This is a genomic window from Stenotrophomonas sp. GL_101 (assembly GCF_057835675.1).
In genome coordinates, this window is the sequence record NZ_CM174432.1 from 2610758 (window position 1) to 2666440 (window position 55683).

The window sequence follows — 55683 nt, forward strand, 5'->3', positions numbered from 1 at the left end:
CTACCGCCTCACCCTGGAGCCGTGGACGGCGCTGCTGGCACTGCGCCGTAACGCGGTGATCTTCCAGGACCTGGACACCGGCGCCATCTGCGAGCAGATCTTCGGCGACTACCCGCAGGCGGTGTTCCGCTTCGACGTGCAGGCCACCCTGCCCGCCCGCGCGATCACCACCCAGTACCGCGAGAGCGACTGGGGCTTTGTGACCCGCCTGCTGGCCGAGGCCGGCCTGGCCTGGCGCATCGAGCAGACGCAGGGCGATGAGGCCGCCCACACCCTGGTGGTGTTCGACCCGGCTGCCGAGCGCCCCGCGCTGGGCGCGCAGCGCTTCCACCGCGCCGACATGGCCGAGGCCAGCGATGGCATCACCGCCTTTGCCGAGCAGCGCCAGCTGGTGCCCAATGCCAGCAGCGTGGCCAGCTGGCACAGCGAGCAGTTGCAGGCAGTCAGCGGCCAGAGCCAGGCCGAGGCCGGTGAGCTGCCGGCGCTGGAAGTGTATGTGCAGCCGCGCGCCGGTCGCTTCGGCAAGGGCGCCTCGGCCGCCGATGAGGCGCATGCCCGGCTGGATGCCCTGCGCGTGCCGATGACCCTGTTCCAGGGCAGCGGCAGCGTGCGCACGCTCGCCGCCGGCAGCCGCTTCACCCTCAGCCAGCATCCGCAGCATGAAGGCCAGGCCTTCCAGCTGCTGGCGGTGGCGCATGTGGCGGTCAACAACCTGGGCCATGGGATTGTCGAGCTGCTCGGCGAGTCCGCCCTTGAGCAGGGCAGCTACCGCAACCGCTTCCTGGCCGCCCCGCAGGACACCCCGATCCGCGCCTTGCCGCAGGACCGCCCGACCCTGCATGGCCCGCAGACCGCGCGCGTGGTCGGCGTGGCCGATGGTGTGGTCACCCCCAACCGCGAGCACCAGGTGCGCATCCAGTTTGGCTGGCAGCGCGGCACCGCGCCCAACCCGGGCGGGCTGACCGACACCGGCAGCCCCCTCACCGGCCATGCTCCGGGCGACCAGACCAGCGGCAGCTGGGTACCGGTGGCCGAGTGGGTGGCCGGCCCCAACTGGGGCACCCACTTCCTGCCGCGCATCCACAGCGAGGTATTGGTGGAGTTCCTGCACGGGGACATCGACCAGCCGCGCATCACCGGCCAGCTCTACAACGGCGAGGTCGCCCCGCCCTTTGGCGGCGGCATCGACGAGAAGGCCCAGCATCCGGGCGTGCTCAGCGGCCTGCATACCCAGTCCCACGATGGCGCCGGCACCCAGCAATGGGTGATCGATGACACCACCGGCCAGCTGCGCACGCGCCTGCACACCTCGCTGGCCGACAGCCGGCTGGAGCTGGGCTACCTGATCGAGCACGGCGACACCCGTCGCGGCGCGCTGCGCGGCCAGGGCTTCGAGCTGGCCACCCAGGGCTGGGGCAACGTGCACGCGGCCAAGGGCCTGCTGCTGTCCACCACCGCGCGCAGCAACGGCGCCTCCACCGTGCTGGACAGCAACGAGGCCGTGGCCCAGCTCAAGGGCGCCGAGCGCAGCCTGGAAGGCATGCACGAGACCCTGCAGCAGCAGAACGTGCCGGCGCTGAAGGCGCTCAAGAGCACCGCGCAGCTGCGCGAGAAGATCGACCCGCAGGTCGAGGGCAAGTACAGCGGCCAGGTCAATGGCCAGTCGGCGATGAAGCCCGACGATGGCCGCAGCCCCGGCAGCAATCCGGTGGAGCGCTTTGCCGCGGCGCTGCTGCTGGCCGAGTCGCCCGAGCAGATCGTGTGGACCACCCCGGCCAGCGCAGTGGCCTATGCCGGGCAGAACCTGCAGATGACCGTGCAGCAGGACCTGCACATCAGCGCCGGGGAGACCGTCTCGACGGTGTCCGGCGAGCACACCGCGTTGTTTGCGCAGAGCGGGCCGATCAAGGTGATCGCCGCCAACGGCCCGGTGAGCCTGCAGGCCAATACCGGTGAGCTGGAACTGCTGGCCGACCAGGCCATCACCATCACCGCCACCGATGATCGCATCGACGTGCTGGCCCAGCAGAAGATCGTGCTGCAGGCCGGCAACAGCGCGATCACACTGGAGGGCGGGGACATCACCTTCAGTTGCCCGGGGACCTTTACGGTGAAGGCCGGGCAGCATCCGTTCCTGGGGCCCGACACCAACCCTGCCATTCCCGAGCATCTCCCCAAAGGGACGGTACTGCCGCCCAAGCAGTTTGGCATCCGCATCGGGCAGCAGTTCGAACGTGCCGCGCTTGCCGGCAAGCCGTACCGGCTTGAACTGGGTGGGCAGGTGTACGAGGGTGAACTCAGCAGCGATGGCACGATCAACCAGCCGCTCCCCGACGGCGTGAGCAAAGGCCGGCTGAAGGTATTTCCGTTCGGTCCGGACAACCATCCGTGGGAATGGGATCTGGACCTGGCCGCGCAGAAGAAAACCACCGAGCACGCCGGGCTGCAATCCAAGCTCAAGAACCTGGGGTTCTACGAAGGTGCAGTGGATGGCGACTTCGGCCCGGTGAGTCGCATGGCGCTGCAGCGGTTCCATCGCGCGATGGACATCGCAGGGGTGAACACACCCAGCCTTGAAGGTGTGAACGCACTGGGCAACGAACACGATATCTAGCCAACACGACATCTAGGACGGATGCAGCATGGTCTACGGCAACTACGATCTTCGACGGGGCGACCACGACGGCACCCCTGCCAACAATCAGGCCCCGCGCTGGGGTGGGACCAACAACCCACCTCCGGCTGCCGCAGCCAATGCACAGACGCCGCAGAACCAGGGCGGCGCGACCGTGGCGGTTCCGCAGCATGTGCGGCAGTTGCAGAATGACCTGCGCACGTTGGGATTTCTGTTCATCCGCACGCCGGACGGCGATTTTGGCCGCGGCACGGAATGGGCGGTGCGGGAATTCCAGATCTACGCGGCCATGGCCAACGTGGCCCAGGCCAATGTGGCCCGCTTGCATGGCTGGCTGCCGCAGGCCGGCACCACCGCCCCTGAAGTGGGCGCACTGGGACTGCGGCCGAACTCCACCCCGCCGGAGAGCTACTACGTTGGCTCGCTGGACCGGGTCGCCAACGCATCCCGCTACACCGGCCCGATCAGCGGCGTGGTCAACGCACGCACCCGCACGGCGATCGAATACTGGCTGCAGCACAACTACCGCTGCCCGGTGGTGATCGAAGCCTGGCAGGTCGCCCGTGCCACCGGGCAGCGAACCGCGCCCGTCGCCAACGGTGTCAACATCTGGAACTACAACGAGATCACCCAGGGCCAGATCCGCAATGCGGCCAACCAGGTAACCCACTACGTACGGATGTTCTCGCGCGACTACAGCCGCTACTACACCTATCCTGCAACGCGCAGCCAGGACCAGTACCACGTGCTGGGTGGATACGCCCGCTACACCGGCTACGGCGGCGCGCAAAGCGTGGCGCCTTCGCACACCTGGGCAGAGGCGGAAATGACCCCGGAACGGCTGATCGGACCTGCCACCACGTTGGCGACCCTTGTTGCCGCCCCCAACGGCGCCACTGCATCGACCTACCGCGTTGTGCGGGCCACGGCCGAACAGGAATGCATGGGGATGTTCGACAGCGTCAATGGTTACGATGACGCACTGGTTTCCCTGGGACCCTGCCACTGGACCATGGGCTTGCGCCCGGCCAACGGCTATGACAACGGCGAGCTGGCCGGCTTCCTCGCCTACCTGCTGCACCGGAATGCGGCCCACTACCAGTCCGCGTTCGGCAACTTCGGCCTGTTCCCCTCCAGCCAGTGGACTGCTCCCAATGCGGGCACGCTGTGGAACGGCACCGCACGCAAGTACGAAGGCTGGGTCCGCCAGCACAACGAGCAGACCCAACCCAACCAGGCCGCCGCGGCGCTTGCCCAGACGGCGACGGCCAATCAGCAGTTGCCCATGGTTGATCGTACGGCTGCCGAAGCGGATTACTTCAAGACCTGGCACTGGTTCCATCGCTGGGCGATGGCGGGCAGGAACATCACCGGTGTACAGCAGGCAATGTGGGACATGGTGCGGCTACGATTGCGCGATCTGCGCGCGATCAACATCAACATCACCGCCGGCGCCGTGCATGTCACCGGCACCCTGGGCACGATCTGCACCTCCGAAAAGGCAATGGCCATCCTGCTGCGCTGGCATATCTTCCGGCCCGCGCATGTCACCGGCACGAGTGTGCCCAATTCGATCCGCGCCGCGATTGTCGCCAATCCGCAGCTCACCTGGACCGGCGGGCCGGCGCAATGGGCCGACGCCCACGAGCGTGCCCTCACCGCACGGCTGCTGACCGATGCGGCCGCCATCAACGCCACCCAGAACCAGTTGGTGGCATGGCCGACGTATGCCGGTCGCGCGGGCCGGAACTACACCGTCAACAACGAACTGGGCGTGCTCCGCGATGGCCGCAACAGCTTCCATATCGATACCACGGGAATCTGATCCATGACACCTTCCAACGCCTGGCTGGCACTCGCACTGGTGTGTGGCGTCGCCAGCAGCTGCTCTGCCGCATCCCCCGCGCAGACCCTGCAGCAACGTTGCGCCGCCACGCCGATCGACGACCGGGTGGAGATCAAGGTCTTTGAGCAGGGGCAGATAAGTGCATGCCCACCGGATGCCGATGAGGACTGCATCTACAGCCTGACCGTCGGCCAGACCTACAGTGCCGGTACACCGGACTTCAACGCCGATGGCCATCCGGACCAGTTGGTCAAGCACCTCGGCTCGAACTACGGCGACGTTGATGTGGTGCACTACCTGGGCTTCGTGCAGTGCGGCGATGGCACGGCCATCAAGGTGCTGGACGGACAGTTCAAGGAGGTCATCGTGCCCGCCAGCAGCGCCACCGCATGGCCCGAACTGGCCGCTACGCGCGGGTGTGCGGCACCGGGGCACGAGAACGACCCACTGCAGCGCATCACGCTCCTCTTCGATCCAGGCACCTACACCTACGTCGAGACGCCGAAGCTGGATCCGGAGTCGGTGTGCTCCGGTACCCGGTGAGCACGGCGACTGTCCCTCCACACGCACCGCCCCTTGGATGACGCGCGTGCTGCGGTACGTGCTGCTGGGCGCCGTTTCCGCGCTGACAGCAGCGTGTTCCAGCGCTGACGGCTGGAAGCAGCCTCCCGTCAACCCGGCTGGGGAACCGACCGCGATTACCCGCACTACCGCGTTCGCAGGCCGTGGGGAGGACTTCCTCTTCCAGCGCGATGGACGCACCGTCCGCATTGCGCTCGGATCGGCCGTGGATGCCTGGCAGGTCAGCTGCGATCGCACTCGGGCGCTGGCCTGGGGACGGCCCTGGGCGCAGATAACGCCGGGCGTTACGCCCTACACCATCCTCTTCCTGCTGGATCTGGAGCGAGACCGCGTTCTGGTCACCTTCTCCCTTGTGCATGGCCCCTACGAGGTGAACTTCAGCCAGGACCGGCAATGGGTCAGGATCGATGATGTCGTGCGTCGGCAGCGCGATGGCCGTCTGGTCGAAACGGCGCCTGCTGCGGCGGGCATCGAAGAATCCTGCCCGTCGTTTGCCGGAAAGCAATCGGAAACAGCCTCCTGACCCAGGGCGGCGCCGATACGTGCACACGCCTGCGACCCGACGCTGCCACCCCGACCGGGTTCATTTGCGACGTGTTCACTCGCCGCCCGCAGCGGAGATCGGCGATGATCGTGGCGCCACGCAATGGATTGCCCTCATGCCCGACCGTTCCGCACCGATGACTCCCGCCTCCCTGATTTCGCGCGGGTGGGTTTGGCTGCCCAGTGTGGTACTGCTCGCGGCCTGCAATGGCCCGGTACCGACACCGGCGAACACTCTAGCGGCCCCGCCCGCCGCCAGCGCGCCGGGCTTTTCGCTGCTGCCCGATTTGTCGGCGGAGGCGGCGCAGGCAGTGGGCGTTGAAGGCGGCCAGGTGACCGTACACTTCCAGGATCGGCAAGGCGAATCGCTGCTGGTCCTGGACCGCCGCGATCGCACCGAAGACGATCCGGACTTCGGTGAACCGGTCGCCGTGGCCGTGCTCAGTGCGACCCTGCACCAGCGTGCGCAGCCCCGGCAACCGTTCGTGCAGCGTTGGCAGCGCGAGATCCGCATGCCCTGCCCGGGGGTCGATCTGGAGGCCGGCTGGTTCACCGGGCAGGTCGGTGCCACCGACCTGGACAACGACGGCGACGCCGAGATCACCCTCGCCAGCCACACGTTCTGCGGCGGCGGCATCGATTCCCACGAAATCCATATCACCCTGATTACCGCCGATGCCACCTACACCATCGAGGGCACCTCGCTGGTGACCTTGGAGGGAGAGCCACCGTTCGGAGGCGAACGCAAGGACGGTGAGGAGATCGCCACTGCGCCTGCCGCATACCGGCAGCACCTGGATGCCATCTGGGAGGCGGTCCGTGCCATGCCCGACGTGGAGGGTGATGGCGCGCCCTGATCGGCGCGCGTTGCCTCAGCCGATCACGATGTAATCGCTGACCAGCGTGATGCCGGCATGGGGTCCGTGCTGCAGCTGCACGTAGCGTCCGCCGACCTGGTCGATGGCGATGCAGTCATCCACGTCCAGCACCGTGTCGGTGTGCGGCTTGATCCAGCTCGCATCGCAGCGCGTTTTTGCCTTCGCCCTGGCCTCGGCCATGTCCGAGGCCACCAGCAGCAGGTAGTCGTGCGCTTCGCCGAGTGAGCCCGGCACGTAACCACCGAGGTTGACGAAGAACAGGCGCGGTGCGCCATCGGCGGCGGCGGCGGCGGCGTCATGGAAGCGGACCTTGTAGTCCTCCACCCCGTCCACCGCCAGCCAGCCATCCACATGCAGGCCCTTGGCCTGGCCGAACCAGTCCTGGCGCAGCTGCGGGTAGGCGTCCTCCACATGCGCGACGTTGGCGAAGGCCACGTCATGGACTTCGATGCGCGCGCGCGGATGGCGCCCGCCCAGCATGAACACGTGCAGCATCATTGACTCCTGGAACCACCGGAACGGCGCGTAGTGTAGCCCTGCCGGCACGCGGTGCCGCGTCCGGCAGTGGTATCGTCAGCACCTGACATTGCAGGAGCACCATCGCATGACTTTCCTCTCTCGCACCTTCCGCTCCAGTGCCGTCCCGGCATCGCTGGCCATCGCCGCCAGCCTGGCGCTCGCGGCCTGTGTCAGCACCCCCGGGCCGGTGGTCAAGGGCCCGGGCCTGTGCAAGGCCGATGGCCTGGACTGGGCCATCGGCCAGCTGGCCGACGAGGCCAACATGCGCAAGCTGGCCGCGCAGAGCGGCGCCGGTCTGGTCAACCCGATCGGGCCGGAAACCATCACCACCCGCGACCTGCGCCAGGACCGGCTGCGCGTGTTCATCGACAAGCGCAACGTGATCACGGCCATCCGCTGCGAATGATCACAGCGAAGGAGCCACCGATGCGGTGGCTCCTTCGGCATCACTGCCCGGCGCAGTCGCCCTCCTGCCGGCCGCGTGTCTTCGGGGTCTGGCCGATGCCCGGGTTGAACACATTGCCCGGGTCCAGCTGCCGGTAGAACGCCGCCAGCGCCGGCTTGGCCGGATACAGGTGGCCAACGTTGTGCTCGGCCGGATATTCGGCGCCGCGCGCATCCAGCAAGGCCCACATTGCATGCTCGATCGCCAGCGGGTCTTCGCCCTTGCGCACGATGTAATCCTGATGGAACACGTGGCAGAAGAAATGGCCGTAGTACAGCTTGCCGGCCAGCTTGGCATCGATGGCCGCTGGCAGCTGTTCCACCCACTGGCGATCATCGCGGCGCAGGGCCACGTCCAATGCGACGATGTCCTGCACCGTATCGCGGTGCACGTCGCGGTAGCGCACGGCGGCACCGGCCACGGCGAAGCGATGCAGGAAGGCCTTGCGGCCTTCATCGGCATTGCAATGGAAAAAATCGCCCTCGCCATCGGCGAAGTGCGCACGCAGAAACGCCTCGGTCGCCGCGGCATCCACCGCCGACACCTTGAGCAGCAGGTGGTGCGCGTAACGATCACGGAACTGTTTCATGCGCGCGGGCAGATGCCCCGGCAACACCCGCATCAGCGCCTGGATCGCCCGGTCGGTCACCCCGCGCAGGCCCACCGACTCGAACCAACCATCGATGCGGCTTTTCAGTGCGAACGCGGCTGGCACGCGCGCCGTACCGAAACGGTCGATCAGCAGGAAGGTGTCCTTGCCATAACGCTCGCCAATGTCGAATGCTTCGCGGTGCAGGTACTCGCCGGAAATCGGCAGGCGCCTGGACGCGGTAAGCAGGTGACGACGGATGGCGGTGAGGTCGTCCATCGCGTTGCTGCCGATGTAGAACACCTCGGCGTGTTCGCGTTCGAAGGTGTCCAGGCGCACCGCGAACACCGCCAGCTTGCCGGCTGATCCGGACGCTTCGTAGTGGCGCGAGGGATCGGCGTTGAAGCGCGCCGGGGTGCACGCATCCACCTGTCGCACCTGTTCGGCGTAACGCGGATCGGTCGCCGCGCGTCCGCTATCGTTGTCGACCTCGGCCGGCGTGTAATCGCCCCGTTGCAGGCGGTCGAGAATCTGTTCCGGCGCCTCGCCCAGTGCGATACCCAGGTGATTGACCAGCTGCAGTTGCCCGGCTGCATCCACCTGGGCAAACAGCGCCAGTTCCGTGTACGCCGGGCCGCGCCGGACCAGCGCGCCGCCGGAGTTGTTGCAGATGCCGCCCAGCACCGACGCGCCGATGCAGGAGGAGCCGATCACCGAATGCGGCTCACGGTCCAGGGGGGCCAGCAGCTGCTCCAGCCGGTCCAGCGTGGCCCCCGGCAGGCACACTACCTGGCGGCCCTCGTTCAACAGCTGGATGCCGGTCAACCGCAGCGTGTTGACGATGACCACCGGGCGGTCGTAGTCCTTGCCGTCGGGGGTCGATCCACCGGTCAGACCGGTGTTGGCCGCCTGCATGATGACGATGGCATCGGCCGCGACCACCGCCTGCAGCACGCGCCATTGCTCCACCAGACTGCCGGGACGGGCCACGGCCAGTACCGCGCCGTCGCCGAAGCGGTAGCCCTTGCGGAAGCGTCGGGTCGGTTTATCCCCGCTGAGCACATGGCGCGCACCGACGATGTCCCGCAGTTGCGCCAGCAGCGCGGGATCTGCCGGCACTGCGCTCACGAAAGGTTCCGGGCGGCGGCCACCAGCAGGTCGCGGTTGATGTCGGCGATGCGCTTCGCGCCGGTCAGGGTCATCGCCACGCGCATTTCCCTGGCGATCAGGTCCAGCAGGTTGGCCACGCCCTCCCCGCCCTGCACCGCCAGCGCGTATACGAAGGCACGCCCGAGCAGCACGGTGTCGGCGCCGAGCGCCAGCATGCGTACCACGTCCAGCCCATTGCGGATGCCCGAATCGGCCAGGATTTTCAGCTCGCCCTTGACCGCATCGGCAATCGCCGGCAGTGCGCGGGCGGTGGAGAGCACGCCGTCGAGTTGGCGGCCCCCATGGTTGGAGACCACGATGCCATCGGCACCAAAGCGCACCGCATCGCGCGCATCGTCCGGGTCGAGGATGCCCTTGATCACCATCGGGCCGGTCCAGAACTCGCGGATCCACTCCAGGTCCTTCCACGAAATCGACGGGTCGAAGTTGTTGCCCAGCCAGCCGATGTAGTCGGCCAGTCCGGTCGGGCTGCCGCGGTAGGTGGAGATGTTGCCCAGGTCGTGGGGACGCCCGCGCAGGCCCACGTCCCACGCCCAGCGCGGATGGGTGGCAGCCTGCAGCATGCGTCGCAGTGGCGCGTTCGGGCCGCTCATGCCCGAATGTGCGTCGCGGTAGCGCGCGCCGGGGGTAGGCATGTCCACGGTGAATACCAGCGTGCTCACGCCGGCCGCCTTGGCCCGTTCCAGCGCATTGCGCATGAAGCCGCGGTCGCGCAGGACATACAACTGGAACCACATCGGCCGGTCGATCGCCGGTGCCACTTCCTCGATCGGGCATACCGACACCGTGGACAGGGTGAAGGGTATGCCGCGACTCGCCGCCGCCCTCGCCGCCTGTACTTCACCGCGCCGCGCGCACATGCCGGTCAGCCCGACCGGCCCCAGCGCCACCGGCATCGCCAGCCGTTCGCCGAACAGTTCGGTGTCCAGGCTCAGGTCGGCCATGTCGCGCAGCACGCGCTGGCGCAACGCGATGTCGGCCAGGTCGGCGACATTGCGCTTGAGCGTGTGCTCGGCGTATGCGCCGCCATCGATGTAGTGGAACAGAAACGGCGGCAGGCGGCGCTGCGCGACGGCACGATAATCGGTGGAGGCGGAAATGATCATGGGTCAACCGTGGGCAGGAGGAAGCCGCGAGGCACGGGCGCGCCGGGCTTCGTTGTCATCAAGCGTGCGCAGGGAGGTGTGCACGAATTCCAGGTGCGCGTGCGCGGCCGCGCGTGCGCGTTCGGGATCGCCGGACAACACCCCGTCCATCATCTCGCGGTGCTGCACCGAGAGCGGCTCGAACGTACGCGCTGAGGTATAGAGCTTCTCGCGGCTCTGCGAGATGTTGGTCTGCAACAGCTCGAACAGGCCGCGCATCACCTGCAGCAGCACCAGGTTGTGCGAGGCCTCGGCGATGGCCAGGTGGAAGGCGGCATCGGCGCGCGCTTCGCCGGCCGGATCGTGCTTGCCATGCGCCTCCATCATGGTGTTGAAAGCCTGGCGGATCTTCGCGCGGTCGGCATCGGTCGCCCGCAGCGCGGCGTGCCAGGCGGTGGCGCCTTCGAGCGCGTGGCGAATCTCGAGTACGTCGAAACGGTATTCCGGGTCGCCCTGGAACAGCGGCAGATATGGCATCAACGGCTCGTCGATGGCCTGACGTGCGCGTGCCGCCGGTTCGCTGACGTAGGTGCCGCCCCCCACCCGTGCGGTCAGCAGGCCCTGGCTGGACAGCTGTGCGATGGCCTCGCGCAAGGCGGTGCGCGATACCCCCAGCTGCACCGCCAACGGCCGCTCGGCCGGCAACCGGTCGCCCGGCTGCAGGTGGTTGGCGGTGATCAGGTTGCGCAGCTGCGCGGCCACTTTGTCGGACAGGCGTTCGCTCTTCATGCCGTCATTGTCGCTGCGGAGGCGGGGGATGGGGTTGATGTTACCGGCCGATGCACGCGCATGCTCAGGGAATCATCCAGGTCAGCCAGTAGGCCTGCAGCGTGGTGATGATGCCCACCATCACGGTGAAGATCAGGCTGTGCTTGACCGTGAACCGGAACAGGTCCGACTCCTTGCCGGCCAGGCCCACCGCGGCGCAGGCAATGGCGATGGACTGCGGCGAAATCATCTTGCCGGTCACCCCGCCGGTGGTGTTGGCGGCCACCAGCAATACGTCGGACACCCCGATCTGCTGCGCGGTGGTGGCCTGCAGCGCCGAGAACAAGGCATTGGAGGAGGTATCCGACCCGGTCAGGAACACCCCCAGCCAGCCCAGGAACGGTGAGAAGAAGGTGAATGCCTTGCCGGTGTGGGCCAACGCCAGCGCCAAGGTGGCCGACAGGCCCGAGTAATTGGCGATGAAAGCGAACGCCAGCACCATGCCGATCGAATAGATCGGCACCTTCAGCTCATTGGCGGTCTCGGCGAAGGTGCGCAGCGCCGCGGCCGGGCGCATCTTCAACAGCACGATGGCCAGCACCGCGCCCAGCATGATCGCGGTGCCGATGGCCGATACCGCATCGAATCTGTAGACCGCTTCATAGGCGGTCGGTGACGGCACGATCGGCGGCATCTTCTGCACCAGCTGGTCCAGCGACGGCACCGGCAGCTTCAGCACCCAGTGCTGCAGCGCGCCCCCGGCGGCAAACAGGGCCTTGAATGGCGGGATGCTCCACACCGTGACCATCGCAGTGAGGATCAGGAACGGCGACCAGGCCTTGATGATCTGGCCGGCACGGTAGCGCGGTGCGTCCAGCGCCTGCGCCGCCGCCTCGGCGCTGGTTGGGGTGTCGAAGCGGAAGATCCGCACCGGCTTCCACCTGCGCAGGAACAGCGTCAGGCATACCAACGACGCCAATGAGGCGGTGATGTCGGGCAGCTCCGGGCCGATGAAGTTGGAGGTCAGGTACTGGGCGATGGCGAATGAGCCACCGGCCACCAGCACCGCCGGCCAGGTTTCCTTGACCCCGCGCCAGCCATCCATGATCGCCATGATCCAGAACAGTACGATGAGGGTCAGGAACGGCAGCTGGCGCCCGGCCATCTGCCCGATCTCGAACGGGTCCAGGCCGGTCACCTGCCCGGCCACGATGATCGGGATGCCCATCGCGCCGAAAGCCACCGGGGCGGTGTTGACGATCAGGCACAACCCGGCCGCATACAGCGGCTTGAAGCCCAGCCCGACCAGCAGTGCGGCGGTGATCGCCACCGGCGCACCAAAGCCGGCCGCCCCTTCCAGGAACGCACCAAAGGCAAAGCCGACCATCAACATCTGCAGGCGCTGGTCTTCGGTCACCGACAGGATCGAGGCGCGGATGATGTCGAACTGACCGGTCTTGACCGAGACCTTGTACAGGAACACCGCGCCCAGGATGATCCAGGCGATCGGCCACAGCCCGTAGATGAAACCGTAAGCGCCGGCGGCGACCGCCTGCTGCACCGGCATGCGGTAGAACAGCAGCGCCACCGCCAGCGCGATGATCACGGTCAGGGTGCCGGCCAGCCATCCCTTCATGCGCAGCACGGCCAGGGCGACGAAGAAGAAGGCGATCGGCAACAGCGCGATCAGACTGGACAGCCAGAGGTTGCCAGCGGGGTCATACAGTTGTTGCCAGGGCTGCATCGACGGATCTCTTCAGGAGCGGACGGGGGCCACGCGGCAGAGCACCGCGTGAGCCCTGGAAACTCCGCCGCCCTGATTATTGGCATTACCAATATCAAAATATGCGTCGGAGCTGCCCGCATTGAAGCGTCAATTGCGGTACAGGCCTATTAGACCATAGGTTTATGCCGGAGTTATTGGTACTACCACTTATGTCGCACAGCAGTTCCCGGGAGCGCCTTTCAACTCGATTCCGTTGCCGTCCGGATCTCTGACGTAGAGCGACAGGCCGTCCCCTTCCGCGCCGAAGTTGCTTTCGGCAGGCCCCGCAACCGCGATTCCATTGGCCTCCAGATGCGCGCGCACCTCTGCTTCGTTGAACGGCTCCACGCGCAGGCACAGGTGGTCGACGTTTCGGGCGTACTCGCCGGCGGCCGGGCCGCCGCGCGCGCCCAGCACGCCGTCGATGGCGACCAGGTCGATCATCGAGCTGCCCGTCTGCAGGTGGATCATGCCCAATGACGGCCGCTCCCGCGCCACGGCGCAACCCAGCACGTCACGATAGAAATGCAGTGCGCGCGATAGATCCATCACACGCAACACCACATGGTCGATATGTCGAATCTCGAAAGGTCGCATGCCGTCTCTCCTGGGTCGGATCGGCCAACGCTGCGGGCCGATGTCTGGCCCAAGCATGCCGCGCGGACCGTGATGGCGTCCTAGACGCAGTGTTGGAGAGGCGTGCAGGTCCGGGCAGTTGCCCGGTCGGCCTCAACGGCCCAGGTGCGCCATTGATTGACGTCATTGTCCTTCGTACACGGAACGTTGACGCAGTTCTTTGAACCACCGGCACGCGCTGCGCATTGTGCGTCCGCTGGTACTGGACCTGAGCGATATGCAATCAATGAACTGGGTGGATCGTGGCCAGAGCCTGACTATCGATGCGCAGGAGCGGCATGCAGGCATCTGCATTGGCGTATCCCGAATGTCGTCGGTACAGCTCGTCGGCGGTGCCTTGACGCTGTGGATGCAGTTGCGCGGCAGCAGCTGGCTGGCATCGCGCGAAGGCCGGTTCCGCCTGCGTCGCGGGGATTGGATCGTCCTGGACCGCGAGTCGCGGCCTCATCTGCAGGCCGACCGGCAGGGCGTCTGTATTGGCGTGGCCCTTTGCGGAAGAGTACTGGAACTACTCGATGACAATGCCTGTCGTCTGTATCCGGGTCGCGGCCACATGCCCCGTTACGACCTGCAGTTGGGGCTGCGCCTGTGGCGGCAACTGGCGCAACGGGCGCCCTGCGACGCGGGCACGTCGGGCACTGCGCTGCAACCATTGATGTACCACCTCGCGCACCTGCAACAGGCGCTTCTGATACAGGAAGATCGCTGCCCCGGACGCTCGCGCTGTCGCAAGCGCCATGTCCTGGCGCGACTGTGCCGCGCCCATCTGATGCTGGAGGGCAACGTCGATCGGGTGGTCAGCGTTGGCGAGCTGGCGCGCCTGTCCAGCATGTCCTACTGGTACTTCTCCAAAGCCTTCCAGGGCGTGTATGGCGTCAGCCCGCAAGCCGCCGGGGTGCGGCTTCGCATGGCGCATGCCGCCGGACTGCTGCTGTCCAGTGACCTGATCATCGGAGAAGTTGGCGCCGCCTGCGGCTTCGAAAGCAGCTGCAGTTTCGCGCGCGCTTTCCGCGCGCACTTCGGCACCAGCGCCTCGGCATACCGCACGCGTGCACGTGCACTTGCAACTAACGCTAATTCGGCACATGTCCGCCACGAATCGTGCCAAGGCCCAACGAAAACGAAACAGTAACGTTTGTCGGCGTACTTCGCACAACACTTCAATTGGAGAGAGGGATGCTTACTTTGACGTTGCCGGGCAAGTTGCCGGTGAGCTTGCTGTCCATGGCCATCGGGCTGGCGCTGGCACCGGTCACCGCGTTCGCGGACGCGCCCACCACCCTGGACAGGATCGAGGTGACCGGCTCGCGCATCCGCGCCGTCGAGGCCGAAACGCGCCAACCGGTTCTGGTGGTGAGCCGCGCGGATATTTCCCGCCAGGGATTTACCAGCATCGCCGATGTGCTGCAGAACCTCAGTTCGGCAGGCTCCGCGCCCATCTCGCGCGCGGACGCACTGGCATCGGGTGAGAATGTCGGTGGGTACTACATCGATATCCGCAACCTGGGGGCCGCACGGACGCTGGTGCTGCTCAACGGTCGCCGCCTGGGCGCCACCACCAGTGGCCTGCAGGACCTGGGCCAGGTCCCGCTGAGCGCGGTCCAGCGCATCGAAGTACTGAAGGATGGCGCGTCGGCCATCTACGGCTCCGACGCCATTTCAGCCGTGGTCAACATCATCACCGACAACACCTTTGACGGCGCTGAGCTGAATGTGTCCATGGGGCAATTCAGCCAAGGCGATGGCCGCAACCAGCAGTTGGCCTTGCGGGTTGGTGCTCAAGGCGACCGCAGCGGTGTCACCGCCGCGCTGGAGTACAGCAAGGACGATCCGGTCTGGGCCAAGGACCGTTGGTTCAGCCGCGATGGCAATGCCGGGCCGGACTATCCCGGTTCGGGCTGGAGCGGGATCGGTCGCAACGGTTCGCATTGCAATCCGTGCGCTGGCGACGGTGTCGCCGCCGGTGATGTGCGTTGGTGGACCCTGAAGGACGGGGGAAATTCGAACAACCCCGCCGACTACCGCCCCACCGACGCCCGCGACCGGGTCAATGCCAACGAGCAGATGATGCTGCAGACCGGCATCGAGCGCCGCTCACTGTTCACCAGTGGCTGGTACGACCTGAGCGACACACTGCGGCTGGAAGGCGAGGCGCTGTACAACCAACGCATCACCGACCAGCAGGTCGCCGGCTATCCCCTGTCCTACGACGTCCCGGCTGACAACCCCTTCAATCCGCATGGCGTGGACACCCGGATCAACCGCCGGCTCTGGGAAGCGCCGCGTACCACCCGCAGCGACCTGCAGACCTTCCGTGTCAGCGGTGCACTGAAGGGTCGCCTGCAACTGGGCGGTCGTGATGTCGACTGGGACGTGGGCGGCCTGTACAACCGCAACAACCTGACCAAGACCGGCCACGGCGATGCCAGCAAGCTGGCGCTCAACCGCGCGCTGAGCCCGGACTGCGGCACCTCCAGCGATCCCAACTGCACGCCTTGGAATCCCTTCCTGCCGCATGGCGTGGACGGCGCCGGTGCGTTGTCCGACCCGGACCTGCAGAAGTTCCTGTTCCCCTACTTCACCGATACCGGCACGACCACCACCACGGTCTACAGCGCCAACCTGGCCAGCTCGCTGTTTGACCTGCCCGCCGGCGAAGTGGGCGTCGCGGTGGGCTATGAGCATCGCCGCGAGCAGGGCCGGTTCGTGCCCGACGCCTTCAAACAGTCCGACGAAAGTACCGGTCTGGCGGCGACCACGACCGAAGGCGGCTACACGCTGGATGAGGTGTACGCCGAACTGAGCGTGCCGATCCTCAAGGACCTGCCGTTTGCACGCGAGCTCACCCTGAACATGGCCGGCCGCTATTCCAACTACAGCAATTTCGGCAATACGCTCAACAGCAAGTTCGGCCTGACCTGGCGTCCATCGGAGCAGTTGCTGGTACGAGGCACGGTCGCCACCGGATTCCGCGCACCGACCATCTCCAATCTTTACGGCGGCGCCGGTGCCAGCTTCGAGTCGTATGTGGATCCGTGCGGTACCGGCGCCACCAACAGCGTCAACGGCAATGCAGCATGCAATGCAGCGGGGGTTCCGCTGGGCTACGTCCAGCTGGGGCAGAACGGTGTGCCCTGCACCGGCTATCCGTGCCAGACCCCGGATGAGTTCATCAACCAGTCCAACCTCAACCTCAAGCCGGAAACCTCCACCAGCCGGACCGCCGGCCTGGTCTGGAGCCCGCAAGGGGTGGACGGTCTGGATATCTCGCTGGACTGGTACCAATACTCGGTCAAGGACATGATCATCCCTGACAGCGTGGACCGCATCCTGCGCGACTGCTACGTGCTCGGTGACGCCCAGCGCTGCGAAGGCATCGTGCGGGCGGCCGATGGTCACATCAGCGGGCTGCGCTACGGCGTGGCCAACCTGGGCAGGATGGAAACCCAGGGCTACGACCTGGGCATCCGCTACCGCTTGCCGCAGTTGGCCATCGGCCAGTTCAAGCTCGACTGGCAGACCAGCTACGTCAGCCAGTACGACGAGGAAGGCAGCAATGCCGAGGGCGGCAAGATCATGATCGGTCGGGCCGGCTACGTCGGCGACACCAGTGTGTTCCGGGTACGTTCCACAGTGGGCCTGGATTGGGAAAAGGGCGACTGGGGAATGCGTTATGGGATGCGGTATTACTCGGCAATGAAAGAGTCCTGCATACCCGACCGCCCCTGCACCCACCCGGACCGCTATGCGAACGGCGAGGCTGACGCCGTCCGTCGGGTGGGCAGCAACACATTCCATGATGTGCAGGTGCGCTGGCAGGCACCGTGGGACGCCACGGTATCGGTAGGCTCCAACAATGTGTTCAACCACCAGGGGCCGATCATGTTCACCTCCCCAGGCGGCGCGTTCCCCTACTACGCCGGCTTCGATATTGGCCGTACGGTCTATATGAAGTACCAACAGCGGTTCTGATCCACGCCAACTGACCCCACCAGTGGAGCCGGCACGCGCCGGCTCCACTGGTTGGAGGCATCCCGTTATTGCCGGAGGCGTCGGTTCATTTGCCGGCCTCCAGTTTCTTGGCGATGCGGCTGAACACGGCCAGCACGATGAGACACAGGACGCTGACGCCGATGGCGATGACGTACTCGCCGATGCCCACTGCAATACCGATGGCGGCGGCCATGATCAACGAGCTGGCCGTGGTCAGCCCGCTCACCTGGTCTTCGCGGCTGCCCCGCAGGATGGTGCCGGCTGCGACGAAGCCGACGCAGGCCACCACCGCCTCGATCAGGCGCACCGGGTCGACCTGCAACAGGTCGCGGTAACGCTCCTGCTGGAAGTGTTCAGCGATGCTGTCGCCCAGCCCCACAATCAACGCGGCCGCGCCGGCGATGAGCATATGCGTCCGCAGGCCTGCGGCGTGTTTGCCCATTTCGCGCTCGATCCCCAGCAAGCCGCCGAACACCATCGCCACGGCGATCCGCAGCAGGATCGATAGATCTTGTTCCAGTCCCATCCGCCTCTCCTCGCCTGTGCCACCTAGCCTTGCGTGGTCGCTGTGGCTGGGCCGTGAAGGGGCGCGTGAGGCGGATGTGCACGATCCTGGTGCGCACCGGTTACTGCGCCAGGTAGCCGCCGTCGATGGCGTAGTAGGTCCCGGTTGCGAAGGACGCATCGGCACTGGCAAGCCATGCCACCAGTGCGGCCACTTCCTCAGCCCTGCCCAGCCGGCCCAGCGCATGTTTGCCTTCCAGCGCCTGGCGGACGGCCGGGTCCATCTTGTCCAGCAACGGCGTGGCGATGAACCCCGGGCCGACGGCGTTGATCCGGATGCGGTCGCCGGCATGTTCCCAGGCAGCGGTCTGGGTCAGCCCGACCACGCCGTGCTTGGCCGCTACATAGGCGGCGGAATTGTTGAAACCCACCTGGCCCAGGATCGAGGCCATGTTGATGATGCTGCCGCCGTTGCCGGATGCGCGCATTGCCTGGATCTGCGCTCGTTGGCACAGGAACACGCTGTTGAGGTTGACGTCGATGACCCGCTTCCAGCCATCCACCGGGTAGTCGCCACTGCTGGCCGACGGCCCGCCGATGCCGGCGTTGTTGACCGCGATATCGAGCCCGCCCAGTTCCTGCACGGTGCGGGCCACGGCGGCCGCCACCGCCTTTTCATCGGTGACATCCAGGGCGATGCCGATCGCCTTGACGCCCTTGCCGCGCAGTGCCTCGGCCGTCTTCTGCACCGCTTCGTCCTTGAGGTCCCACACCGCCACCGCCGCGCCGGAGGCGGCCAGCAGTTCGGCGGTTGCCAGGCCGATGCCGGACACGCCACCGGTCACGATCGCCACCTTGCCCTTGAGCTGATAATCAATCATCGCGTTTGTTCCTCTGGTTGGAATAAGGCGGCAGGCCATGCCTGCCTCTGTCTTCACCTTACGCCCGCAAAACGTTATGCAACGTGCACGCAGGCGTGCCGCAACAATGCTTCCCATCGCTGCAACGCACCGGCGCCTATGCTGGTGGTCATACGTCCACATCTGCTCAGTCCGCGCTGCGTTGCACAGCCCCCTCCCCAAAGGCATGCCCATGACTGTTTCCAATGACGGCCCGTTGTTCACCCCCACCCGCCTCGGTGCCATTGCGGTCGCCAACCGCATCGCGATGGCACCGCTTACCCGCAATCGCGCCATCGAGGGCCGCGTGCCCAATCCCCTGGCTGTCGAGTACTACCGGCAGCGCGCCAGTGCCGGTCTGATCATCGCCGAAGCGACCCAGATCAGCCCGCTTGGCCAAGGCTATCTGGACACTCCTGGGATCTACAGCCAGGCCCAGATCGACGCGTGGAAAAAAGTAACCGACGCCGTGCACGCCCGCGGTGGAAAGATCGTGCTGCAGCTGTGGCACGTCGGTCGCATCTCGCACACCAGCCTGCTGCCCGAGGGTGAAGTTCCGGTCGCGCCGAGCGCGCTCAAGGCCCAGGCCAAGACATTCACGCGCAAGGGCTTTGAAGAGGTTTCCGCGCCGCGCGCACTGGACCTGGAAGAGATCCCCGGCGTGATCCAGGACTTCCGGCAGGCCGCGCGCAACGCCATCACCGCCGGTTTCGACGGCGTGGAAGTACATGCCGCCAACGGGTATCTGATCGACCAGTTCCTGCGCGATGGCAGCAACGTGCGCACCGACGGCTACGGCGGCAGCATTGAGAACCGCACCCGCCTGCTGGAGGAAGTGGTGCGCGCGGTTGCTGCGGAAATCGGCCCGGAGCGCACCGGTGTGCGTCTGTCACCGGTGACCCCGGCCAACGACGCCACCGATTCGCAGCCACAGCGGCTGTTCGAGCGTGCTGTCGAACGTCTGGACGCCATTGGGCCACTGGCCTTCATCCACGTCATCGAAGGCGCCACCGGTGGGCCGCGCGACAATATCGCCTTCGACTACGCCGCGCTGCGCGCGAAGTTCCGCGGCCCGTGGATCGCCAACAATGGTTACGACAAGGACACCGCCGCTGCGGCCGTGGCCGCAGGCTACGCCGACATGATCGCTTTTGGCCGCGCCTTCATTGCCAACCCCGACCTGGTGGAACGCCTGCAGCACGACGTTGCCCTGTCCAGCCTTGACCCGGACACGCTTTACGGTGGCGGCTCGAAGGGCTACACCGATTACCCCAGCGTTTCAGGCTGAGACGTGCGGCCGGGCAACGCCCGGCCGCTGTAAGACTGACCGCGTTGCCGGCAATCAGTACACCGGCAGCGAAATGAAACTGGCCTGCTGCGGCGCATGCCACACCTGCTGCGTCGCCTTCTGGTAATCGCCCGGCTTGGCCAGGTAGATGTTCGGCACGAAGGTCTGCGGGTTGCGGTCGTACAGCGGGAACAGACTGGACTGCACCTGCACCATCACCCGGTGCCCGGGCTGGAACACGTGGTTGGCGGTGGGCAGGCCGAACCGGTAGTCCAACACCTGGTTGGCAGCGATTGCCTTGGGTGCGCTGAAACTCTCACGGTAGCGCCCGCGGAAGATCGCCATCGATACCGCCAGCTCATACCCGCCCATTTCCGGCGACGACGGCGTCTGGTCCGGATACACATCGATCAGCTTCACCACCCAGTCTGCATCGCTCCCCGTGGTGGCCGCGGCCAGATTCACCTGCGGGGCCCCGCCGATGCGCAGCGGCTCGGTCAGCGGTTCGCTGACGAAGGTCAGCACGTCGGTGCGTCCATCGACAAAGCGCTGGTCCTTCACCAGCCAACTGGTCCACATGTCGCGGTCGGCAAAACGCACCGGGCGCGGCACGAAGGGCACCGGCTTGGCCGGATCGGCCACGTAGGCCTCATACGTCGCTTCGCCCGGCTGCGGCGCCTGGAAGGACAGCTTGCCACCGGCGCGCAGGTACAGCGGCTTGGTCTGTGCAGCCGTGCGCGGCCACTGCTGCAGGCGGTCCCAGTGGTTTTCGCCGGTGTTGTAGATCAGCACCGGCGGCGTCTCGGCCTTGCCCGCGCCATCGACCAGGTACTGGTCGAAGAACGGTTTGAGCACATCGCGGCGGAACTGCAGGGCGGTATCGCCCTCGAACTTCAATGCGCCCAGGCTGCTGCCGTCGTAGTTCACCTGGCTGTGCCGCCACGGGCCCATCACCAGGTAGTTGAGGGTGTTGCTGCTGTCGCGTGGCTCCATCGCCGCGTAGCTGTGCACCGCGCCCCACATGTCTTCCTGGTCCCACAGGCCCTGCAGCCACATGGTCGGCACCTTGAGCGGTGTTTTGGCCATCTGCGCATCCAGCGCCTGTTCCTGCCAGAACGCATCGTAGGCCGGGTGCTCGATCAGCTTGTGCCACCACGGCAGCTGGTCCAGGCCGTTGGCACGGGCGTAATCGCCGGCCGAACCGGCGCGCAGGAAGGTGGTGTAATCGTCGTAGCCCACGCTGGGAATCGACGGGCCTTTGCCACGCTTGGCCAGCTGGCCGGTGAAATAGCCGAAGTTGACCTGGCGGAACGCGCCGTAGTTGAGCCAGTCATCGCCCATCCAGCCGTCGATCATCGGGCTCTGCGGTGCGGCGACCTTCAACGCGGGGTGCGGGTTGGTCAGCGCCATCACCACGGTGAAGCCTTCATAGGACGATCCGAGCATGCCGACCTTGCCGTTGCTTTCCGGCACGTGCTTGACCAGCCAGTCGATGGTGTCCCACGCGTCGGTGGCGTGGTCGACCTTGGTGTCGTTGAGCGGGCCGCGCAACGGCCGGGTCATCACGTAATCGCCTTCCGAACCGTACTTGCCACGGATGTCCTGGAATACCCGGATGTAGCCGCCATCGACGAACACTTCATCGCCCTGCGGCAGGATGTCGCGCATGTGCGGCGAGTCGATCCGCTTGGCCCGGTTGGCGGCATCGTAGGGCGTGCGGGTCAGCAGGATCGGGGCGTGTCTGGCGCCTTTGGGCACCACGATCACGGTATACAGCCGGGTGCCATCGCGCATCGGCAGCATGACCACGCGCTTGTCGTAGTCGAAATCGGCGGTGGGCGTAACGAATCCCTTGGCGGGGATGTCCGGCGTCATCGGCGAGGTCTGCGCCGCCAGCACGGGCATCGATACTGACAGGGCTACGGCAAACGCTACGGCACGCACGTGCATGGATGTCTCTCCCGCCAGGAAAGGACCCAGCCTACTCCCCACCCACACCGAATGGCATATGACCAATGGCCCTGCCACGCGGCGGCCACGGCGTGCCGGCGCCCACCCCGCGCCAGCCTGCGCGGTTGGGCGGCACCGCCACTTCGTGCAGGGCCAACCAGCGCAGTCCCCCGGCGTCCTGCCGCAGCACGGCCAGCGATTCCCGCCACTGCAGCGGGCCCACGCCGCGCTGGTGGCCTTCGCGATAGCGCACCATGGCCAGCGGTGCCGGCGCGGAAACCAGCTCAACCGCCTCCAGCGTGATGACCAGGCCAGCCTGCGCGCCATGGCCCCCGGCGAACATGCCCTGCAGCGCATTTCGATCCAGACGCTGGCCGGCGATGCCGACCATGCTGAAGTCCTCGCTGAAACGGGCCAGCAGCGTGTCCAGCGCCGTGGCCGGCAGGCGCGCGTTGAACCAGTCTTCGATCATCACGTGCAGGACGCGCACTTCTTCGATGGCCGCCAGGGAAAGATCGTTCGATACAGGGGTCATGGGGCGTTTACTCGCAGACAAAGGGAGGCGGCCGGCGTCCGCCACAGCAGCGGCAACGGCAGCAGGGTCATGCCGCTGGCCAGCAGCAGCGTGATCGTAAAGGCGCGGCCGGGCAGCGCGGTGCTCAACGCACCCAGCACACAGGCCAGCAGCGCAGCGGCCAGGCAGAAACTGAGCTGGCGGTTGAGGTTCCACAGCGCACTGCCGGGCATCAGTTCGTCGTGGTCGAGGCCCTGGAAGGCCAGCGTCTGCGCGGTACTGCTGCACAGGCTGCCGCCCAGCCCCATCAACGCGAACGCCAGCACCGGCAGCAGTGGCTGTACCGGTTGCACGCCCAGCAGCAACGCGATGCCGAGCGCCTGGCACGCCATCCCGGCGCAAAGCAGCGGGCGCGGCCCTCGCCGTGGCAACCACGCGCGGGTGGTGGCGATCGCGATGGCCGAGGCGATCGCCCAAGGCAGCATGAAGCCGCCGATGGCCGTCGCGCTGTAGCCAAGCCGGCTGAGCAGCAGCGTGGCCACCAACTGGGTACCCATGAACGTGCCGGGCACCAGCAGGTAGACCAGCATGGCCAGCCGCAATGCGGGGTACCGCAACAGCGACAACTGCAGCACCGGCTGCGCGGTACGCCTGGCGCTGCGTGCATACACCACCAGCAGCAGCGCGGCGGCAACGAACATCCATGCCCCCAGCGCGCGTTGCTGGGCCTCGGCAAGCAGGCTCAGCGCGACCAGCAACAGGCTCAGGCCCAGCGTGCCCAGCAGCAGCCCGCGACGGTCCAGGGACGGCAGCGGGCCCGGTGCCTCCGTGCGGATCCACACCGCGGCCAGCAGCAGCGTCATCCCGGCCAGCGGCGTACTGGCCAACAGCACCCAACGCCACGACCCCAGGCCCACCAGCCAGCCGCCCAGCAGCGGCGACATTGCCGGGACCAGCAGTGCCACCGCCATGATCCGCGCGGTGAGCCGGCCACGTTCGGCCGGCGGGCAATACCGGTACGCCATCGCCTGCCCGACCGGAATCAGCAGGCCGCCGCCCAGTCCCTGCAGCAGCCGCCAGCCGATCAGCGCCTCGATGGTCGGCGCGGTGCCGGCCAGGATCGCGCCCAGCAGGAACACGCCCAGCGACAGGCACAGCAGCCGGCGTTCGCCCCAGCGCGCCGCCAGCCATCCGCCCAGCGGAATGACCAGCGCCAGGCCCAGCATGTAGGCATTGCCGATCCACGCCAGCTGCGGCACCGAGGCCTGCAGATCGGCGGCCAGCGCCGGATAGGCCACGTTGCCGATGAACATGTTGACCAGGTCCAGCGAGAACCCGAGCAGGTACAGCAGTTCCACCTTGGACCGATAGGTCATCACGCGCTCCCGGAAACGAGGCGGCAGCATGCGCGTCCGCGTCGGCTGGATAAACCGAACATCCAGTGCAAGACTGTCAAATCATTTTTGACGAAAGGAGCGGTGCCATGGTCAGCCTGGACCGTTTCGACACCTTCAAGGCCGTGGTCGATGCCGGCAGCCTGACGGCGGCGGCCGAGCGCCTGGGCCAGAGCAAGGCCGTGGTGAGCTTCAACCTGAAACGGCTGGAGCAGGAGCTGGGCGTGACCCTGCTGGTGCGCAACACGCGCAGCCTGGCATTGACCGAAGCCGGCGAGCGCTTCCACCAGCACTGCGTGGCCATGCTGGAAACCGCCGAGCGGGCCATCGAGGAAGCCCGCAGCGAACAGCAGCAACTGCGCGGCACGCTGCGCCTGACCACCACCCCGGAGTATGCGATCGCCAAGGTCGTCCCGTTGCTGGAGCGTTTCCGCGCGATGCATCCGCAGTTGCGCCTGCACCTGTCGACGTCAGCGGCCCACGCGGACCTGATTCCCGAGCGTTTCGACCTGGCGATCAGGCTCGGCCGCATGGCCGATTCGCGGCTGCGCGCCACGTTGCTTGACGAACATGCGTTGTGCGCGGTGGCCGCGCCCGCGGTACTGGCATCGTTGCCCGATGAGGCAGCGCGCGATGATCCGGACTGGGTGCGGACGCTGCCACGGGTGGGCTATCCGCGCCTGGCCGACCTGCCGTTGGTGGCGCCCGATGGCAGCGACCAGGTGTTTGCCAGCAATCCGGCCGACGCGGTGGTGACCGTCGACAATGCATCGACGTTGCGCGCCTTCGCACTGGCCGGGGCCGGGGCGACGGTGCTGCCGCAGTGGCTGATCGCCGAGGATCTTGCCCAGGGCCGGTTGCTGCCGATCCTGCGGCGGCATCGTTTCCCGCGCCAGGGGGTGTATGCGGTGTTTCCCAACACGGCCCATCCCTCGCGCCGGGTACAGCTGCTGCTGGCGCACCTGCGCCAGCATCTGCCCGGTTGAAAGGGCACGACCGGCGGTCGTGCCCTCCCGGTAGGTACCGACCGTTGGTCGGTACTGCTTTTTCAGCGCACCACGCCTTCGCTGAGCACGATCGGGGTGGTCTGCAGCGGCTCGCCCGCCGAGCGTGACAGCTGCAGTTCGTAGCGGCCTTCGGCGATCTTCCACTGCTTGTCGGCGGTATCGAAGCTGGCCAGCGTCTTCGGCTCGGCCTCGATGCGGATCCGGCGCGATTCACCCGGCTGCAGCGTCACCTTCTGGAAGCCGATCAGACGGATCGGCGTGGCGCTGCCTTCGGGCATCTTCAGGTACAACTGGGCCACGTCCGCACCGGCCACCTTGCCGGTATTGCGGATGTCCAGCGTGGCCACCAGGCGTTGCCCCTGCGAGACCGCACTGAGGTTGTCGTAGCGGAACTGCGTGTAGGACAGGCCGTGGCCGAACGCGAACTGCGGCACCAGGCCCTTGGCGGCGAACCACTTGTACCCCACGTTGGCGCCCTCGATGTCGTAATCGATGGTGTCATCGGGCTTGTGCTTCGGGTTGAAGCCCAGCCCGTTCACGTGGGGACGCGGCAGCTGGCTGGCATCCACCGGCCAGGTCACCGGCAGCCGGCCGGACGGGTTGACCTTGCCGGTCAGCAGGGCGGCAATGCCTTCGCCGCCGCGGATACCCGGATACCACGCCTGCAGCACCGCCGGCACCTGCTGCAGCCACGGCAGCTCGACCGGGCCGTTGGTTTCCAGCACCACCACGGTCTTCGGGTTGGCCTTGGCCACCCCTGCAATCAGCGCGTCCTGGTTGTCGGGCAGCTGCATGTGCGGCAGGTCGACCGACTCGGCCGACCACTGCGTGGCGAACACGATGGCCACATCGGCGGCGGCGGCAGCGCGCGCGGCGGCGGCCACGTTGCGGCCATCCACGTACGTGATCGTCGCGTCAGGACGCTCGGCACGCAGCGCCTCCAGCGGCGAGGACGGATGGAAGATCACCGGGCCCGGCCAGGTGGTCGGCAACACGCCCGGCACTGCATTGGTGCCCTTGGCCGTCCAGCCCACCATCGACGAACCACCGCCGCCAATCACGCCCTTGTCGGCATGCCCGCCGATGATGACGATGCGCTTGACGTCCGGGCCCAGCGGCAGCAGGTCGTTGGCGTTGCGCAGCAGCACGCTGCCCTCTTCCACGGTGCGCTGCGCGGCGGCGAAACCGGCTGCATCGTCGATCGGCACGTGTTGCGGTGGCAGGTCGAAATTGCCGTTGGCGAACATCGCGCGCAGGATCCGGCCGACCATGTCGTCCAGGCGCGCGCGCGGCACCACCCCACCGGCCACGGCCAGCCGCAGCGGTGCATCGAAGAACACCGCCTTGTCGAACACTTCACCGGCCGACTGCTGGTCCAGGCCGGCCAGTGCCGCCTTGGAGCCGCTGTGCACGCCGCCCCAATCGGACATCACGAAACCGGGGAACTTCCATTCCTGCTTGAGTACCTGGTTCATCAGGTAATCGTGTTCGCAGCCATAAATGCCGTTGATGCGGTTGTAGGAGCACATCACCGAACCGGGCTTGCCGATGTCCAGGGCGATCTCGAACGCCAGCAGGTCCGACTCGCGCATGGCCTGCTCACCGATCTGCGCGCTGTGGAAGTTGCGCGAGGTTTCCATGTCGTTGAGCGCGAAGTGCTTCATCGTGGAAATCACGTGCGCGCTCTGCACGCCGCGGATCGACTCGCCGACCAGGCGCCCGGCCAGCAGCGGGTCTTCGCCGGCATATTCAAAGTTGCGGCCGTTGCGCGGGTCGCGCTGCAGATTGACGCTGCCGGCCAGCAGAATGTTGAAGCGCTGCTGCCAGGCCTCGCGGCCCATGGTGGCGCCACCGGCAAAGGCCACTTCCGGGTTCCAGCTGGACGCGGTGGACGGGCCAGACGGCATCGCGGTGGCATGGTCGCCCTTGCGAATGCCGCCCGGGTTGGTCACGCCCACGCCGGCATCGGCCGACTGCTGCGACGGAATGCCCAGGCGCGCCACGCCCGGCACGAAGCCGGCCGAACCGACCGCGCCGTCCGGCAGCTGGCCACCGTCCTTGCCCAGCCCGAAGTAGCTGTGCAGCATCTGGAACTTCTCGTCGTCGGTCATCTTCGACACCAGCAGCGTGGCGCGGGCATCGGCGGTGAGGCCGGCATCCATCCACGGCGTATCGCCGCCGACCGGGGCGGCATAGTCCAGCGTCAGCAGCGTACCGGCCACGGTCTGTTTGCCGGTGTCGGTACGCAGCTTGATCGCGGTGCTACGGGCGGACCGGAAGCCCTGGCTGAAATAGCCGGCCCCGGCCGCCGCGTTGAACCCGGCGGCGCTGGCGACGTCGGCATCGACGGTGCCCAGCAGCAGTGCCGGGGCGCCTACGCGCGAGGCTTCCACCTGCTGTTTGAAACCGGCCGCGTCGGCGTCGGCGGTGCGGGTGTACAGCGCCACCACGTGGCGGCCGTCGTTGAGACGCAGGTAGTGGGTGCCCGGGGCTTCGATGCCCGACTCCGCTTCCACCGGCAGGCGCGAGATCACGATGCTGCCGCGGCGCTCGGCCGAGGCCGGGTCGCTGCTGACGAAGCGATAACGGTAACCAAGCTGGTCAGCCAGTGCTTCCAGCGGATCGGGCGCGCGGCTGGACTCCACCGTGTCGGCCGGGCGATGCACGTTGCCAACGGTCAGCGCATCCACGTTCAGCGCCTGCAACTGGTCCGCCACCTGCTGGATATCCAGATGCCCGGGGGCCTGTTCCAGGCGGAGCACGGTGAAGGCATTGGCCCCTTCTGCCGCGGTGGGCGACGCAGCCCAGGCCGATGCAGCGAGTGAGAGGGTGATGGCGGCCGTCAGGGCGAGCGGCTTTGTAATCGTTTTCATAAGCGGGCGAAACACCTTTTCCGACGCAGAAAATCCAGGGAGTCTTGCCGCAGAAGGGTGCAGCGCCATGACGGCGGATGCCGGCACGCAAGGGCCGGTATCGGGTACTACCCGGGCAGCGCGGCTACGACCAGGCCCCTCCGCCTGTCGATACAGCCACCCTGTCCGGTGGGCGCCGTGAACGGCCCCCATCCGGTCAAGAGTCGTCCACCCTGTTCATCGCTGTCAACAGCGCGTTCATATTCGAGGGCGTAAGGGCAGCAGTGCCATCACCCTTGATCCGGCTTGATGACCTGGGTTGTCGCCGCGTCCACCAAGCCCCCGTCTGCGCCTCGCGGCAGCAACGGGGCCAGTGCATGGCCGTCTGCACGGGTGACCAGCCGCGAGCGCGGTTCAGCCTCGGCGAACAGGAAGTCTTCGCCCCATTGGCGCAGTGCGACCACCAGCGGGAACAGCGCCTGCCCCTGCGGGGTGAGGACATAGTCCTGGTAACGACTGCCATCGGCGGCCGGCTGCTGTTCCAGCACGCCCGCTTCCTGCAGCGCCTGCAGGCGCTGGCTGAGCATGCTCCGGGACATTCCCAGGCTGCGTTGGAAATCACTGAAACGGTGGATGCCATCGAAGGCATCGCGAACCAGCAGCAGCGACCAGCGGTCGCCGACGAGGTCCAGCGCACGTGCCACCGGGCAGGTCCGGGTAAGGGCGTCGCTCATGGCAGCCTCCTATGATGGTTTTATTTTAGAACCATGTGGCGCAGAATCAACTGGTTCTATTTTGAGACCATACTATGTCACTCGTCGCCCCCCTGCCCCGTACCGCCACCCCCTTGCTGATGCTGTTTGCCTGCGCCGCCGGGCTCAGCGTGGCCAACGTCTACTACGCCCAGCCCCTGCTGGATACGCTCGCCGCCGACCTGCAGATCGGCACGGCCTGGATTGGCGCGGTGATTGCCGCCACCCAGCTCGGTTCGGTCGCCGCGTTGTTGTGGCTGGTGCCCTGGGGTGACCGGGTCGACAGGCAGCGGCTGATGGCGGTGCAGAACGGCGCGTTGGTGCTGGCCCTGCTGGGGGTCGCCAGTGCCCACCAGGCCGGCACGCTGTTGTTGGGCATGCTGGCGGTGGGCCTGCTGGGCACCGCGATGACCCAGGGGTTGATCGCCTATGCCGCCGCCGCGGCCAGTCCGCACGAGCGTGGCCGCGTCGTCGGCGCCGCCCAGGCCGGCGTGGTCATCGGCCTGCTGCTGGCCCGCGTGGTCGCCGGTGCGGTGGCCGATCTCGGCGGCTGGCGCGCGGTGTACCTGCTCTCGGCCGCGTTGATGATCGCCACCGGCACGTTGTTGTGGCTGCGGCTGCCACGCTTGCCGGTGCCGTCGGTGTTGCCGCCCCGCACCGCGTTGATCGCACTGCTGCGCCAGCAACCGGTGCTGCGCCGGCGTGGGGTGCTGGGGCTGCTGTTGTTCACCGCGTTCGGGCTGTTCTGGAGCAGCATGGCGCTGCCGTTGGCGGCGCCGCCCCATGGGCTGCGCCACGGTGCGATCGGCGCCTTCGCCCTGGTCGGCCTGCTCGGCGCACTGGCCGCCGCGCGCAGCGGGCACTGGAGCGATCGCGGCCATGCCGAACGTGTCTCGTTGGCGGCCCTGCTCGTGCTGCTGCTGAGCTGGGCGCCCCTCGCGGCGATGCCGCTGCACCTGGGCTGGCTGGTACTCGGCGTGCTGCTGTTGGATCTGGCCGTGCAGGCCCTGCATGTCACCAACCAGAGCCTGATCCTGGCGGCGGCGGCAAATGCGCAGGCCCAGGTGATTGCGGCCTACATGTTGTTCTATGCCGCCGGCAGCGGGCTCGGCGCACTGGCCGGCAGCGCACTGTATGCCGCCCATGGCTGGAGCGCGGTCTGTGCCGCCGGCGCGGCGGTATCGCTGTTGGCGCTGGTTGCCTGGGCGGTGACCGCGCGCCGATGACACCCGATCCGGTCAGGCAGCGCGGCCACTGGCCGGTACCGGGCATGAAACCTTCACGACCCCCACTGCGTTCACCCTGCTGCGCCAGATTTATTAGCATTTTTACTAATTGCAGGTAGCATGACCGATCTCAGCCCCTGACACTGCCGCTGCCGATACTCCCCGCCATGCCCCTGCTGCGCACCCGTTCCTGCCTGCTCCAGCCCCCTCGGGCGGTGCACTGATGGGCGCCGTTCTGGCCCTGGAGCAGTTGCTGGAAACCCGCCAGGTCTGGCGCGGGCAGCCACGCGCAGGCTTGCCCGAGGTGGCGGTGCACCCCACCGGGCACCCTGCCCTGGATGCCCGCCTGCCGGGTGGAGGCTGGCCGCCGTCGGCGTTGTCCGAGGTGCTGCTGTCCGCGCCCGGCCAGGGCGAGCTGGCGCTGGTCTGGCCCACCCTGGCCCGGCTCAGCCAGCAATCGCAGACCGTGGTGCTGATCGCCCCGCCGTACCTGCCGCACGCGCCGGGCTGGGCCGGTGCCGGGCTGGTGCTGGGCCAGCTGCAGGTGGTCCAGGCCAACCCCCGCGATGCGCTGTGGGCGGCCGAACAATGCCTGCGCTCGGCCGCCTGCGCCGCCGTACTGTGCTGGCCGCACCAGGCCGACGACCGCGCGCTGCGCCGGCTGCAGGTAGCCGCCGAAACCGGGCAATGCCTGGGATTTGCTTTCCGCGATACCCACCAGGCACGCAATCCCTCCCCGGCCCCCCTGCGCCTGCAGCTGGCAGAGGGCCAGGTGCGTGTACTCAAATGCCGCGGCGGGCAGGCGCCGGCGCAGCCGTTGCCGCTGGCCCGGGCCCATTGAGGCGCCGCCATGCACTGGGCCTGCCTGTTGTTGCCACAGTTGGCACTGGACGCGGCGCTGCGCCAGCAGCCCGATCCCAGCGTGCCGCTGGTGCTGCTCAGTGGTCCGGCGCAGCGTCGCGTGCTGCATGCGGTGAGTCCTTCCGCGCGGCACCTCGGGCTGCGTCGCGGCATGCTGCTGTCGGCCGCACAGGTACTCACCCGCGACATGCTTGTCGTCGAACACGACCCGCGCGCCGAACAGGCTACCCGGCAGCTGCTGGCCAGCTGGTTGTATGGGATCAGCTCGCAGGTCAGCCTTGCCTTCCCGCATGCACTGGCGCTGGAGATCGGCGCCAGCCGCGCGCTGTTCGGCGATTGGCCGACCATCGAAAAACGCCTGTGCGATGGCATGAAGGAACTCGGCTTCCGCCACCGGCTGGTTGCCGCGCCCAACCCCCATGCGGCCTGGGTGCTGACCCGTGCACATGCCCGGCTGGGCGTGGGCGCCGAGCAGCTGGAGGCTACCCTGGCGCAGCTGCCGATCGAACGCAGCGGCCTGCCGCCGGAGGCGGTCACGGTATTGGCGCGGTCGGGCCTGCGCACGCTGGGCACGGTATTCCAGCTGCCGCGCGACAGCCTGGCACGGCGTTTTGCCCCACAGGTGCTGGCCCACCTGGATGCGCTGCGCGGAATCAGCGCGCCACCGTTGGGTTATTTCCAGCCACCGGATCGCTTCGACGCCCGCATCGAGTTCGAGTACGAGATCGAGTCCACCCAGGCCATGCTGTTTCCCCTGCGCCGCCTGACCGGTGATCTAGCCGCCTTTCTGTGTTCGCGCGACGGTGGCGTGCAGCGCTTCGACCTGTGGTTCGAACACGACCAGCATCCCGATACCCGCTTGAGCATCGGCCTGCTCGCGCCCGAGCGCGATGCCACGATGCTGTTCGAACTGGCCCGCAACCGCGTGGACCACTTGCAATTGCCCGCCGGCAGCCGTGGCCTGCGCCTGCAGGCCGAGCAGCTGCCGCCGTTCGTGCCGGCCGCGCGCGATCTGTTCGACCCGCGCCCGCAGCAGGCGATGCCGTGGGAGCAGGTGCGTGAACGGCTGCGCGCGCGGCTGGGCGACAACGCCGTGCAGGGCCTGGGGCTGCGCGCCGAGCATCGCCCGGAACGGGCCGGCGGCGATGCCCATGGCGCCCCCAAAGCCCCCCCGCCCCGGCTGCCACTGCGCCCGGGCTGGCTGCTGCCGCGCCCGCAACCGTTGCTCGACCCGCACCTGCGCATCCTGTCCGGGCCGGAGCGGATTGAATCGGGCTGGTGGGACCAGGGCGATATCCGCCGCGACTACTACGTGGTGGAAACCGGCCATGGCCAGCGCGGTTGGGCCTATACCGTGGCCGATGGCCGTGGCGGGCCGTGGATGCTGCACGGCTGGTTCGCATGAACGCCGCGCCGCCCGACTATGCCGAACTGCATTGCCTGTCGGCCTTCAGTTTCCAGCGCGGCGCATCGATCGCCGAAGAACTGTTCGCCCGGGCAAAGGGCCAGGGCTACCGCGCGCTGGCAATCACCGATGAATGCTCATTGGCCGGCATCGTGCGTGCGTGGCAGGCCGCGCGCAAACACGACCTGGCACTGATCACCGGGGCCGAGTTCCAGCTCGAAGACGGCCCCAAACTGGTGCTGCTGTGCACCGACCTGGCCGCCTATGCCGGGCTGTGCCAACTGATCACCACCTGCCGCCGGCGCGCCCCCAAAGGCTACTACCGTTGCCTGCGCGAAGACTTCGACGCGTTGCCTGACAGCATGTTGTGCCTGTGGCTGGACCGTACGCCGTGCGCGGACGATGCCGGCTGGCTGCAGGCGCGCTTCGCGCAGCGGGTGTGGCTGGCAGTGGAACTGCATCGCGAGGCCGACGACGCGCACCGCCTGGCCGCACTGCAGGATTTCGGCCATGCACACGGCCTCCCGCTGGTGGCCAGCGGTGATGTGCACATGCATGTGCGCCGTCGTCGCGCCCTGCAGGACACCCTCACCGCGATCGCCCACCACTGCACCCTGGCCGATGCCGGCTGGCGCCTGTTCGCCAACGGTGAGCGCCACCTGCGCACCCGCCAGGCGCTGGCCACGCTGTACCCGCGTGCGCTGCTGGAGGAAACCCTGCACATCGCCGCGCGCTGCCACTTCGATCTCTCCCAGCTGCAGTACACCTACCCGCGCGAACTGATCCCGGCCGGGCACGATCCGGCCAGCTGGCTGCGCGTACTGGTCGAGAAAGGCATGCAGTGGCGCTGGAAAAAAGGTACTACGGCCAAACAGCGCACCCAGATCGAACGCGAGCTGCAACTGATCCACGAGAAGCAGTACGAGTCCTACTTCCTGACCGTGCACGACATCGTGCGCTTTGCCCGCAGCCAGCAGATCCTGTGCCAGGGCCGGGGTTCGGCGGCCAATTCATCGGTGTGCTACGTACTGGGCGTGACCGAAATCGACCCCAGCGACATGGAACTGCTGTTCGAACGTTTCATTTCCGCCGAGCGCGACGAACCGCCGGACATCGACATCGATTTCGAACACGAACGCCGCGAGGAAGTGCTGCAGTACGTGTTCAACCGCTATGGCCGCGAACGCGCCGCGCTGACCGCCGTGGCGATCAGCTACCGTGGGCGCAGCGCGGTGCGCGACGTGGCCCGCGCACTCGGCCTGCCGCCGGACCAGGTCAACGAACTGGCGGCCTGCCTGGACCGCTGGAGCAGCCACGAGCCACTGCCCGAAGCCCTGCGCGAACGCGGCTTCGACCCGGATACCGCGCTGATGCGCCGGGTGGTGGCACTGACTGCCGAACTGGTCGACTTCCCCCGCCACCTGTCCCAGCACCCGGGCGGTTTCGTCATTTCCGAGCATCCGCTGTCCACCCTGGTCCCGGTGGAAAACGCGGCCATGGCCGACCGCACCGTGATCCAGTGGGACAAGGACGACCTGGACGCCACCGGGCTGATGAAGGTCGACTGCCTGGCGCTGGGCATGCTTACCGCCGTGCGCAAATGCCTGGCCATGCTGCACGCGCATGGCGCGCCGTTGATGGGCATGGCCGATGTTCCCGCCGATGATGGCCCCACCTACGACATGATCTGCCGCGCCGACACCCTGGGCGTGTTCCAGATCGAATCGCGCGCGCAGATGGCGATGCTGCCGCGCCTGCAGCCGCGTTGTTTCTACGACCTGGTGATCGAAGTGGCGATCGTGCGCCCCGGCCCGATCCAGGGCGACATGGTGCATCCGTACCTGAACCGGCGGAAGAAGCTCAAAGAGGAAGGCATCGAAGAGATCGACTACCCGCCCGCGCTGCAAAAGGTGTTCAAGCGCACCCTCGGCGTGCCGTTGTTCCAGGAACAGGTGATGCAGCTGGCGGTCGAAGCGGCCGGCTTCAGCCCGGGCCAAGCCGATGCGCTGCGCCGCTCGATGGCCGCCTGGAAACGCCATGGCGGGCTGGAGCCGCATCGCGACAAGCTGCTCGCCGGCATGGCCAGCAACGGCTTCAGCCGCGAGTATGGCGAACGCCTGTTCGAGCAGATCAAGGGTTTCGGCAGCTATGGTTTTCCGGAAAGCCACGCCGCCAGCTTCGCCTTGATCACCTACGTCAGCTGCTGGCTCAAGTGCCACCATCCATCGGCCTTCGCCGCCAGCCTGATCAACAGCCAGCCGCTGGGCTTCTACACCCCCGACCAGATCCTGCAGGACGCGCGCCGCCACGGCGTCCCGGTACTGCCGGTGGACGTGCGCCACAGCAACTGGGACTGCACGCTGGTGCCCCCCACCGCGCCGGGCCACCCGTTCGGCATCCGCCTGGGCCTGCGCCTGGTCGAGGGCGTCAGCAAAGATGTCGCCAGCGCGCTGGTGCAGGCGCGTGCAGGGCGGCCATTCGACAGCGTGGCCGACCTCAGCCAGCGCGCCCGGCTCGACCGCCGCCACCAGGGCCTGCTTGCCGATGCCGGCGCATTGAAGGGACTGAGCGGCCACCGCCATCGCGCGCGCTGGGACGTTTCCGGCGTGGAAAACCCCTTGCCACTGTTCGACACCGCCCGCGCCACCGTCGAAGCCAGCGTGCCGCTACCCCTGCCCAGCGCGTTTGAAGACATGCAGGCCGATTACAACAGCACCGGCACCACGCTGGGCCGGCACATGGTGTCCTTCATCCGCGCACAGCTGCGCCAGCGCCGCTGCCTGCGCTCGGACCAGCTGGCCGCGCTGCCGCACGGGCATGGCGTGCGGTTTGCCGGGCTGGTACGCATGCGCCAGCGCCCGCAGACCGCCAGCGGGGTCACCTTCCTCACTCTGGAAGACGAATGCGGGATGGTCAACGCCGTGGTCTGGCGCAAAATCGCCGACCGCCAGCACCGGGTGCTGGTGGAATCCCAACTGATGCAGATCGACGGCCGGCTGGAGCGCGTGGAGGGCGTGCAGCACCTGATCGTGCGGCAGATGTACAACATCGATGCGTTGATTGAAGGTGTACGCACGCACAGTCGCGATTTTCATTGAATCCTTCCGTTTCGAACATCACGAAACGTGATGCGCATTCGCACATCGCGGCATTTTCCGACTGGTGTGCTGCACTGCGTTTCCGGTATGGTCGATTCCTTTCCAAGGATCCGGAGAAGGCATGTCGCGCGCACTCACCCTCACTACCCTGGCCGTTTCCAGCCTCGCCCTGCTCGTCTCCGGCTGGACCGCGCTGCGCCTGCACCAGAGCCAGGCCGAGGACCGGGTAATCACCGCACGCGGCCTGGTCATCCAGGATGGCAACGGCCAGGCGCGGGTGATCCTTGGCGCACCGGTGCCCGATCCGCTCAGCAAGGGCATCTCGCAGGGGCCACGCGCATCGCCGTTGTCCGGCATGATCCTGCTCGGTGCCGATGGTTCAGAACGCGGTGGCTACGGCACTGCCGATGTCGGCGATGAAGCCATGCTGAGCCTGGACGATGCCAACGGCACCACCGAAGTATTCAAGGTCACCGCCAACCCCGACCGCGGCGCCACCCTGGTGATCAAGCACCAGAACAGCACCGGTGCGATGCTGACCTCCTGGCAGGGCAAGCCGGAACTGATCTTCGTCGGCGACAATGGCCAGTCGCACTACGTGCGCCCGAGTACCCCCAGCGCGCCCTGATCCTGCAATGCCTGGCGCAGGTCCAGCGCAACGCGCCGTGCATCGGCCGCGGCCAGCTGGGCGGTGGTGATGCGCAGGCCATGTACGCCCGGCTGCACGGCGAACACCTCGCCCCCCCGCAGCTGCCAACCGCACTGCGCCAGCGCCAGCACCAGCGGCTGGCTGTCCTGCGCCAACGGCAGCCACAGGTTCAAGCCGTCCATCCGCGCCGGCGTGGCGATGCCCTGCTCGTGCAACGCCTGCTGCAGCACCTGGCAACGCTGCGCATAGTCGCGCCCGGCCTTGACCACGCGCGCCATTACCCGTGCCGAACCCAGCGCCGCGGCGGCCGCATCCTGCAGCAGGTGGCTGACCCAACCGGTGCCCGGCGCCATGCGCAGGCGCAGCTGCGCGGCGGTGTCGGCATCACAGCCCAGCACCGCCAGGCGCAGGTCCGGCCCCAGTGACTTGGACAACGAACGCAGCAGCGCCCAGCGCCGGGTGCCCGGCGGAATCACCGTGTAATACGGCTGCTGGGACAACAATGCGAAATGATCGTCGACCAGCACCAGCACCTGCGGATGCCGTTCCAGCACCTGGCGCAGCGCGCGTGCGCGGCGGCGGCTGAGGCTGGCCCCGGTCGGGTTGTGCGCACGCGGGGTCAGCAGCACCGCACGGGCACCGGCATCGAGTGCCTGGGCCAACGATTCGGCCTGCATGCCTTCTTCGTCGATCGCCACCGCCAGCGTGGCATGCCCGGCCGCGCGCAGCGTATTGAGGCTGCCGAGGAAACAGGGGTTTTCCACTGCCACGCGGTCGCCGGGCAGCAGCCACCCGGCCAACACCCGCTCGATCGCATCCACCGCGCCATGGCCCAGCTCCAGTGCATATCCGGCCGGGCAATCCGGATCCAGCTGCGCACGCGCCAGCCGTTCCAGCAGCGGATCGAGGGTTGGCGTGCCATACAGCCGCGGCGCCCGTGCCGGCAGCAGCGCGCGCAGGTCCGGCAGCCAGCGCGGATCGGGATTGCCGCTGGACAGGTCGAACAGCGCCGACCCGCCGCTGCTGCCTTCCTGGGCTGCGGGCGCCGGCCGCGGGGCTACCAGCGTGCCGCGCCGGCCCTGGGTCTGCGCCAGACCGGCCGCGTCCAGGCGCTTGTAGGCGGCGGCCACCGTATTGCGGTTGATGTCCAGCTGCACCGCCAGCTCGCGTACCGGCGGCAGCAGCTGGCCCGGTGCCAACGCCCCGCTGAGGATCTGCTGGCGGATGCTCTCGAACACCGCACTGGCGGTGTGTCCGGTGATTTTCATTTTGTCCTATGCCAATATATGGATCGTCCCGGGACAGTGTTGCATGTGCGCCGCCGCCGTGCAGCCGTCCCCGCTTCCGGAGCCCCCCATGCCCATTGCCACCCCCGACTGGCCACAGGCCACCACCGTCGACGAGATCCGCCACAACCTGGCCGTGGTCCGCGAGCGCATCGACCGCGCCTGCGCGCTGGCCGGCCGCGACCCGGCCAGCGTGCGCCTGCTGCCGGTCAGCAAGACCGTCGAGGAAGCACGCCTGCGCCTGGCCTGGCAGGCCGGTTGCCTCGAACTGGGCGAAAACAAGGTGCAGGAAGCCCAACGCAAAGCCGATGCCATGGCCGACCTGCCGGTGCGCTGGTCGCTGATCGGCCACCTGCAGACCAACAAGGCACGCCATGTGGCGCGCTTCGCCAGCGAATTCCAGGCGCTGGACAGCCTGCGCGTGGCCCAGGCGCTGGACCAGCGGCTGGCACTGGAACAACGCACGCTGGATGTGTTCGTGCAGGTCAATACCTCCGGTGAGGCCAGCAAGTACGGCCTGGACCCGATCGCGGTGGCCGACTTCGTGCAGCAGCTGCCGGCCTTCCCGCAGCTGCGCGTACGCGGGTTGATGACCCTGGCGCTGTTCTCGTCGGACCCCGAACAGGTACGCCCGTGTTTCGTGCGGCTGCGCGAACTGCGCGAGCGCCTGCGTCCTACCCTGCCGGCCGGGGTCCGTCTGGAGGAGCTGTCGATGGGCATGTCCGGCGATTTCGAGATCGCCATCGAGGAAGGCGCCACCGTGGTCCGTGTCGGCCAGGCCATCTTCGGTGCGCGCTCCACCCCGGACAGCGTCTACTGGCCCACGTCCGCCGCCGAGCCCACGCCATGAGCATGCCTCGGCATCGCCGTGCCGTGGCCATCCAGCACGTCGCCTTCGAAACGTGTGGCACCCTGGTCCCCCTGCTGGCCGCGCGTGGCTGGCAGCTGCAGGTGCTGCAGGCCGGCATCGACCCGCTCGATGCGGCCGAAGACGCCGACCTGCTGATCGTGCTCGGCGGGCCGATCAGCGCCAACGACGTCGACACCTATCCGTTCCTGCGCCCGCAGCTGGCCCAGCTGCAACGCCGCCTGCAGCAGCAGCGCCCCACCCTGGGCATCTGTCTGGGTGCGCAGCTGATCGCGCGGGCGCTGGGCGCCGGCGTGACGCCGATGGGCGCCAGGGAAATCGGCTTCGCACCGCTATCGCTGACCGACGCCGGCATGGCCTCCCCGCTGCGTGCGCTGGCCGGCATCCCGGTACTGCACTGGCACGGCGAAATCTTCAGCCTGCCCGACGGTGCGCAGCGGCTGGCCGCCACTGCCGCCTGCGCGCAGCAGGCGTTCGCGATCGGTCCGCACGTGCTCGGCCTGCAATGCCATCCTGAAATCGACCCGCGCCAGATCGATACCTGGCTGATCGGCCACGCCCACGAACTGGCAGCGGCCGGCATCGACCCTCGCGTCCTGCGCGAGCAGGCGGCCCGCTACGCCGCGCCATTGGCTGCTGCCGCCCACGCCATGTTCGGCGCCTGGCTGGATGCCCTGCCGGTCGCGGCCACGCACGCCGAGGAGGTGCCGGCATGAGCGGCTATCGTCTGATCGTGCATCGCAACGACATCCTGCTCGGTCACTTCGACAGCGACGGCCCGCAGGCGCAGCAGCATCTGCAGACCATCGCCGAGCAGTTGCCGTCACGCCAGGGCTTCCAACTGCAGTGGCAGCAGGCCATCGGCGAACAACGTCTGTTGAGCAGCGGCCCCGATGGACTCAAGGTACTGGGCAGCAATCCGGTATATCGCGACGTGACGGCGTAAGCCGCCATCGGGGCGGCGGGCTCAGAGCGCCGGTGGGCGCATCAGTACCTGCATATGCCGTGCATGCTCGTCGGCCTGCACATGCAGCCACGCACGAAAGGCCAGGAAGCCCTGGTGGGTCGCCGAGCGCGGCGGATAGACCAGCCAGTGCGACCAGCGTGTCTTGAGCCGGTGCGGGGACAGCGCAACCAGTTGTCCGGAGTCGAGCAGCAGGCGCGCACGCGTCACCCGCCCCAGGGCGACACCGACCCCATCCAGCGCGGCGCGATGGTGCGATTCGGAGTCGCTGAGCATGGCCACGTAGCGGTTGGGCGGCGTGCCCCCCACCTGTGCGAACCAACGCAACCATTCGCCATCCGGGTCGCCCAGCAGCGGCCATTGCGCCAGCGGACATGCCGCCACTCCGCCCATGCGTGCCACCAGCGACGGGCTGGCCATCGGTACCAGCCACTCATCGAACAACGGCTCGGCCTGCAGGCCCGTCCATTGCCCCGCACCGACCCGAAGTGCGGCATCGACCTGCAACTGGCGTTCGAAATCGGTCAGGCGCTCGCTGGATTCCAGGCTGAGTTCGATCTGCGGATGCGCGGCCACGAAGGAGCCCAGCCGTGGCACCAGCCAGTTGGACGCCATCGACGGCAGCGCGCTCACGGTCAGCACCCGGTCATGGCGTGCAGCGAAGGGCTGGAAGGCCTGCCCGATCGCGTCCAGGTGCGGCCCGACCTGGTCGAGCAGGCGCTGCCCCTCGGCGGTCAACCGCACCCCGCGGGCCTGCCGCAGCAGCAGCGGGTAGCCCAGGCGTTGCTCCAGCAGGCGCATCTGGTGGCTGAGCGCACTGACGGTCACATTCAGTGTTTCGGCAGCCCGGGTCAGGTTGCCAAGGCGCGCGGCGATGACGAAGTTCTGCAGGGCCTGCAAGGGCATCCGGGACATGACAACTTGAATTTCACTCAAGACAGGGTTGTGAGAATGTCGCTTTTTCGTTTCCCATCCTGCACCTATCGTCAACTCCACTCAAGTGGAGGGTCGACGATGAATATCTACAGCGGTCTATTGTTCCTGCACGGCCATATCAGCGATGCAACGCTGGCGCGGCAGCTTGCCGGGGTGCCGGAAGTGGATGCCGGGGAGGCGCTGCCGTCGTCACCGGACGCGTCGCCGTCCGGCGAGCCCGCGCCCGTCGCCCGTGCGGGACACGGCAGGGCAAACGAGCGTGGCACCTGTCCGGCCAACCCGCGCGCCTGCACCCAGTGAAACAGCAGCCTGCCCGCTAGGGTGCCGCCGTCTGCGCCGGCAGCAACCGCGGTTGCTGGTCGTACCACTCGCGCGCGCCGGCCAGGTGCCATGTGCGCTGGTCGCCGTCCAGCTGGACGCCTGCGCCCAGTACGCCCCAGCGCAGATAGAGATCGCCGCGGCGCTGTGCATGCGCAAGATCCAGCCTTGCGCGCATGGAAAGCCGCGCATTCTCGGCGTGCAGGTCGTCCACCCGCAGCTGTCCATTGCGCCAGCGCAACTGCCCGCTGGCCTGCACCTCGCCAGCATCGAGCAGGCCCAGCACCCACCGCGGGTAGGCGCTGCGCTCGGCGAACAGGCCCAGCAACGGCCCGGCATCACGCAGGCGCAGCTGCGCCAGCCCGGTGACCTCGAACGGCGCGGCTGCGTCGATATGGCCGCGTGGAATGGACACCGTGCCCCACCAGCGTCCGTCACTGTCCTGGTCGCCGACAGCGATGTTGCGCAGGTCCACGCGGGTGCCTCCCAGGTCGAACTGCCGGGCGTCGAAATCCGCCCGCTGCACGCGGGCCTTGAGCCGCGCATCGCCACGCATCGCCACCCCGGCCACCTGCAGCTGTGCACCGCGCCCGCGCAGATCCGCACGGCCGTTGCCGACCCGGCCGGTGGCATCCAGTTCCACCTCGCCACTGAGCAGGCCGGTTCCGCCGAGCAGGCGAACGTTGTCGTTGCCCAGGTAACGGTTATAGGCCCGCAGGTCCGGTACCCGCGCATCGTTGAAGCGCAGCCGCGCGCGCATGCTGTCCTGCAGTTGTTGCAGGCGTGCATCGCCGCGCAGGGTCAATGCCATCGCACGGCCATCGAACAACACCGCATCGGCCGCTGCGACGGGTGCCGCGCGGAACTGCGGAATGGTCACGTCCAGCTGGGCCTGGGCCGGTTCGCCGGCGACGATGCGACCGTGCGCGTTCGCCTCGCCGCGCAGGCGCACGCCGGCCACCTCGGCCACCGCGGCCACCTTCGGAATATCCAACGTGCTGCCCGCGGCCAACTGGCCATCGGCCACGCGCAGGTCACCCTGCAGCAGGCCGCCACCGTCCAGATGGAACCACGGCTTGCGCACGAACAGGTCGGCGATCCAGTTCAGGGATTCAAACCGCCATGCACCGCGCACCTGCCCGGACAACCGCGGCAGCAGCTCGGCCGGTGCACGGAACGGAATGCGGCGCCCGCTCACGGTCAGGTCGGCATGCAGCTCACTGCCGGTCTCCAGGTCGCGCGGCAACCGTGCCTGCACCCGGATGTCCCGCGCCACGTCCAACTGCAGGGCCATCAGGCCGCGATCGTCGGCATGCACGCCGGCGTGTACCGGTACCCGCCACACCACCCGGCTGCCGGGCTGCAGCACGCCCCTGTCGATGACCACATCCGCATTGAGCCGCGCGTTGGAGGGCACGCTGCCCACCTTGACGTGCGCGCCGCCGGTATCGATGCGCACGCCCTGGCTGCGCGCGTCGATCTGCAGCTGCGCCCAGGTGATCTCGAACTTGCGCAGGCCCGGTGCCTGGTCGCGGTAGTGACGCGGAAAATGGAAGCGCGCGGCGATGTGCGCATCGTCCAGTACCTGCACACCGTCCAGGCTCACGACGGCCTGCTCGAATCCGGCCGTTGAATCGAACAGCTCGGCCGCCCCCCCCTTCAGCTGCTTGAGGAAGCCGACCGTAGCGTGCCCCCTGCCGAGGATCAGCAATTTGCCGAAGCGCCCGCTGCGGATGCTGTCGCTGTGGATGGCATCAAAGCGCAGGGTCCAGCCACGATCCCCCTTGGGCGGCGGCGTAATGGCGTTCTCCACGCGCTGGATATCCGCTTCCACCCCGCTGGCGTTGATGCGCGGAAGGCGCACCTCGCGCCGCAGCAGTGCCGGCAGCGAGATCCAGGCGCTGGCCCGGTCTGCGCCGAACACGTACACCGTATGGTTGGCCTGCCCGCGCATGCGGAGGTTCCACACCACCGCGTGCCCGGGCACCAGGGTCAGCGCCGGGCCGGTCTGCATGCTGAACTTTTCCGGCGTGCGATTGGTTACCGCGTCGAACAACGGGGTGTTGAGGAACACGTTGCCGGCCAGCAGGTACAGCGCGTACAGCGCGTACAGCGCCAGCAGGGTGAGCAGCGTCAGGCGCCATGGTCGGGGCCAGCGCCGAACGCGCTCGGGAATCAAGGGCATGTGCAGGGGAACGGAAGCGAAAGGACACCCGGACTATCGGCAAAGCGTCGGCGGAGGCGCGTGAAGACGGCGCTGGACAACGTCCCGTATTATCGTTTATCAATAAACGCGACAGTCACCCCGACCGTCGCTTGCTGGAGGCACCGTGGCAGGAAACAACGGCCGACCGTCGACGTCGGGCGATATCATCCCATTTACCCGCGGCGCCCTGCGCGCGGTCATGGCGCTGTGCTGGCTGGGTATTCTCGCCGCGCTGTGCGCCCTGCCGGTGGTGTATTTCGACCGCAGCTGGCTGCTGCGCGCGGCCGGCCGCACTGCCCCCGAGGCAGACCAGGCCAATCTGTTCGCGCATTTTGGCCTGGGCCTGGCCGCCATCGTCGCGCTGCTGGCCACCGGGCTGGTGTTCCTGCGCCACCTGGAGCGCTTCGTACGGGCCGTGCACGGCGGCCACATTTTCGCCCATGGGCATGCCCTGCGCCTGCGCCGGATGGCGTGGCTGATGCTGGGCATGGAGACGCTGTCGATCGGCATTGGCCTGCATGCCAGCTGGATGGGCCCGGGGTTTGCGTGGATGGAAGTGGGCGGTGGCATGTCGATCACCGGCTTGATCGCCGTGCTGATGCTGTTTGTGATGGCCCGGGTGTTTGCCGTAGGCGCGGCGATGCGCGACGACCTGGAAGGCCTGGTCTGAGATGGCCATCGTCATCACCCTGGACCAGATGCTGCTCAAGCGTGGCATGACCTTGTCCGAGCTGGCGACGCGCATCGACATCACCCTGGCCAACCTGTCCATCCTCAAAACCGGCAAGGCCCGCGCGATCCGTTTTTCAACGCTGGACGCCATCTGCCGTGAGCTGGACTGCCAGCCCGGCGACCTGCTGGGCCGTGATCCGCACGCGGCCAGCACCGACGCACTGCAGTGAGTGCGTCGCCCCCCTCTTTCAAACAACTGTGAGCAACGATGGAATGGCTGTCTGACCCCTCGATCTGGATGGGGCTTGCAACACTGGTGGTGCTGGAGATCGTGCTGGGCATCGACAACCTGGTGTTCATCGCGATCCTGGCCGACAAGCTGCCCCCGCACCAGCGCGACCGTGCCCGCCTGATCGGGCTGGGGCTGGCGCTGCTGATGCGACTGGTGCTGTTGGCCGCGCTGGCGTGGATCATGAAACTGACCGAGCCACTGCTGAACGTGCTCGGCCACCCGTTCTCCGGACGCGACCTGATCCTGCTTGGCGGCGGCCTGTTCCTGCTGTTCAAGGCCACCATGGAGCTGCACGAGCGGCTGGAAGGCAGCGGGCACGACGAGGGCCGGAGCAGGGTCTATGCCGGCTTTGCCACGGTGGTGGCGCAGATCGTGGTGCTGGACGCGGTGTTCTCGCTGGATTCGGTGATCACCGCGGTCGGCATGGTCGACGAGCTGGGCGTGATGTATGCCGCCGTCACCATCGCCATGGCGGTGATGATGCTGGCCAGCAAGCCGCTGACCCGTTTCGTCAACCGGCATCCCACGGTGGTGGTGCTTTGCCTGGGGTTCCTGTTGATGATCGGTTTCAGCCTGGTGGCCGAAGGCCTGGGCTTCAAGATCCCCAAGGGCTATCTGTACGCGGCCATTGCATTCTCGATCCTGGTCGAAGCGTTCAACCAGTGGGTCCGCTTCAACCGCGAGCGCGACCAGCAGCGCCTGCCGTTCCGCCAGCGCACCGCCGACGCGGTGCTGCGCCTGCTCGGCGCGGGTACCCGGCGGGATGATGAGACCGACCACGGCGATGACGGCGACCCGGCCGAAGAACGCCTGGAGCCGGCCGAGAAGGACATGATCCGCAGCGTGCTCGGCCTGGCCGAGCGCCCGGTGTCCAGCGTGATGACGGTGCGCGCCGACCTGGAGTGGATAGACCTGAGCCGCGGCGACGCCCATGCCAGGCAACGCCTGGCAACCTCACCGCATACGCGCATGCTGGTGGCCGATGGCGACCTGGACCAGGTGCAGGGCATCGTGCAGAGCCGCGACCTGCTTGCCGACATGCTGCAGGGCAAAGCGCTGCAGCTGCGCGAGAACCTGCGTGAACCGGCCTACGTGATCTCCAGTGCCAGCGTGCTGCAGGCACTGGAAGTGATCCGCCTGCATCCGGTGCCGTTGGCCGTCGCGGTGGACGAATACGGCAGCGTGGAAGGCCTGGTCACCGCCAATGACCTGCTCGCCGCGATCGCCGGCGACCTGGCCGATACCCAGGATGACCGCTATGGCATCCAGCCGTTGGGCGAAGACCGCTGGGAAGCCGACGGTGCACTGACCCTGGACGATCTGCAGCGCCGGGCCGACATCGTCTTCCCGCGCCATCGGCGCTACCAGACCCTGGCCGGCCTGCTGCTGCAGCAGTTGGACCGCCTGCCGGTGGAGGGCGATGCGATCCAGTACGAAGGCTACCAACTGGACGTGCAGGCCATGGACCGACGCCGGGTCATCCGAGTGCTGATCCAGCGTCTGGCAACCTCGCGATCACCTTGATCTCCACGTCGAAGCCGTACAGCCAGGTCACCCCGATACCGGTCAAGGTCGGGTACGGTGCCTGTCCCCAGAATTCCGGCACGATCGTCCAGACCCGCTCGAAGATCGCTTCGGGGTCGACCAGGAACACCGTTACATCCACCACATCGTCGAACGTACAGCCGGCCGCGGCGAGGACCGCGTTGAGGTTGTCGAACGCGCGCCGGACCTGGTCCTCCAGCACCGGCTCGGGCGACCCATCCTCGCGGCTGCCGACCTGCCCGGACACGAACAGGAAGCCATTGGCGCGCACCGCCGGGGAGTAGCGGTTGCGTTCATACAGGGCCTGCCGGCCCGGCGGGAATACCACGTCGCGGGTTGCCATCGTTTTCTCCTGGGCCGATCGGCCCGTACATTGCGATGCCGTCACGGTAGGCGCCCGCGGCCCCTTGATAAACGCCCAACACTGACCATCACTGTTTGTAGAATCCAAACAATTCCCGGCGGGAGCGCAGATGGACCGGTTCGATGCGATGCAGGCCTTCGCCCGGGTGGTGGAGACCGGCAGCTTCACCCAGGCGGCGCAGACCCTGCACATGAGCAGGACCACCGTGACCCAGCTGGTGCAGCAGCTGGAAGCGCGGCTGCGCGTACGCCTGCTCAACCGCACCACGCGGCAAGTCAACGTGACTGCCGACGGCGCGGCCTACTACCAGCGCGTGGTGCGCCTGCTGGCCGACATCGACGATGCCGAAACCAGTCTGTCCAGCGCGCTGGCCGCACCGCGCGGTCGCCTGCGGGTGGATGTACCGGCGCCATTCGCGCGGCTGGTGCTGGTTCCGGCCCTGCCCGGCTTCCTGGCCCGCTATCCGGAGATCCAGCTGGACCTGGGCGTCAGCGACCGGCATGTCGACCTGATCGATGAAAACGTGGACTGCGTGATCCGCGGCGGCGAGCTCACCGACCTGTCGCTGGCCGCACGCCACCTGGGCGACCTGCCGGCCGGCATCTACGCCGCCCCGGCCTATCTGCAGCAGGCCGGCCACCCGGCGCATCCCAAGGCACTGGAAGCAGCACCGCAGCGGGTAGTGGGCTACCTGCGCTCGCGCAGTGGCAAAGTGCTGCCGTATGCGATGCGCCGCGGCGAGGAACAGGTGACGGTACAGGGCCACCACCTGCTGGCGGTGGATGATGGCAATGCCTACCTGGCCGCCGGCGTGGCCGGGCTGGGGGCGCTGTGGCTGCCCGACTACATGGCCGCCGCGCACCTGGCCAACGGCGAACTGGTGCGGTTGTTCCCCGAGTGGCAGCTGGCGCCGATGCCATTGCACGTGGTGTTCCCCCCCAACCGGCATGTGAGCGCCAAGCTGCGGGTGTTCATCGACTGGGTGATGACGCTGGGGACGACGCTGGACGCGGCCCACCTGCGCTGAGCGGTGTTCTCCAATGCCGTGCTACGGTCGGCCCGACAGCACCCATAGCAGCAGCGCGGCAGTGGCTACACTCCCTGCCATCAGGCCGAGCTGGAGGTCGGCCAACCGCGAAATCCGCACATCGCCCAACTGCCGATGGTCGCGCAGGAACAGGAACCGCAGGTACTGGGCGTTGCCATGGTGCCGCCCGCCCAGGCCGAACGTGCGTGGCGCGCCCAACGCAGTGAACCGCTGCGGATGATCGCGGCGCAGCAGGCCCAGCATCGCCACATTGAGCGGCAGGCAGGCGATCACCATCATGCCCGCCAGCAGCAGCAGTCGGCCCATCAGTTCTTCCATGCGGCTCCCCCGAGCATCGATGACAGCGCCACTGTGGGTGGCGCAGCGTCGATGATACGGCATTGCCGCCACGCGACGCCGACGCTAGCGGGCGCGCCCGGCGCCGGCAGGCTGCAGGGCGACGGGCGCGTGATCGCGCTCACGCGGCAACGGCGCAATCGCCAGCGTATCGCCCTTGCACACATCCACATCGCGATACACCACGTGGCGACCGTTGCGGAACTGCAGGCGCAGGTCGAAGCGGCAGCCCTGCGCGCCCAGTCGAACGGTCGTGCTGCTGCCGCCGTCGGCCAGCGCATCGATCGGCCGCGCAACGAAGGCCTCGCTCCCGGCCGGTGCCACCTCCAGCGCCACCAGCGTATCGTTGGCCCGGTTGAGCAGGCCCAGATAGCGCGCCTCCCCGGCATGGGTGCAAGTGGCGAAGAACAGCGAAGCAAACAGTAGCGGGCGAATCAGGTTCATCGCGGTATATCCCTGGCGGTGGTTGACACCCGCATCAGGCGCGCCGCGGGCCACTGCCGCCAACCGATCCGGGACCAATCGTCGCCACGCGCGGCCCAATCGTAGCCGGCCTTCATGACGCTTCCCGGCCCGTCATCGCGCGCCTAAGATGAGCCTGGCCGCACCCTCGTGGCCCAGGATTCCCGCAATGCACATCCGCCTTGGCAGCACCCGTATCCGCCTGTCGCGCTACATCGCCCTGTGGACGCTGGTGGCCATGGTGTTCGCCATCCAGAACTCTTTCAACAGGGGCCTTCCTGGCAGCGACTGGCCACTGTGGGACCTGACCCGCTGGTCGCTGATCCAGTGGTACACGTGGGCGGCGCTGGCACCCACCGTCTTCCGTCTCGCCGAACGCTACCCCGTGCGCGGCGACCAGCGCTTCCACGGGCTGGGCGCGCAGGTGCTGGCCAGCCTGTGCGTGACGTTCGCCGCGATGGTAATCGGCGCGCTGGTGTCCACCCTGTTCGAGCCCAGCGGTTTCGGCGAGCAGCTGTGGTACTTCCTGATCCAGCACTTCGCCATCGGCCTGCTCACCTACTGGGCACTGTTTGCCATCCAGCAGGCGCTGCACTTCCATGCTGAAAAAGCCCAGCGTGAACTGGAGGCCAGCCAGCTGGCCACCGAGTTGGCGCAATCACGCCTGGTCGCGCTGAAGTCGCAGCTGCAGCCGCATTTCCTGTTCAACACCCTGCACGCGATCATTACCCTGCTCGACGAAGACACGCTGTCGGCCGAAGACATGCTGCTGCGCCTGAGCGAACTGCTGCGCGCCTTCCTGGAAGACTACGACGGGCAGGAGATCAGCCTGCGCCAGGAGCTGGACCTGATCGAGCTGTACCTGGGCATCCAGCGCGTCCGCTTCAAGGACCGGCTGACCACCCGCACCTACATCGCACCGGACACGCTGGACTGCGCGGTGCCCAGCCTGATCCTGCAGCCACTGGTGGAAAATGCGCTGCGCCATGGCATCGGCCAGCGCGTGGGCAGCGATACCATCGAGATCGAAACCCGCCGCGAGGGCGATGCGCTGTGCATCGAGGTGCGCAACCGCAACAGCACCTTGAGCAACGATCCGCCCGCATCGGCCGGGCACGGCATCGGCATGTCCAACACCCGCCTGCGCCTGAAGGAGTTGTACGGTGATGCCGGTGAGGTGCGGCTGGACATGATCTGGCCCGAGGGCGTGGCCTGCCGTATCCGCGTACCGTTCCGTGAACTGGAGGGCGCCGACGAGGCGCCGGAATTCACCCCGGGCATTTCGCCGGCATGACCCTGACCGCACTGGTGGTCGACGACGAGCCGATCGCGCGCCATGCCATCGTGCGCCTGCTGCGCGACGATGCCGATATCGAGATCATCGGCGAGTGCGGCGATGGCGTCTCGGCGGTGGCCGCCATCCGCAACCAGTCGCCGGACCTGGTGTTCCTGGACATCCAGATGCCGGCGATCAACGGCATGGACGTCATCGCCACCATCGGCGCCGAACGCATGCCCGCCACGGTCTTTGTCACCGCCTACGAACAGTATGCGGTGAAGGCCTTTGAAGCGAACGCGGTCGATTACCTGGTCAAGCCCTTCAGCCGCGAACGTTTTGCCAGCACCCTGCAGCGTGCCAAGGCGCGCCTGTCGGCGGTGAGCGGCGTGGGCGCGCAAGCCTCCACGCAGATCCTGCAGGCCCTCGATGCACTGCGCCAGCGCGACGACTACCTGCAGCGCATCCCGATACGGGTGGACGAACACGTCGTGCTGGTCGCGGTGGACGACATCATCTGGATCAAGTCCGCGCGCAATGTCGTGGAGATCCACCTTGCCGATCGCGTGCACGAGCTGCGCGACACCATGACCAGCCTGGCCGCGCGACTGGACCCCCGGCATTTTTCGCGCGTGCATCGCTCGGCGATCGTCAACGTGCGCCGGGTCAAGGCGATCCACCCATGGTTCAACGGCCACCATGTGGTGACGATGGACAATGGCCAGCAGCTGCGGATGAGTCGTTACCAGAACGAGGCGTTCCTGAAACTGGTGTCCACCCGTCGCGAGGGCTGAGAAGACGGCGCTGCCGCGCCGGATCAGCCCGGCAAACGCTCATCGGCCCGCAACGTCAATACTTCAACGCCATCGGCCGTCACCAGCACGGTGTGCTCGCTCTGCGCCGACAGCTTGCCGTCGCGCGTGGTGACCGTCCAGCCATCGTCACTGTGGTCAATGGCCGCGCGGCCCTGGTTGATCATCGGCTCGATGGTGAAGGTCATGCCTTCGGCCAGCTCCAGCCCGGTGCCACGCTTGCCGTAGTGCAGCACCTGCGGTTCCTCATGCATTTCCCGGCCGATGCCGTGCCCGCAGAACTCCCTGACCACGCTGTAGCCATGCGCCTTGGCATGCTGCTGGATGGCAAACCCGATGTCGCCCAGCGTCGCGCCCGGGCGCACCGCCGCAATCCCTTTCCACATCGCCTCGCCGGTTACCCGCACCAGCCGCCGGGCGGCATAGTCCACCTCGCCGATCAGGTAGGTCTTGCTGGAATCGGCGATGAAACCGTCCTTTTCCAGCGTGATGTCGAGGTTGACGATGCTGCCGCTGCGCAGCACGTCCTCCGCTGCGGGCACTCCATGGCAGACCACGGTGTCGATCGAGGTATTGAGCACGAATTCAAAGCCGTACTGGCCCTTGCTGGCCGGACGCGCCTGCAGCGTATCGACGATGAAGCGTTCCACCCAGTCGTTGACCTGCAGCGTGCTCATGCCTTCCAGCGTCAGCCGGTCCAGCGCCTCGAACACCGACGCCAGCAGGCGTCCGGACTGCCGCATCAACTGTTGTTCCCCGGGCAGCTTGATCACGCCTGCGCCGCCACCCGCAATGCCCCCGGGTCGACCCCGGCGGCGCGCAGCTCACGGTTGACGATCTCCTGGTAGGTCATCGTCGGGTTCATTTCGCACAGCATCCCGATCCGGATCCAGAAGCCGGCCTGCGCGTTGATCGAACGCCCCGAGACGCCGCTGGCACGGCGCAGGTTGTCGTGCAGTTCGTCGTCGATGTTGACGATGCCCATGGGTAGCCCTGAGTGAATATATACGAATCATATATGATCCATACATTCCAAGCCACCCGCCGACCTCAGTCGGCGCGGTCGTCATGGTAGGCCGTCGCCTCGATCTCGAACAGCATCCCGTCCAGGGCCAGCCGCGGCACGGGGATCAAGGTGCAGGTCGGCGCCCGTCCCAGCGGCCAGCGCCGGCCGATCTGCTCGGACAGGATTCCGAGCCGGTCTTCATCGTGGTCCACTACCAGGACGGTCAAGCGGGCCACATCGGCGAGGCTGGCCCCGGCCGAGGCCAGCGCCAGGCTCAAGTTGTCCAGCGCCTGCCGGACCTGCACGTCGAAGCGCGGCGACAACGCCCCATCGGCGGTCTCACCGCCCTGCCCGGCGACATGGATCACCCGCGCCGGCAGGCGCACCACCGCCACGTGCGAATAGCCGTTGGCGCTGGGGTCGTACAGACCCGAGGGATTGATGAAACCGAACAGGCCGGGGCGGGCAACAGGCGTATCGCTCAACATGGCGCAGGTATCCGTGGGGAAAGTGCGCAGTCTCCTTCCTCAACCCTGGTTGAGGTCAACGCATCGGGGCGCAACACAGCAGTGCGCAACCGGGCACGATCGATGTGTGCCCTGCCCGCCCAGCTCCAGGCGCGACAGCCGCGCACCGGCATTGCACCGGTGCGCGGCAAAGCGGCGGGCGCGCGCTCAGCGCGGTCCCATCACCTTCTCAAGATCGGCGCCCTGCGGCATGCCCGAACGACGCTCGACCACGCCCTTGTCGTCCTTGAACAGGATGCCGGGGGTACCCTGGAAGCCCATCTCGATCATCAGCTCCTGGTGCGCATTGAGCTTGTTGGCAATGTCCGGGCTGAGCTTGGCGGCCGGCTTGATCCCGCCCTTGTCGAAGTTGTGCTCGTTCTCCAGCAGCGCCGCGCTGGGATTGGGCGAGGTCAGGATCGCCGCAGCCTTGGCCGGGCTGTCCTCGCGGATCACGCCCACCATGATGTGGCGCAGTTGCACCTTGCCGCTGTCCACCCACGGGCGTGCCGCTTCCCAGAAGCGATGGCAGTACGGGCAGTTGGCATCACTGAAGGTATAGACCACGCGCGGCGCATCGGCGCGGCCATCGCCTACCCAGGTACTGGCCTCCAGCTTCTTCCAGGTGCGCTCGGACATCGGCTTGGCCACCAGCTTTTCCAGCGGCGCCGCGCCCACGTCCTCGCCCTTCTCGTCGAACAGGCTGCCCACCACCACGTGCTTCCCGTCGGGGGTGACATAGGCCGCCGCCGGTTGCTGGCCGCCGACCACGCCGGCGAAGCCGCGCAGCCCACCCGGTGCGTCGAACTCGCCCAGCACTTCAAAGCCGTGCTTTTCGATGCCCTTGAGCACGGCAGGCGTTTCACCGGCCTTGGCCGCGGCGGCAGCGGGCGCCTTCGGCGGCTGCGCCTGGCTGCAGCCGGCAAGGACCAGCAACAGTGCAGTGGCAAGCACGGAGCCCAACACGGACGAGGATTTCAACAACATGGCAACTCCTGGTAACAGCAAGCGGAAAGGGCTGCGCGTTCAGCGCAGCTGGTCAAGCCGGGCCTGCAGGGCCGGTGCACTGAGTTCCCCCATGTGCAGCCCCTGCAGCCGGCCCTTGGAATCGAAGAACAGGGTAGTCGGATAGGCCCGCACCTGCAGCTGCGTGGAGGTGAGGCTGTCAGGATCCAGCAGCACATGCTGCAGCGACAGACGTTCGCTGGCAATGAACTGCTGCACCTCTTCGACGCTCTCGCCTTGGTTGACGAAGGCGAAGTGCACCTGCGGCGCGCGTTGCTGCGCGGCGGAGAACATCGGCATTTCGCGCCGGCAGGGGCCGCACCAGCTGGCCCACAGATTGACCACCATCGGCTTGCCGCCGCTGTCGGACAACGCCACCGGCTGCCCCTGCAACGTCTGCAGCGTCACCGCCGGCACCGCGATGCGGGCCTGTTGCAGCTGTACCATGCCCAGGCTCAAACCCAACCAGCACAGCACCCCGGCCAGCGCCCCCGCCCATACCGGGCGCCGCAGCGCCGGCCAACGACGCAGCCGCCACAGGCCCCAGGCCGCGCCCACCAGCAGTGCCAGCCACGGCAGGAAACCGCCATCGCCGACCCGCAGCAGCCCCCACGGGTCGGCCAGGTAATCGCGCCAATGCAGGGCGGCAAACCCCAGCCGGCCGCCGACCAGGCCCAACAGCAGCATGTCCAGCAACAGCGAACCGGGCTTCAGTGCACCCTCTTCCAGCGGGGGACGCAGCCAACGTGCCACGCCGGTCGCCAGCAACCCACCCAGCAACACCCACACCACGCCCAGCGGTACTGGGCCAACGCTACTGATCATCCATTGCTCTCCACTGCACCACGCACGCGATGTGTCGCAGCATCATCGACCCACGTTGCGGGGCCCCGGCCGGGGAGGTCCCCGGGGAAAACAACCACCGTACATGCACGAACGGCAGGTTGCCTGGGCGCGCCTGCCGTTCAATTCAGCCGTGATTGTGCAAGCCCGCGCGCCTAGGCGGCATCGCGCAGGGGTTCGGCCGTTGCCCGCACCAGCGGTTGCCGCGTGCGTTCGCGACGCTGGGAGAGTATCTGCCGGCGATAGCGCGCCGGCGTGGTACCGACGATGCGCAGGAACAGCCGTCGGAACGCGCTCTGGTCGGAGTAACCCACTGTCCAGGCCACTTCATCGATGAGCCCACCGGCCTGCAGCATCATCTGCGCCTTGGCGATTCGCAGCCGCTGGCAGTACTCGATGGGGCGCAGCCCGGTTGCCTTGAGGAAGCGCCGCTGCAACGTGCGCGGCTCCAGCCCCGACGACTCACAGATGTCCTGCAGGCTTACCCCGCGTGCGGCGATGGCGTGCAGCCAACGCTGCGCCTTGAGGATGCCGCGGTCGCCGTGGGCGAAGTTGGGGCTGAAACGTTCCAGGTCTTCCTGTACCGCGCGCGGCAGCGTCAACTGCAGCTGCTGGATCGTTGCCGCCATCACGCTGTGCCCGTACACCCTCGCCAGCAGCCGCAGGCTCAGGTACTTCCAGGCATCCGGCCCGGAGGCGCTGAGCAGGTCGCCATCATCCACCAGCGCGCGCTCGCCCCGGTTCCAGCTGGGCACCATCGACGCCAGCGAGGGGCAGCGGTCCAGGGCGGGCAGGCTCACCGTGCGTCCGGCCAGCACGCCGCTAGCCGCCATTACCAGCGCGCCTTCCTCGCAGCCGGCCAACACGCTGCCACGCTCGTGGCACTCGCGCAGCCAGCCCAGCACACGTTCATCCACCGGCCCCAACGGCCAGCTGGGCTCGTTGCCAGGCACCACCACGATGGCCGGTGGCGCAGAACCGAACAGTTCAACCCCGGCCACCCGCTGCATGCCGCGCGCTGACAGCGTCCAGCGCGTGACCAGCATGCGGCCGCCCTGTCGTTTGCCGGCCGCCGCACTGCGGTTGCATCGCTGGGCCAGTTCGGACAGTACCGGCGCCGCCGCGCGCAGGCTGCCGGGATACTCAAGCACGGCAACCTCCATCAACGAGGACGAAGCGGACTTCTGCGCAGCGGTCAGGGGGGAGAGGGGTAGATCCATGGCCAAGCTCCTAGTACACCAGCTTCGATCGGTAAAACCTTGGTAGAGCAAGGGTTTCACCGGACACCGAACGAGCGTACGGAGCCATTTCAGTGAGGGCTATGAAACTAGTTGTATTTTTCGGCCCACTCGCGACACGCGGCCGGCGCGGCGTCAGCAACCCTTGACTCTTGACCAGACTCCAGGGTTTACCCTTGCGTCCAACGCTTCAACGAGGTGGCCATGAACATAGGACAGCTTGCACGCGAAGCCGGCGTGCCCATCGACACCGTGCGCTACTACGAGCGCCAACGCCTGCTACCGACGGCGCAGCGCAGTGCCGGGGGCTATCGGGTGTTCGACCAGGACCACCTGATCCGGCTGCGTTTCATCCGCCGCGCCAAGGCACTGGGTTTCACCCTCGATGAAATCGCCGACCTGCTTCGCCTCAGCGACCAGCGCGGCGAGGACATGCTGCCGGTACGCGACAGCGCCGTGCACAAACTGGCCGATATCGAGCAGCGCATCGCCGAACTGCAGCGCATGCACCTGGCCCTCAAACGCCTGGTGGATGCCTGCCCCGGCCATGGCGGGCTGGAGCACTGCCCGATCCTGGCCGCATTGACCGAGTCCCACCAATGACCACCGGCCATGGCGCTTCCCACGACCGCGGCAAGGGCGGCAGCTGCTGCGGCAGCAAGCCGCCGGCCGACGCTGCCACGGTGAAAGACCCGGTCTGCGGCATGGACGTCGACCCGGCCGCCAGCACCCACCACGCACGGCATGACGGCAGCGCGTACCACTTCTGCAGCAGCGGTTGCCGGCAGAAATTCATCGCCGACCCGCCGCGCTACCTCGACCCGTCCCCGCACCCTGCCGAGCCGGTTGCCGCCGGCACGTTGTACACCTGCCCGATGGACCCGGAAATCGTCCAGGAAGGGCCCGGCACCTGCCCGATCTGCGGCATGGCGCTGGAACCGATGATGCCGAGCCTGGAGGAGACCGAGCATCCCGAACTGGCTGATTTCCGCCGCCGGTTCTGGTGGAGCCTGCCGCTGAGCGTGGCCACCATGGGACTGGCGATGCTGGCGATGACGCCGCTGCTGCACGGCCTGTCACCGGACCTGCGCGTGTGGATCGAACTGGCCCTGGCAACACCGGTGGTGCTGTGGGCCGGCTGGCCGTTCCTGCAGCGGTGGGCACAGTCGATTGCAAACCGCAGCCCGAACATGTGGACGCTGATCGGTACCGGTGTGTTGGCCGCCTATGGCTACAGCGTGGTCGCCACCGTTGCACCGGACCTGTTCCCCGCCTCGTTCCGCCAGCATGGCCATGTCGGTGTCTACTTTGAAGCGGCCGCGGTGATCATCTCGCTGACCCTGCTGGGCCAGTTGATGGAACTGCGCGCCCGCGCCAAGACGTCCGCGGCGATCAAGGCGCTGCTGGGACTGGCACCGAAGACCGCGCGCGTGCTGCGCGACGATGGCCGGGAGGAAGACGTGGATATCGCCCGGTTGCAGCCTGGCGACCGCGTGCGCGTGCGCCCGGGTGAGAAAGTACCGGTCGATGGCACCGTGCTGGAAGGCCGATCGTCGATCGACGAATCGATGCTGACCGGCGAGCCCGTACCGGTAATCAAGCAGGCCGGCGACACCGTGATCGGCGCCACGCTCAACAGCACGGGCAGCCTGGTGATCCGCGCCGATCGGCTCGGCGATGACAGCGTGCTGGCGCAGATCGTGCAGCTGGTGGCACAGGCACAGCGCTCGCGTGCACCGATGCAGCGCATGGCCGACACGGTCGCCTACTGGTTCGTGCTGGCGGTGTTGCTGGCTGCGGTGCTGACCTTCTTCGGCTGGGGCCTGTTCGGGCCCGAGCCGTCCTGG

At 67.4% G+C, this 55683-nt stretch carries 52 protein-coding genes (2 of these 52 only partly in view); 27 read left to right on the top strand and 25 right to left on the bottom strand.

The features are described 5' to 3' along the window. The 5 genes from tssI to AC3IR9_RS11480 form a co-directional block, all read left to right on the top strand. Nucleotides 1-2614, top strand: partial view of a type VI secretion system tip protein TssI/VgrG gene (tssI, locus tag AC3IR9_RS11460; protein ID WP_489290883.1) — the 3' portion only. 302 nt of this gene lie to the left of the window's left edge; 2614 of the gene's 2916 nt are visible here — the last part of the coding sequence; the start codon falls outside the window, past its left edge; it ends in the stop codon at nucleotides 2612-2614. Between the two features lie 28 nt (nucleotides 2615-2642). Further along, entirely contained in the window at nucleotides 2643-4460 is a 1818-nt protein-coding gene (locus tag AC3IR9_RS11465) for a peptidoglycan-binding domain-containing protein (protein ID WP_489290884.1), read from the top strand. Nucleotides 4461-4463: 3 nt separating this feature from the next. Then, nucleotides 4464-5024 (top strand): hypothetical protein, encoded by a 561-nt coding sequence (locus AC3IR9_RS11470; RefSeq protein ID WP_489290885.1) that lies wholly within the window; start codon nucleotides 4464-4466, stop codon nucleotides 5022-5024. Between the two features lie 37 nt (nucleotides 5025-5061). Then, nucleotides 5062-5586: a hypothetical protein gene (locus tag AC3IR9_RS11475; RefSeq protein ID WP_489290886.1), complete on the top strand. Its 525-nt coding sequence runs from the start codon at nucleotides 5062-5064 to the stop codon at nucleotides 5584-5586. 136 nt (nucleotides 5587-5722) lie between these two features. Continuing rightward, nucleotides 5723-6463, top strand: a complete 741-nt coding sequence (locus AC3IR9_RS11480) for a M949_RS01915 family surface polysaccharide biosynthesis protein (protein ID WP_489290887.1) — start codon at nucleotides 5723-5725, stop codon at nucleotides 6461-6463. 15 nt (nucleotides 6464-6478) lie between these two features. Here AC3IR9_RS11480 and AC3IR9_RS11485 read toward each other — a convergent pair whose 3' ends face one another. Further along, the gene (locus AC3IR9_RS11485; RefSeq protein WP_489290888.1) at nucleotides 6479-6979 is read right to left on the bottom strand and encodes a DUF1543 domain-containing protein; all 501 of its coding nucleotides are present in this window, start codon (nucleotides 6977-6979) and stop codon (nucleotides 6479-6481) included. Nucleotides 6980-7088: 109 nt separating this feature from the next. On the opposite strand from AC3IR9_RS11485, the gene AC3IR9_RS11490 reads away from it, so the two are divergent. Further along, on the top strand, nucleotides 7089-7409 hold the full coding sequence (locus tag AC3IR9_RS11490) for a hypothetical protein (RefSeq protein ID WP_489290889.1): 321 nt from the start codon (nucleotides 7089-7091) through the stop codon (nucleotides 7407-7409). Nucleotides 7410-7449: 40 nt separating this feature from the next. On the opposite strand, the gene dld is transcribed toward AC3IR9_RS11490, so the two are convergent. From dld to AC3IR9_RS11515, 5 genes are all read right to left on the bottom strand, one after another. Then, nucleotides 7450-9156 carry a D-lactate dehydrogenase gene (gene dld / locus AC3IR9_RS11495; protein WP_489295801.1) on the bottom strand — a complete coding sequence of 569 codons (1707 nt, stop codon included), beginning with the start codon at nucleotides 9154-9156 and terminating at the stop codon, nucleotides 7450-7452. A gap of 5 nt (nucleotides 9157-9161) precedes the next feature. Continuing rightward, nucleotides 9162-10313, bottom strand: coding sequence for an FMN-dependent L-lactate dehydrogenase LldD (lldD, locus tag AC3IR9_RS11500; RefSeq protein WP_489290890.1), 1152 nt, complete (start codon nucleotides 10311-10313; stop codon nucleotides 9162-9164). Between the two features lie 3 nt (nucleotides 10314-10316). Next, nucleotides 10317-11081 (bottom strand): transcriptional regulator LldR, encoded by a 765-nt coding sequence (lldR, locus tag AC3IR9_RS11505; protein WP_489290891.1) that lies wholly within the window; start codon nucleotides 11079-11081, stop codon nucleotides 10317-10319. A gap of 64 nt (nucleotides 11082-11145) precedes the next feature. After that, nucleotides 11146-12804 (bottom strand): L-lactate permease, encoded by a 1659-nt coding sequence (gene lldP, locus AC3IR9_RS11510; protein WP_489290892.1) that lies wholly within the window; start codon nucleotides 12802-12804, stop codon nucleotides 11146-11148. A gap of 189 nt (nucleotides 12805-12993) precedes the next feature. Next, nucleotides 12994-13422, bottom strand: a complete 429-nt coding sequence (locus AC3IR9_RS11515) for a VOC family protein (protein ID WP_489290893.1) — start codon at nucleotides 13420-13422, stop codon at nucleotides 12994-12996. Between the two features lie 199 nt (nucleotides 13423-13621). Between AC3IR9_RS11515 and AC3IR9_RS11520 the strand changes: the two genes are divergently transcribed. Together AC3IR9_RS11520 and AC3IR9_RS11525 are read left to right on the top strand one after the other, a co-directional pair. Then, a complete protein-coding gene (locus tag AC3IR9_RS11520; protein ID WP_489290894.1) occupies nucleotides 13622-14593 on the top strand; it encodes an AraC family transcriptional regulator in 972 nt (323 codons plus the stop codon). Nucleotides 14594-14637: 44 nt separating this feature from the next. Further along, a complete protein-coding gene (locus AC3IR9_RS11525) occupies nucleotides 14638-17433 on the top strand; it encodes a TonB-dependent receptor plug domain-containing protein (protein WP_489290895.1) in 2796 nt (931 codons plus the stop codon). An 85-nt stretch (nucleotides 17434-17518) separates the two neighbouring features. Here AC3IR9_RS11525 and AC3IR9_RS11530 read toward each other — a convergent pair whose 3' ends face one another. Beyond that, a complete protein-coding gene (locus tag AC3IR9_RS11530) occupies nucleotides 17519-17980 on the bottom strand; it encodes an MgtC/SapB family protein (RefSeq protein ID WP_489290896.1) in 462 nt (153 codons plus the stop codon). A 100-nt stretch (nucleotides 17981-18080) separates the two neighbouring features. Then, nucleotides 18081-18839 (bottom strand): SDR family NAD(P)-dependent oxidoreductase, encoded by a 759-nt coding sequence (locus AC3IR9_RS11535; RefSeq protein ID WP_489290897.1) that lies wholly within the window; start codon nucleotides 18837-18839, stop codon nucleotides 18081-18083. Between the two features lie 211 nt (nucleotides 18840-19050). Between AC3IR9_RS11535 and AC3IR9_RS11540 the strand changes: the two genes are divergently transcribed. After that, a complete protein-coding gene (locus AC3IR9_RS11540) occupies nucleotides 19051-20145 on the top strand; it encodes an alkene reductase (protein ID WP_489290898.1) in 1095 nt (364 codons plus the stop codon). Nucleotides 20146-20199: 54 nt separating this feature from the next. Here the strand turns inward: AC3IR9_RS11540 and AC3IR9_RS11545 are convergent, their stop codons facing one another. From AC3IR9_RS11545 to AC3IR9_RS11555, 3 genes are read right to left on the bottom strand one after another with little or no spacing between them, the layout of a single operon-like run. Continuing rightward, on the bottom strand, nucleotides 20200-22095 hold the full coding sequence (locus AC3IR9_RS11545; RefSeq protein WP_489290899.1) for a CocE/NonD family hydrolase: 1896 nt from the start codon (nucleotides 22093-22095) through the stop codon (nucleotides 20200-20202). A gap of 31 nt (nucleotides 22096-22126) precedes the next feature. Further along, entirely contained in the window at nucleotides 22127-22630 is a 504-nt protein-coding gene (locus AC3IR9_RS11550; protein WP_489290900.1) for a DUF4440 domain-containing protein, read from the bottom strand. Next, a complete protein-coding gene (locus AC3IR9_RS11555; RefSeq protein ID WP_489290901.1) occupies nucleotides 22627-23985 on the bottom strand; it encodes an MFS transporter in 1359 nt (452 codons plus the stop codon). The genes AC3IR9_RS11550 and AC3IR9_RS11555 overlap by 4 nt, the downstream gene beginning before the upstream one ends. Before the next feature lie 107 nt (nucleotides 23986-24092). Between AC3IR9_RS11555 and AC3IR9_RS11560 the strand changes: the two genes are divergently transcribed. Beyond that, nucleotides 24093-24989 (top strand): LysR family transcriptional regulator, encoded by an 897-nt coding sequence (locus tag AC3IR9_RS11560; protein ID WP_489290902.1) that lies wholly within the window; start codon nucleotides 24093-24095, stop codon nucleotides 24987-24989. 62 nt (nucleotides 24990-25051) lie between these two features. Here AC3IR9_RS11560 and AC3IR9_RS11565 read toward each other — a convergent pair whose 3' ends face one another. Together AC3IR9_RS11565 and AC3IR9_RS11570 are read right to left on the bottom strand one after the other, a co-directional pair. Next, nucleotides 25052-27883 carry a beta-glucosidase family protein gene (locus tag AC3IR9_RS11565; protein WP_489290903.1) on the bottom strand — a complete coding sequence of 944 codons (2832 nt, stop codon included), beginning with the start codon at nucleotides 27881-27883 and terminating at the stop codon, nucleotides 25052-25054. 269 nt (nucleotides 27884-28152) lie between these two features. Further along, nucleotides 28153-28596 carry a winged helix-turn-helix transcriptional regulator gene (locus tag AC3IR9_RS11570; RefSeq protein ID WP_489290904.1) on the bottom strand — a complete coding sequence of 148 codons (444 nt, stop codon included), beginning with the start codon at nucleotides 28594-28596 and terminating at the stop codon, nucleotides 28153-28155. Nucleotides 28597-28670: 74 nt separating this feature from the next. Between AC3IR9_RS11570 and AC3IR9_RS11575 the strand changes: the two genes are divergently transcribed. The 5 genes from AC3IR9_RS11575 (at nucleotide 28671) to AC3IR9_RS11595 (ending at nucleotide 35832) form a co-directional block, all read left to right on the top strand. Beyond that, nucleotides 28671-29840: an MFS transporter gene (locus tag AC3IR9_RS11575; protein ID WP_489290905.1), complete on the top strand. Its 1170-nt coding sequence runs from the start codon at nucleotides 28671-28673 to the stop codon at nucleotides 29838-29840. 223 nt (nucleotides 29841-30063) lie between these two features. Further along, a complete protein-coding gene (imuA, locus tag AC3IR9_RS11580; RefSeq protein WP_489290906.1) occupies nucleotides 30064-30681 on the top strand; it encodes a translesion DNA synthesis-associated protein ImuA in 618 nt (205 codons plus the stop codon). A 9-nt stretch (nucleotides 30682-30690) separates the two neighbouring features. Beyond that, the gene (locus AC3IR9_RS11585) at nucleotides 30691-32106 is read left to right on the top strand and encodes a Y-family DNA polymerase (RefSeq protein ID WP_489290907.1); all 1416 of its coding nucleotides are present in this window, start codon (nucleotides 30691-30693) and stop codon (nucleotides 32104-32106) included. After that, the gene (locus tag AC3IR9_RS11590; RefSeq protein ID WP_489290908.1) at nucleotides 32103-35204 is read left to right on the top strand and encodes an error-prone DNA polymerase; all 3102 of its coding nucleotides are present in this window, start codon (nucleotides 32103-32105) and stop codon (nucleotides 35202-35204) included. The genes AC3IR9_RS11585 and AC3IR9_RS11590 overlap by 4 nt, the downstream gene beginning before the upstream one ends. A 121-nt stretch (nucleotides 35205-35325) precedes the next feature. Next, a complete protein-coding gene (locus AC3IR9_RS11595; protein ID WP_489290909.1) occupies nucleotides 35326-35832 on the top strand; it encodes a hypothetical protein in 507 nt (168 codons plus the stop codon). Here the strand turns inward: AC3IR9_RS11595 and ptsJ are convergent. Beyond that, entirely contained in the window at nucleotides 35799-37121 is a 1323-nt protein-coding gene (gene ptsJ, locus AC3IR9_RS11600) for a MocR-like B6 salvage transcription factor PtsJ (RefSeq protein ID WP_489290910.1), read from the bottom strand. The genes AC3IR9_RS11595 and ptsJ overlap by 34 nt on opposite strands. 88 nt (nucleotides 37122-37209) lie before the next feature. Here ptsJ and AC3IR9_RS11605 point away from each other — a divergent pair, with 88 nt between their 5' ends. The 3 genes from AC3IR9_RS11605 to AC3IR9_RS11615 are packed head-to-tail and all read left to right on the top strand — an operon-like array spanning nucleotide 37210 to nucleotide 38953. Then, the gene (locus AC3IR9_RS11605) at nucleotides 37210-37989 is read left to right on the top strand and encodes a YggS family pyridoxal phosphate-dependent enzyme (protein ID WP_489290911.1); all 780 of its coding nucleotides are present in this window, start codon (nucleotides 37210-37212) and stop codon (nucleotides 37987-37989) included. Continuing rightward, on the top strand, nucleotides 37986-38723 hold the full coding sequence (locus AC3IR9_RS11610) for a glutamine amidotransferase (protein WP_489290912.1): 738 nt from the start codon (nucleotides 37986-37988) through the stop codon (nucleotides 38721-38723). The genes AC3IR9_RS11605 and AC3IR9_RS11610 overlap by 4 nt, the downstream gene beginning before the upstream one ends. Continuing rightward, nucleotides 38720-38953: a hypothetical protein gene (locus tag AC3IR9_RS11615; protein ID WP_489290913.1), complete on the top strand. Its 234-nt coding sequence runs from the start codon at nucleotides 38720-38722 to the stop codon at nucleotides 38951-38953. The genes AC3IR9_RS11610 and AC3IR9_RS11615 overlap by 4 nt, the downstream gene beginning before the upstream one ends. A 21-nt stretch (nucleotides 38954-38974) precedes the next feature. Here the strand turns inward: AC3IR9_RS11615 and AC3IR9_RS11620 are convergent, their stop codons facing one another. After that, nucleotides 38975-39886 (bottom strand): LysR substrate-binding domain-containing protein, encoded by a 912-nt coding sequence (locus AC3IR9_RS11620; protein ID WP_489290914.1) that lies wholly within the window; start codon nucleotides 39884-39886, stop codon nucleotides 38975-38977. Between the two features lie 99 nt (nucleotides 39887-39985). Between AC3IR9_RS11620 and AC3IR9_RS11625 the strand changes: the two genes are divergently transcribed. Continuing rightward, complete coding sequence (locus AC3IR9_RS11625) at nucleotides 39986-40207, top strand: hypothetical protein (protein ID WP_489290915.1); 222 nt, start codon at nucleotides 39986-39988, stop codon at nucleotides 40205-40207. Nucleotides 40208-40223: 16 nt separating this feature from the next. Here the strand turns inward: AC3IR9_RS11625 and AC3IR9_RS11630 are convergent, their stop codons facing one another. Further along, nucleotides 40224-42410, bottom strand: coding sequence for a translocation/assembly module TamB domain-containing protein (locus tag AC3IR9_RS11630; RefSeq protein ID WP_489290916.1), 2187 nt, complete (start codon nucleotides 42408-42410; stop codon nucleotides 40224-40226). A 226-nt stretch (nucleotides 42411-42636) separates the two neighbouring features. Between AC3IR9_RS11630 and AC3IR9_RS11635 the strand changes: the two genes are divergently transcribed. The 3 genes from AC3IR9_RS11635 to AC3IR9_RS11645 are packed head-to-tail and all read left to right on the top strand — an operon-like array spanning nucleotide 42637 to nucleotide 44919. After that, nucleotides 42637-43101, top strand: coding sequence for a DUF2975 domain-containing protein (locus tag AC3IR9_RS11635; protein WP_489295803.1), 465 nt, complete (start codon nucleotides 42637-42639; stop codon nucleotides 43099-43101). Between the two features lies 1 nt (nucleotide 43102). Then, nucleotides 43103-43333, top strand: a complete 231-nt coding sequence (locus AC3IR9_RS11640) for a helix-turn-helix domain-containing protein (protein ID WP_489290917.1) — start codon at nucleotides 43103-43105, stop codon at nucleotides 43331-43333. Nucleotides 43334-43371: 38 nt separating this feature from the next. Continuing rightward, complete coding sequence (locus AC3IR9_RS11645) at nucleotides 43372-44919, top strand: TerC family protein (protein WP_489290918.1); 1548 nt, start codon at nucleotides 43372-43374, stop codon at nucleotides 44917-44919. Here AC3IR9_RS11645 and AC3IR9_RS11650 read toward each other — a convergent pair. Further along, nucleotides 44873-45283 (bottom strand): RidA family protein, encoded by a 411-nt coding sequence (locus tag AC3IR9_RS11650; protein ID WP_489290919.1) that lies wholly within the window; start codon nucleotides 45281-45283, stop codon nucleotides 44873-44875. The two genes, AC3IR9_RS11645 and AC3IR9_RS11650, sit on opposite strands and share 47 nt — an antisense overlap. 130 nt (nucleotides 45284-45413) lie before the next feature. Between AC3IR9_RS11650 and AC3IR9_RS11655 the strand changes: the two genes are divergently transcribed. Then, nucleotides 45414-46331 (top strand): LysR family transcriptional regulator, encoded by a 918-nt coding sequence (locus tag AC3IR9_RS11655; protein WP_489290920.1) that lies wholly within the window; start codon nucleotides 45414-45416, stop codon nucleotides 46329-46331. Between the two features lie 21 nt (nucleotides 46332-46352). Here the strand turns inward: AC3IR9_RS11655 and AC3IR9_RS11660 are convergent, their stop codons facing one another. Beyond that, nucleotides 46353-46658: a hypothetical protein gene (locus tag AC3IR9_RS11660; RefSeq protein ID WP_489290921.1), complete on the bottom strand. Its 306-nt coding sequence runs from the start codon at nucleotides 46656-46658 to the stop codon at nucleotides 46353-46355. Nucleotides 46659-46754: 96 nt separating this feature from the next. After that, nucleotides 46755-47132, bottom strand: coding sequence for a hypothetical protein (locus tag AC3IR9_RS11665; protein ID WP_489290922.1), 378 nt, complete (start codon nucleotides 47130-47132; stop codon nucleotides 46755-46757). Nucleotides 47133-47319: 187 nt separating this feature from the next. Here AC3IR9_RS11665 and AC3IR9_RS11670 point away from each other — a divergent pair, with 187 nt between their 5' ends. Continuing rightward, nucleotides 47320-48444, top strand: a complete 1125-nt coding sequence (locus tag AC3IR9_RS11670) for a sensor histidine kinase (protein WP_489290923.1) — start codon at nucleotides 47320-47322, stop codon at nucleotides 48442-48444. Then, nucleotides 48441-49220: a LytR/AlgR family response regulator transcription factor gene (locus AC3IR9_RS11675; RefSeq protein ID WP_489290924.1), complete on the top strand. Its 780-nt coding sequence runs from the start codon at nucleotides 48441-48443 to the stop codon at nucleotides 49218-49220. The genes AC3IR9_RS11670 and AC3IR9_RS11675 overlap by 4 nt, the downstream gene beginning before the upstream one ends. A 23-nt stretch (nucleotides 49221-49243) precedes the next feature. On the opposite strand, the gene map is transcribed toward AC3IR9_RS11675, so the two are convergent. The 6 genes from map to AC3IR9_RS11705 form a co-directional block, all read right to left on the bottom strand. Next, nucleotides 49244-50011 carry a type I methionyl aminopeptidase gene (gene map / locus AC3IR9_RS11680; RefSeq protein ID WP_489290925.1) on the bottom strand — a complete coding sequence of 256 codons (768 nt, stop codon included), beginning with the start codon at nucleotides 50009-50011 and terminating at the stop codon, nucleotides 49244-49246. Continuing rightward, nucleotides 50008-50223 (bottom strand): ParD-like family protein, encoded by a 216-nt coding sequence (locus AC3IR9_RS11685; protein WP_489290926.1) that lies wholly within the window; start codon nucleotides 50221-50223, stop codon nucleotides 50008-50010. Before AC3IR9_RS11685 ends, map begins: the two co-directional genes overlap by 4 nt. Before the next feature lie 65 nt (nucleotides 50224-50288). Beyond that, nucleotides 50289-50732 carry a RidA family protein gene (locus tag AC3IR9_RS11690; RefSeq protein WP_489290927.1) on the bottom strand — a complete coding sequence of 148 codons (444 nt, stop codon included), beginning with the start codon at nucleotides 50730-50732 and terminating at the stop codon, nucleotides 50289-50291. Between the two features lie 186 nt (nucleotides 50733-50918). Then, entirely contained in the window at nucleotides 50919-51737 is an 819-nt protein-coding gene (gene dsbG, locus AC3IR9_RS11695) for a thiol:disulfide interchange protein DsbG (RefSeq protein ID WP_489290928.1), read from the bottom strand. Nucleotides 51738-51776: 39 nt separating this feature from the next. After that, nucleotides 51777-52580 (bottom strand): TlpA family protein disulfide reductase, encoded by an 804-nt coding sequence (locus AC3IR9_RS11700; RefSeq protein ID WP_489290929.1) that lies wholly within the window; start codon nucleotides 52578-52580, stop codon nucleotides 51777-51779. Between the two features lie 173 nt (nucleotides 52581-52753). Next, entirely contained in the window at nucleotides 52754-53818 is a 1065-nt protein-coding gene (locus AC3IR9_RS11705) for a GlxA family transcriptional regulator (RefSeq protein WP_489290930.1), read from the bottom strand. 222 nt (nucleotides 53819-54040) lie between these two features. Here AC3IR9_RS11705 and AC3IR9_RS11710 point away from each other — a divergent pair, with 222 nt between their 5' ends. Continuing rightward, nucleotides 54041-54439, top strand: coding sequence for a heavy metal-responsive transcriptional regulator (locus AC3IR9_RS11710; protein ID WP_489290931.1), 399 nt, complete (start codon nucleotides 54041-54043; stop codon nucleotides 54437-54439). After that, nucleotides 54436-55683 carry the 5' portion of a heavy metal translocating P-type ATPase gene (locus AC3IR9_RS11715; RefSeq protein ID WP_489290932.1) on the top strand. 1119 nt of this gene lie beyond the right edge of the window, so only the first 1248 of its 2367 coding nucleotides appear in the window; it begins with the start codon at nucleotides 54436-54438; its stop codon lies off the right edge, out of view. The genes AC3IR9_RS11710 and AC3IR9_RS11715 overlap by 4 nt, the downstream gene beginning before the upstream one ends.

Bases quoted from the DNA above. Each gene is read 5' to 3' on its own strand.
- AC3IR9_RS11465 (WP_489290884.1), top strand. From the start codon at position 2,643: ATGGTCTACGGCAACTACGATCTTCGACGGGGCGACCACGACGGCACC.
- AC3IR9_RS11470 (WP_489290885.1), top strand. From the start codon at position 4,464: ATGACACCTTCCAACGCCTGGCTGGCACTCGCACTGGTGTGTGGCGTC.
- AC3IR9_RS11475 (WP_489290886.1), top strand. From the start codon at position 5,062: ATGACGCGCGTGCTGCGGTACGTGCTGCTGGGCGCCGTTTCCGCGCTG.
- AC3IR9_RS11480 (WP_489290887.1), top strand. From the start codon at position 5,723: ATGCCCGACCGTTCCGCACCGATGACTCCCGCCTCCCTGATTTCGCGC.
- AC3IR9_RS11485 (WP_489290888.1), bottom strand. From the start codon at position 6,979: ATGCTGCACGTGTTCATGCTGGGCGGGCGCCATCCGCGCGCGCGCATC.
- AC3IR9_RS11490 (WP_489290889.1), top strand. From the start codon at position 7,089: ATGACTTTCCTCTCTCGCACCTTCCGCTCCAGTGCCGTCCCGGCATCG.
- lldD (WP_489290890.1), bottom strand. From the start codon at position 10,313: ATGATCATTTCCGCCTCCACCGATTATCGTGCCGTCGCGCAGCGCCGC.
- lldR (WP_489290891.1), bottom strand. From the start codon at position 11,081: ATGAAGAGCGAACGCCTGTCCGACAAAGTGGCCGCGCAGCTGCGCAAC.
- lldP (WP_489290892.1), bottom strand. From the start codon at position 12,804: ATGCAGCCCTGGCAACAACTGTATGACCCCGCTGGCAACCTCTGGCTG.
- AC3IR9_RS11515 (WP_489290893.1), bottom strand. From the start codon at position 13,422: ATGCGACCTTTCGAGATTCGACATATCGACCATGTGGTGTTGCGTGTG.
- AC3IR9_RS11525 (WP_489290895.1), top strand. From the start codon at position 14,638: ATGCTTACTTTGACGTTGCCGGGCAAGTTGCCGGTGAGCTTGCTGTCC.
- AC3IR9_RS11530 (WP_489290896.1), bottom strand. From the start codon at position 17,980: ATGGGACTGGAACAAGATCTATCGATCCTGCTGCGGATCGCCGTGGCG.
- AC3IR9_RS11535 (WP_489290897.1), bottom strand. From the start codon at position 18,839: ATGATTGATTATCAGCTCAAGGGCAAGGTGGCGATCGTGACCGGTGGC.
- AC3IR9_RS11540 (WP_489290898.1), top strand. From the start codon at position 19,051: ATGACTGTTTCCAATGACGGCCCGTTGTTCACCCCCACCCGCCTCGGT.
- AC3IR9_RS11545 (WP_489290899.1), bottom strand. From the start codon at position 22,095: ATGCACGTGCGTGCCGTAGCGTTTGCCGTAGCCCTGTCAGTATCGATG.
- AC3IR9_RS11550 (WP_489290900.1), bottom strand. From the start codon at position 22,630: ATGACCCCTGTATCGAACGATCTTTCCCTGGCGGCCATCGAAGAAGTG.
- AC3IR9_RS11555 (WP_489290901.1), bottom strand. From the start codon at position 23,985: ATGACCTATCGGTCCAAGGTGGAACTGCTGTACCTGCTCGGGTTCTCG.
- AC3IR9_RS11560 (WP_489290902.1), top strand. From the start codon at position 24,093: ATGGTCAGCCTGGACCGTTTCGACACCTTCAAGGCCGTGGTCGATGCC.
- AC3IR9_RS11565 (WP_489290903.1), bottom strand. From the start codon at position 27,883: ATGAAAACGATTACAAAGCCGCTCGCCCTGACGGCCGCCATCACCCTC.
- AC3IR9_RS11570 (WP_489290904.1), bottom strand. From the start codon at position 28,596: ATGAGCGACGCCCTTACCCGGACCTGCCCGGTGGCACGTGCGCTGGAC.
- AC3IR9_RS11575 (WP_489290905.1), top strand. From the start codon at position 28,671: ATGTCACTCGTCGCCCCCCTGCCCCGTACCGCCACCCCCTTGCTGATG.
- imuA (WP_489290906.1), top strand. From the start codon at position 30,064: ATGGGCGCCGTTCTGGCCCTGGAGCAGTTGCTGGAAACCCGCCAGGTC.
- AC3IR9_RS11585 (WP_489290907.1), top strand. From the start codon at position 30,691: ATGCACTGGGCCTGCCTGTTGTTGCCACAGTTGGCACTGGACGCGGCG.
- AC3IR9_RS11590 (WP_489290908.1), top strand. From the start codon at position 32,103: ATGAACGCCGCGCCGCCCGACTATGCCGAACTGCATTGCCTGTCGGCC.
- AC3IR9_RS11595 (WP_489290909.1), top strand. From the start codon at position 35,326: ATGTCGCGCGCACTCACCCTCACTACCCTGGCCGTTTCCAGCCTCGCC.
- ptsJ (WP_489290910.1), bottom strand. From the start codon at position 37,121: ATGAAAATCACCGGACACACCGCCAGTGCGGTGTTCGAGAGCATCCGC.
- AC3IR9_RS11605 (WP_489290911.1), top strand. From the start codon at position 37,210: ATGCCCATTGCCACCCCCGACTGGCCACAGGCCACCACCGTCGACGAG.
- AC3IR9_RS11610 (WP_489290912.1), top strand. From the start codon at position 37,986: ATGAGCATGCCTCGGCATCGCCGTGCCGTGGCCATCCAGCACGTCGCC.
- AC3IR9_RS11615 (WP_489290913.1), top strand. From the start codon at position 38,720: ATGAGCGGCTATCGTCTGATCGTGCATCGCAACGACATCCTGCTCGGT.
- AC3IR9_RS11620 (WP_489290914.1), bottom strand. From the start codon at position 39,886: ATGTCCCGGATGCCCTTGCAGGCCCTGCAGAACTTCGTCATCGCCGCG.
- AC3IR9_RS11625 (WP_489290915.1), top strand. From the start codon at position 39,986: ATGAATATCTACAGCGGTCTATTGTTCCTGCACGGCCATATCAGCGAT.
- AC3IR9_RS11630 (WP_489290916.1), bottom strand. From the start codon at position 42,410: ATGCCCTTGATTCCCGAGCGCGTTCGGCGCTGGCCCCGACCATGGCGC.
- AC3IR9_RS11640 (WP_489290917.1), top strand. From the start codon at position 43,103: ATGGCCATCGTCATCACCCTGGACCAGATGCTGCTCAAGCGTGGCATG.
- AC3IR9_RS11645 (WP_489290918.1), top strand. From the start codon at position 43,372: ATGGAATGGCTGTCTGACCCCTCGATCTGGATGGGGCTTGCAACACTG.
- AC3IR9_RS11650 (WP_489290919.1), bottom strand. From the start codon at position 45,283: ATGGCAACCCGCGACGTGGTATTCCCGCCGGGCCGGCAGGCCCTGTAT.
- AC3IR9_RS11655 (WP_489290920.1), top strand. From the start codon at position 45,414: ATGGACCGGTTCGATGCGATGCAGGCCTTCGCCCGGGTGGTGGAGACC.
- AC3IR9_RS11660 (WP_489290921.1), bottom strand. From the start codon at position 46,658: ATGGGCCGACTGCTGCTGCTGGCGGGCATGATGGTGATCGCCTGCCTG.
- AC3IR9_RS11665 (WP_489290922.1), bottom strand. From the start codon at position 47,132: ATGAACCTGATTCGCCCGCTACTGTTTGCTTCGCTGTTCTTCGCCACT.
- AC3IR9_RS11670 (WP_489290923.1), top strand. From the start codon at position 47,320: ATGCACATCCGCCTTGGCAGCACCCGTATCCGCCTGTCGCGCTACATC.
- AC3IR9_RS11675 (WP_489290924.1), top strand. From the start codon at position 48,441: ATGACCCTGACCGCACTGGTGGTCGACGACGAGCCGATCGCGCGCCAT.
- AC3IR9_RS11685 (WP_489290926.1), bottom strand. From the start codon at position 50,223: ATGGGCATCGTCAACATCGACGACGAACTGCACGACAACCTGCGCCGT.
- AC3IR9_RS11690 (WP_489290927.1), bottom strand. From the start codon at position 50,732: ATGTTGAGCGATACGCCTGTTGCCCGCCCCGGCCTGTTCGGTTTCATC.
- dsbG (WP_489290928.1), bottom strand. From the start codon at position 51,737: ATGTTGTTGAAATCCTCGTCCGTGTTGGGCTCCGTGCTTGCCACTGCA.
- AC3IR9_RS11700 (WP_489290929.1), bottom strand. From the start codon at position 52,580: ATGATCAGTAGCGTTGGCCCAGTACCGCTGGGCGTGGTGTGGGTGTTG.
- AC3IR9_RS11705 (WP_489290930.1), bottom strand. From the start codon at position 53,818: ATGGATCTACCCCTCTCCCCCCTGACCGCTGCGCAGAAGTCCGCTTCG.
- AC3IR9_RS11710 (WP_489290931.1), top strand. From the start codon at position 54,041: ATGAACATAGGACAGCTTGCACGCGAAGCCGGCGTGCCCATCGACACC.